The organism is Knoellia sp. Soil729 (assembly GCF_001427985.1).
Lineage (GTDB): Bacteria > Actinomycetota > Actinomycetes > Actinomycetales > Dermatophilaceae > Knoellia.
This window is the reverse complement of sequence record NZ_LMSA01000007.1, coordinates 1-57,671: the sequence shown is the minus strand read 5'-3', so window position 1 is coordinate 57,671 and position 57,671 is coordinate 1. Positions and strand designations below refer to the sequence as shown.

At 70.5% G+C, this 57,671-nt stretch carries 52 protein-coding genes and 1 pseudogene (1 of these 53 running past the window's edge); 26 read left to right on the top strand and 27 right to left on the bottom strand.

The features are described from left to right. The 5 genes from ASG74_RS16380 to ASG74_RS16360 all read left to right on the top strand — a co-directional run. Positions 1-1,705, top strand: the 3' portion of a protein-coding gene (locus ASG74_RS16380; protein WP_056146199.1) for a DNA gyrase/topoisomerase IV subunit A. 743 nt of this gene lie to the left of the window's left edge; 1,705 of the gene's 2,448 nt are visible here — the last part of the coding sequence; its start codon lies beyond the left edge, outside the window; it ends in the stop codon at positions 1,703-1,705. A 225-nt stretch (positions 1,706-1,930) separates the two neighbouring features. Beyond that, positions 1,931-3,307, top strand: a complete 1,377-nt coding sequence (locus ASG74_RS16375; RefSeq protein WP_056146196.1) for an ABC transporter substrate-binding protein — start codon at positions 1,931-1,933, stop codon at positions 3,305-3,307. A gap of 99 nt (positions 3,308-3,406) precedes the next feature. Then, the gene (locus ASG74_RS16370; protein ID WP_082569857.1) at positions 3,407-4,423 is read left to right on the top strand and encodes a carbohydrate ABC transporter permease; all 1,017 of its coding nucleotides are present in this window, start codon (positions 3,407-3,409) and stop codon (positions 4,421-4,423) included. Positions 4,424-4,426: 3 nt separating this feature from the next. Continuing rightward, positions 4,427-5,380, top strand: coding sequence for a carbohydrate ABC transporter permease (locus ASG74_RS16365; RefSeq protein ID WP_235499073.1), 954 nt, complete (start codon positions 4,427-4,429; stop codon positions 5,378-5,380). 28 nt (positions 5,381-5,408) lie between these two features. Next, positions 5,409-6,440, top strand: a complete 1,032-nt coding sequence (locus tag ASG74_RS16360) for a LacI family DNA-binding transcriptional regulator (protein WP_056146193.1) — start codon at positions 5,409-5,411, stop codon at positions 6,438-6,440. A 36-nt stretch (positions 6,441-6,476) separates the two neighbouring features. Here ASG74_RS16360 and ASG74_RS16355 read toward each other — a convergent pair whose 3' ends face one another. Together ASG74_RS16355 and ASG74_RS16350 are read right to left on the bottom strand one after the other, a co-directional pair. After that, complete coding sequence (locus ASG74_RS16355) at positions 6,477-7,949, bottom strand: APC family permease (RefSeq protein ID WP_056146189.1); 1,473 nt, start codon at positions 7,947-7,949, stop codon at positions 6,477-6,479. Between the two features lie 172 nt (positions 7,950-8,121). Then, positions 8,122-10,269, bottom strand: coding sequence for a DNA gyrase/topoisomerase IV subunit B (locus tag ASG74_RS16350; RefSeq protein ID WP_056146186.1), 2,148 nt, complete (start codon positions 10,267-10,269; stop codon positions 8,122-8,124). Positions 10,270-10,516: 247 nt separating this feature from the next. Between ASG74_RS16350 and ASG74_RS16345 the strand changes: the two genes are divergently transcribed. Together ASG74_RS16345 and ASG74_RS16340 are read left to right on the top strand one after the other, a co-directional pair. Continuing rightward, on the top strand, positions 10,517-10,735 hold the full coding sequence (locus tag ASG74_RS16345) for a DUF7455 domain-containing protein (RefSeq protein WP_056146184.1): 219 nt from the start codon (positions 10,517-10,519) through the stop codon (positions 10,733-10,735). A gap of 10 nt (positions 10,736-10,745) precedes the next feature. Next, positions 10,746-11,240 carry a DUF456 domain-containing protein gene (locus tag ASG74_RS16340; RefSeq protein ID WP_056146181.1) on the top strand — a complete coding sequence of 165 codons (495 nt, stop codon included), beginning with the start codon at positions 10,746-10,748 and terminating at the stop codon, positions 11,238-11,240. Between the two features lie 14 nt (positions 11,241-11,254). Here the strand turns inward: ASG74_RS16340 and ASG74_RS16335 are convergent, their stop codons facing one another. The 3 genes from ASG74_RS16335 to ASG74_RS16325 all read right to left on the bottom strand — a co-directional run bounded on the left by ASG74_RS16335 (position 11,255) and on the right by ASG74_RS16325 (position 13,800). Next, positions 11,255-11,650, bottom strand: coding sequence for a DUF3040 domain-containing protein (locus ASG74_RS16335; protein WP_082569855.1), 396 nt, complete (start codon positions 11,648-11,650; stop codon positions 11,255-11,257). 110 nt (positions 11,651-11,760) lie between these two features. Then, on the bottom strand, positions 11,761-13,014 hold the full coding sequence (gene dinB, locus ASG74_RS16330; protein WP_056146176.1) for a DNA polymerase IV: 1,254 nt from the start codon (positions 13,012-13,014) through the stop codon (positions 11,761-11,763). A gap of 9 nt (positions 13,015-13,023) precedes the next feature. Further along, positions 13,024-13,800 (bottom strand): methyltransferase domain-containing protein, encoded by a 777-nt coding sequence (locus ASG74_RS16325; RefSeq protein ID WP_056146173.1) that lies wholly within the window; start codon positions 13,798-13,800, stop codon positions 13,024-13,026. A gap of 220 nt (positions 13,801-14,020) precedes the next feature. Between ASG74_RS16325 and ASG74_RS16320 the strand changes: the two genes are divergently transcribed. Further along, positions 14,021-15,652, top strand: coding sequence for a serine/threonine-protein kinase (locus tag ASG74_RS16320; protein WP_056146170.1), 1,632 nt, complete (start codon positions 14,021-14,023; stop codon positions 15,650-15,652). A 35-nt stretch (positions 15,653-15,687) separates the two neighbouring features. Here the strand turns inward: ASG74_RS16320 and ASG74_RS16315 are convergent, their stop codons facing one another. From ASG74_RS16315 to ASG74_RS16300, 4 genes are all read right to left on the bottom strand, one after another. Further along, positions 15,688-16,869, bottom strand: coding sequence for a sialidase family protein (locus tag ASG74_RS16315; protein WP_056146167.1), 1,182 nt, complete (start codon positions 16,867-16,869; stop codon positions 15,688-15,690). Positions 16,870-17,014: 145 nt separating this feature from the next. Further along, positions 17,015-20,914 (bottom strand): DNA polymerase III subunit alpha, encoded by a 3,900-nt coding sequence (locus ASG74_RS16310; RefSeq protein WP_056146164.1) that lies wholly within the window; start codon positions 20,912-20,914, stop codon positions 17,015-17,017. Positions 20,915-21,022: 108 nt separating this feature from the next. Next, positions 21,023-21,442: an SAV_6107 family HEPN domain-containing protein gene (locus ASG74_RS16305; RefSeq protein WP_056146154.1), complete on the bottom strand. Its 420-nt coding sequence runs from the start codon at positions 21,440-21,442 to the stop codon at positions 21,023-21,025. Positions 21,443-21,448: 6 nt separating this feature from the next. Then, complete coding sequence (locus ASG74_RS16300) at positions 21,449-21,763, bottom strand: DUF6504 family protein (RefSeq protein WP_235499072.1); 315 nt, start codon at positions 21,761-21,763, stop codon at positions 21,449-21,451. Positions 21,764-21,901: 138 nt separating this feature from the next. Here ASG74_RS16300 and ASG74_RS16295 point away from each other — a divergent pair, with 138 nt between their 5' ends. Next, positions 21,902-22,423, top strand: coding sequence for a YbaK/EbsC family protein (locus ASG74_RS16295; RefSeq protein ID WP_056146151.1), 522 nt, complete (start codon positions 21,902-21,904; stop codon positions 22,421-22,423). Positions 22,424-22,682: 259 nt separating this feature from the next. On the opposite strand, the gene metF is transcribed toward ASG74_RS16295, so the two are convergent. Then, the gene (gene metF, locus ASG74_RS16290) at positions 22,683-23,570 is read right to left on the bottom strand and encodes a methylenetetrahydrofolate reductase [NAD(P)H] (protein ID WP_056146147.1); all 888 of its coding nucleotides are present in this window, start codon (positions 23,568-23,570) and stop codon (positions 22,683-22,685) included. 71 nt (positions 23,571-23,641) lie between these two features. Between metF and ASG74_RS16285 the strand changes: the two genes are divergently transcribed. Further along, entirely contained in the window at positions 23,642-24,727 is a 1,086-nt protein-coding gene (locus tag ASG74_RS16285) for a polyprenyl synthetase family protein (RefSeq protein ID WP_442910094.1), read from the top strand. 319 nt (positions 24,728-25,046) lie between these two features. On the opposite strand, the gene ASG74_RS16280 is transcribed toward ASG74_RS16285, so the two are convergent. Beyond that, positions 25,047-25,418, bottom strand: a complete 372-nt coding sequence (locus ASG74_RS16280) for an Rv2175c family DNA-binding protein (RefSeq protein WP_056146143.1) — start codon at positions 25,416-25,418, stop codon at positions 25,047-25,049. A 141-nt stretch (positions 25,419-25,559) separates the two neighbouring features. Here ASG74_RS16280 and ASG74_RS16275 point away from each other — a divergent pair, with 141 nt between their 5' ends. The 3 genes from ASG74_RS16275 (at position 25,560) to ASG74_RS16265 (ending at position 29,675) form a co-directional block, all read left to right on the top strand. Continuing rightward, positions 25,560-26,693: a LysM peptidoglycan-binding domain-containing protein gene (locus ASG74_RS16275; RefSeq protein ID WP_056146141.1), complete on the top strand. Its 1,134-nt coding sequence runs from the start codon at positions 25,560-25,562 to the stop codon at positions 26,691-26,693. 62 nt (positions 26,694-26,755) lie between these two features. Next, complete coding sequence (gene pknB, locus ASG74_RS16270; RefSeq protein WP_056146139.1) at positions 26,756-28,738, top strand: Stk1 family PASTA domain-containing Ser/Thr kinase; 1,983 nt, start codon at positions 26,756-26,758, stop codon at positions 28,736-28,738. A 1-nt stretch (position 28,739) separates the two neighbouring features. Beyond that, the gene (locus tag ASG74_RS16265; RefSeq protein ID WP_056146136.1) at positions 28,740-29,675 is read left to right on the top strand and encodes a DMT family transporter; all 936 of its coding nucleotides are present in this window, start codon (positions 28,740-28,742) and stop codon (positions 29,673-29,675) included. Positions 29,676-29,759: 84 nt separating this feature from the next. On the opposite strand, the gene ASG74_RS16260 is transcribed toward ASG74_RS16265, so the two are convergent. The 5 genes from ASG74_RS16260 to ASG74_RS16240 form a co-directional block, all read right to left on the bottom strand. Beyond that, positions 29,760-30,833, bottom strand: coding sequence for a threonine aldolase family protein (locus ASG74_RS16260; RefSeq protein ID WP_235499071.1), 1,074 nt, complete (start codon positions 30,831-30,833; stop codon positions 29,760-29,762). A 2-nt stretch (positions 30,834-30,835) separates the two neighbouring features. Continuing rightward, a complete protein-coding gene (locus tag ASG74_RS16255; RefSeq protein WP_056146133.1) occupies positions 30,836-32,188 on the bottom strand; it encodes a class II 3-deoxy-7-phosphoheptulonate synthase in 1,353 nt (450 codons plus the stop codon). A 164-nt stretch (positions 32,189-32,352) separates the two neighbouring features. Next, positions 32,353-33,057 carry a response regulator gene (locus ASG74_RS16250; protein ID WP_056146130.1) on the bottom strand — a complete coding sequence of 235 codons (705 nt, stop codon included), beginning with the start codon at positions 33,055-33,057 and terminating at the stop codon, positions 32,353-32,355. Further along, on the bottom strand, positions 33,054-34,247 hold the full coding sequence (gene macS, locus ASG74_RS16245) for a MacS family sensor histidine kinase (protein ID WP_235499070.1): 1,194 nt from the start codon (positions 34,245-34,247) through the stop codon (positions 33,054-33,056). The genes ASG74_RS16250 and macS overlap by 4 nt, the downstream gene beginning before the upstream one ends. After that, positions 34,237-35,055 (bottom strand): lysophospholipid acyltransferase family protein, encoded by an 819-nt coding sequence (locus ASG74_RS16240; RefSeq protein ID WP_056146125.1) that lies wholly within the window; start codon positions 35,053-35,055, stop codon positions 34,237-34,239. The genes macS and ASG74_RS16240 overlap by 11 nt, the downstream gene beginning before the upstream one ends. Positions 35,056-35,219: 164 nt before the next feature. On the opposite strand from ASG74_RS16240, the gene ASG74_RS16235 reads away from it, so the two are divergent. Next, entirely contained in the window at positions 35,220-35,795 is a 576-nt protein-coding gene (locus ASG74_RS16235) for a UbiA family prenyltransferase (protein ID WP_056146121.1), read from the top strand. Here ASG74_RS16235 and ASG74_RS16230 read toward each other — a convergent pair. The 5 genes from ASG74_RS16230 to ASG74_RS16210 are packed head-to-tail and all read right to left on the bottom strand — an operon-like array spanning position 35,768 to position 39,484. Continuing rightward, entirely contained in the window at positions 35,768-36,463 is a 696-nt protein-coding gene (locus ASG74_RS16230; RefSeq protein WP_056146119.1) for an endonuclease/exonuclease/phosphatase family protein, read from the bottom strand. The genes ASG74_RS16235 and ASG74_RS16230 overlap by 28 nt on opposite strands. A gap of 22 nt (positions 36,464-36,485) precedes the next feature. Beyond that, on the bottom strand, positions 36,486-37,448 hold the full coding sequence (locus tag ASG74_RS16225; protein WP_056146114.1) for an ROK family glucokinase: 963 nt from the start codon (positions 37,446-37,448) through the stop codon (positions 36,486-36,488). After that, on the bottom strand, positions 37,445-37,789 hold the full coding sequence (locus ASG74_RS16220) for a hypothetical protein (RefSeq protein WP_056146112.1): 345 nt from the start codon (positions 37,787-37,789) through the stop codon (positions 37,445-37,447). Before ASG74_RS16220 ends, ASG74_RS16225 begins: the two co-directional genes overlap by 4 nt. Beyond that, positions 37,779-38,996, bottom strand: coding sequence for an ArsA family ATPase (locus ASG74_RS16215; RefSeq protein WP_056146110.1), 1,218 nt, complete (start codon positions 38,994-38,996; stop codon positions 37,779-37,781). The genes ASG74_RS16220 and ASG74_RS16215 overlap by 11 nt, the downstream gene beginning before the upstream one ends. Before the next feature lie 35 nt (positions 38,997-39,031). Beyond that, on the bottom strand, positions 39,032-39,484 hold the full coding sequence (locus tag ASG74_RS16210; protein ID WP_056146105.1) for an SRPBCC family protein: 453 nt from the start codon (positions 39,482-39,484) through the stop codon (positions 39,032-39,034). A 120-nt stretch (positions 39,485-39,604) separates the two neighbouring features. Here ASG74_RS16210 and ASG74_RS16205 point away from each other — a divergent pair, with 120 nt between their 5' ends. The 3 genes from ASG74_RS16205 to ASG74_RS16195 all read left to right on the top strand — a co-directional run bounded on the left by ASG74_RS16205 (position 39,605) and on the right by ASG74_RS16195 (position 44,666). Continuing rightward, positions 39,605-41,395, top strand: coding sequence for an AMP-dependent synthetase/ligase (locus ASG74_RS16205; RefSeq protein WP_056146102.1), 1,791 nt, complete (start codon positions 39,605-39,607; stop codon positions 41,393-41,395). After that, entirely contained in the window at positions 41,376-42,731 is a 1,356-nt protein-coding gene (locus tag ASG74_RS16200; protein WP_200942650.1) for a hypothetical protein, read from the top strand. Before ASG74_RS16205 ends, ASG74_RS16200 begins: the two co-directional genes overlap by 20 nt. A 192-nt stretch (positions 42,732-42,923) precedes the next feature. Continuing rightward, positions 42,924-44,666 (top strand): immune inhibitor A domain-containing protein, encoded by a 1,743-nt coding sequence (locus ASG74_RS16195; protein WP_056146099.1) that lies wholly within the window; start codon positions 42,924-42,926, stop codon positions 44,664-44,666. 97 nt (positions 44,667-44,763) lie between these two features. Here the strand turns inward: ASG74_RS16195 and ASG74_RS16190 are convergent, their stop codons facing one another. Beyond that, complete coding sequence (locus ASG74_RS16190; RefSeq protein WP_156465450.1) at positions 44,764-45,804, bottom strand: hypothetical protein; 1,041 nt, start codon at positions 45,802-45,804, stop codon at positions 44,764-44,766. Positions 45,805-45,818: 14 nt separating this feature from the next. Further along, positions 45,819-46,076: a hypothetical protein gene (locus tag ASG74_RS16185; RefSeq protein ID WP_056146093.1), complete on the bottom strand. Its 258-nt coding sequence runs from the start codon at positions 46,074-46,076 to the stop codon at positions 45,819-45,821. Between the two features lie 145 nt (positions 46,077-46,221). Here ASG74_RS16185 and ASG74_RS16180 point away from each other — a divergent pair, with 145 nt between their 5' ends. Together ASG74_RS16180 and ASG74_RS16175 are read left to right on the top strand one after the other, a co-directional pair. Continuing rightward, positions 46,222-47,937, top strand: coding sequence for a DEDD exonuclease domain-containing protein (locus ASG74_RS16180; protein WP_056146090.1), 1,716 nt, complete (start codon positions 46,222-46,224; stop codon positions 47,935-47,937). A gap of 69 nt (positions 47,938-48,006) precedes the next feature. Further along, a complete protein-coding gene (locus ASG74_RS16175; RefSeq protein WP_056146087.1) occupies positions 48,007-48,285 on the top strand; it encodes an Lrp/AsnC family transcriptional regulator in 279 nt (92 codons plus the stop codon). 23 nt (positions 48,286-48,308) lie between these two features. Here ASG74_RS16175 and trpD read toward each other — a convergent pair whose 3' ends face one another. Continuing rightward, a complete protein-coding gene (gene trpD, locus ASG74_RS16170; RefSeq protein ID WP_056146085.1) occupies positions 48,309-49,382 on the bottom strand; it encodes an anthranilate phosphoribosyltransferase in 1,074 nt (357 codons plus the stop codon). Between the two features lies 1 nt (position 49,383). Beyond that, positions 49,384-49,842, bottom strand: a complete 459-nt coding sequence (locus tag ASG74_RS16165) for a response regulator transcription factor (RefSeq protein WP_056146082.1) — start codon at positions 49,840-49,842, stop codon at positions 49,384-49,386. Between the two features lie 86 nt (positions 49,843-49,928). On the opposite strand from ASG74_RS16165, the gene ctaE reads away from it, so the two are divergent. From ctaE to ASG74_RS16130, 7 genes are all read left to right on the top strand, one after another. Beyond that, a complete protein-coding gene (gene ctaE, locus ASG74_RS16160) occupies positions 49,929-50,597 on the top strand; it encodes an aa3-type cytochrome oxidase subunit III (protein ID WP_056146078.1) in 669 nt (222 codons plus the stop codon). A gap of 75 nt (positions 50,598-50,672) precedes the next feature. Further along, positions 50,673-51,476: a cytochrome bc1 complex diheme cytochrome c subunit gene (gene qcrC, locus ASG74_RS16155; RefSeq protein ID WP_056146076.1), complete on the top strand. Its 804-nt coding sequence runs from the start codon at positions 50,673-50,675 to the stop codon at positions 51,474-51,476. Positions 51,477-51,526: 50 nt separating this feature from the next. Continuing rightward, positions 51,527-52,660: a cytochrome bc1 complex Rieske iron-sulfur subunit gene (gene qcrA, locus ASG74_RS16150; RefSeq protein WP_056146073.1), complete on the top strand. Its 1,134-nt coding sequence runs from the start codon at positions 51,527-51,529 to the stop codon at positions 52,658-52,660. Continuing rightward, positions 52,657-54,495, top strand: coding sequence for a cytochrome bc1 complex cytochrome b subunit (qcrB, locus tag ASG74_RS16145; RefSeq protein ID WP_056146070.1), 1,839 nt, complete (start codon positions 52,657-52,659; stop codon positions 54,493-54,495). The genes qcrA and qcrB overlap by 4 nt, the downstream gene beginning before the upstream one ends. 255 nt (positions 54,496-54,750) lie before the next feature. Beyond that, positions 54,751-55,164, top strand: a complete 414-nt coding sequence (locus ASG74_RS16140) for a YciI family protein (protein WP_056146066.1) — start codon at positions 54,751-54,753, stop codon at positions 55,162-55,164. A 37-nt stretch (positions 55,165-55,201) separates the two neighbouring features. Next, positions 55,202-56,356 carry an RNA polymerase sigma factor gene (locus ASG74_RS16135; protein ID WP_082569852.1) on the top strand — a complete coding sequence of 385 codons (1,155 nt, stop codon included), beginning with the start codon at positions 55,202-55,204 and terminating at the stop codon, positions 56,354-56,356. 111 nt (positions 56,357-56,467) lie between these two features. Next, positions 56,468-56,821, top strand: a complete 354-nt coding sequence (locus ASG74_RS16130) for a metallopeptidase family protein (protein WP_056146064.1) — start codon at positions 56,468-56,470, stop codon at positions 56,819-56,821. A gap of 52 nt (positions 56,822-56,873) precedes the next feature. Here the strand turns inward: ASG74_RS16130 and ASG74_RS16125 are convergent, their stop codons facing one another. Both ASG74_RS16125 and ASG74_RS17350 read right to left on the bottom strand, forming a co-directional pair. Continuing rightward, entirely contained in the window at positions 56,874-57,278 is a 405-nt protein-coding gene (locus ASG74_RS16125) for a cytochrome c oxidase subunit 4 (protein ID WP_056146062.1), read from the bottom strand. A 3-nt stretch (positions 57,279-57,281) separates the two neighbouring features. Then, positions 57,282-57,671: pseudogene (locus ASG74_RS17350) on the bottom strand (cytochrome ubiquinol oxidase subunit I); the annotation flags it as partial.

The window sequence follows — 57,671 nt, the reverse complement described above, 5'->3', positions numbered from 1 at the left end:
CACCTTCCGCACCCGTGCCACCACCCGCATCGAGAAGCTCACCCCGCGCAAGTCCGGCATCGTCGTCACCGAGCTGCCCTACCTCGTGGGTCCCGAGAAGGTCATCGAGCGGATGAAGACGCTCGTGCAGGGCAAGAAGCTCCAGGGCATCAGCGACGTCAAGGACCTCACCGACCGCAAGCACGGGCTGCGCCTGGTCATCGAGGTCAAGAACGGCTTCAACCCCGAGGCCGTCCTCGAGCAGCTGTTCAAGCTCACGCCGATGGAGGACTCCTTCGGCATCAACAGCGTCGCACTGGTCGACGGGCAGCCGCAGACGCTCGGGCTCAAGGACCTGCTGCGCCACTACGTCGAGTTCCGCATCGACGTCGTGCGCCGTCGCACCGCCCACCGGCTGCGCAAGGCCCAGGACCAGCTGCACCTCGTCCTCGGCCTCCTCATCGCGATCCTCGACATCGACGAGGTCATCCAGCTCATCCGCACGAGCGACGACACGGCAACGGCGCGCACGCGCCTCATGAGCGTGTTCGACCTCAGCGAGCTGCAGGCCAACTACATCCTCGAGCTGCAGCTGCGACGCCTCACGAAGTTCTCCCGCCTCGATCTCGAGACCCAGCGCGACGACCTCCAGAAGGCCATCGAGGAGCTCGAGGCGATCCTCGGCGACGAGAAGCTGCTCCACCGCACCGTGTCCACCGAGCTCGGCGAGGTCGCCAAGAAGTTCGGCACCCCCCGCCGCACCGTCCTGCTCGAGTCGGCCGGCAACCCGGTCAGTGCTGCCGCGCCGCTCGAGGTGAGTGACGACCCGTGCTGGGTCCTGCTGTCCTCCACCGGGCTGCTCGCGCGCACCTCCACCGACGAGCCGATCCCCGCCGAGGGCGGCCGCGCCAAGCACGACGCCGTCATCGCTGCCGTGCGCACGACGGCTCGGGGCGAGGTCGGTCTCGTCACGAGCCTGGGCCGGATGATCCGGATCAGCGCCCTCGAGCTGCCGACCCTGCCTCCGCTGGGTGGCGCTCCGTCGCTGTCCGGCGGCGCACCCCTGGCCGCCTATGTCGACCTGCCGCGCGGCGAGGAACCGGTCTCGATCGCGTCGCTGGCCGCCGACGGCCCCGGTCTCGCGCTCGGCACCGCTTCGGGCATCGTCAAGCGGGTCACCGCCGACCAGCCGAAGTCGCACGACTGGGAGGTCATCTCGCTCAGGGACGGTGACCGTGTGGTCGGTGCGGGTCAGGTCGCGACCGGCGACGAGGACCTCGTGTTCGTCACCTCCGACGCCCAGCTGCTGCGCTTCCCGGCCAGTGGGGTGCGACCGCAGGGCCGCACCGGCGGTGGCATCGCGGGTGTGCGCGTCAGCGCCGGCGAGCAGGTCGTCTTCTTCGGTGTGGTCGACCCGGCACGTGAGGCCGTCGTCGTCACCGCGAGCGGGGCGGCCGACGCCCTGCCCGGCACCCAGCCCGGCGCTCTCAAGGTCACCCCCTTCTCCGAGTACCCCGCCAAGGGGCGCGGCACGGGCGGCGTCCGGGCCCACCGCTTCCTCAAGGGCGAGGACACCCTCGTGCTCGCCTGGGTCGGTGCCACACCGGCCCGAGCCAGCGGCGCCGGTGGCGTCGCGCTCGAGCTGCCCGAGGCCACCGGCCGGCGGGACGGCTCCGGAGTGCAGGGCTCCGCCGTCATCACCGGCATCGGCGCACCGCTGTCCTGACAGCGCATCCCCTCCGACTTATTGCCCGTTTGGCCAGTGGCTCGCTGCCCTCGCAACTGGCCAAACGGGCAATAAGTCGCCCTTGTCGCGTTACGTGATCGTGACTTCCCAAAGGAGCAGAATCCTTCCCCCGTGCGCGTAACCGCTTTTACACTGCCAAGTGGTTCCCTCAGCGCCGAGGTCAGGAATGGCCTTGGCGCGTCCCCTGAAGAGTTGGAGGCGGGCATGGCCCACACATCACATCGCCGCACGGCAATGGCGTTCGCCAGCATCGTCGCGGTTTCGCTGAGCGTCGCAGGTTGCGGCTCCTCGGACGACGGCGGCGACACCACGGCAGACGCGGGTGCCAAGAGCACCATCGACTGCGCGCCCTACAAGACCTTCGGTGAGCTCAAGGGCAAGGAGGTGTCGGTCTACACCTCGATCACGGCCCCTGAGGACGCACCGCACATCGCCTCGTACAAGCCCTTCGAGGACTGCACCGGCATCAAGATCAAGTACGAGGGCTCCAAGGAGTTCGAGGCACAGCTCCCCGTGCGCGTCAAGGGCGGCAACGCCCCGGACATCGCCTACCTGCCCCAGCCCGGTCTGCTCAAGACCATGGTCGAGACCGGCAAGGTCATCCCCGCTCCCCCGGAGACGGTGGCCAACGTCGACAAGAACATGCCCGACTGGAAGAACTACGGCACGGTCGACGGCAAGTTCTACGCCGCCGCCCTCGGCGCCAACGTCAAGTCGTTCGTCTGGTACTCCCCGTCCGCCTTCAAGGACAAGGGCTACGAGATCCCCAAGACCTGGGACGAGCTGATGACGCTCACCGAGAAGATCGCCACCGACAACCCCGATGCGAAGCCGTGGTGTGCAGGCATCGAGTCCGGTGACGCCACCGGCTGGCCGGCCACGGACTGGGTCGAGGACGTCATGCTCCGCACCGCCGGCGCCGACGTCTACGACAAGTGGACCAACCACGAGATCCCCTTCAACGACCCGCAGGTCGCCACGGCCCTGGCCGAGGTCGGCAAGATCCTCAAGAACCCGAAGTACGTCAACGGTGGCTTCGGCGACGTCAAGACGATCGCCTCCACGTCCTTCCAGGACGCCGGCCAGCCGATCCTCGACGATGGCGGCTGCTACATGCACCGCCAGGCGTCGTTCTACGCGGCCAACTGGCCCGAGGGCACCAAGGTCGCCGAGGACGGCGACGTCTGGGCCTTCTACCTGCCGGCCAAGGACGACTCCACCCACCCGGTCCTCGGTGGTGGTGAGTTCGTCGCCGCCTTCGCCGACCGTCCCGAGGTCAAGGCGTTCCAGACCTACCTCTCGTCGGTCGAGTGGGCCAACGAGCGCGCCAAGACCTGTGGCTCCGGTGGCTGTGTGACGGCCAACAAGAACGCGGACGCCTCCCTGCTCAAGAACCCCGTCGACAAGCTGTCGGCAGAGCAGCTCACCGACAAGTCCGCGACGTTCCGCTTCGACGCCTCCGACCTCATGCCGGGCGCCGTGGGATCGGGCACCTTCTGGAAGGGCATGACCAACTGGATCACCGGACAGGACGACAAGGCCACTCTCGACTACATCGAGAACTCCTGGCCCAAGTCCTGACCTGATCCGAGCTGATCGGTTCCTCGCCGGGGTGGGGTGGTTCGCCCGCCCCACCCCGGCTTCCGTCCTGATGCACCCCTCAACCCCGGAGGTGGAGTCATGGCTGCGAGCCTGTTGAGCATCGCGCCGTCCGGCATTCCCGAGCCGTTGCTTCGTGCGCAGAGCACGACTGGCAAGTTCCTGCTCATGTTCTTCGCGGTGGCCGTCTTCGCCATCGTCTTCGGCCTCGTCCTGCTGCTGGCCTCGCGCTTCAAGGGGCGCAACGGCGAGAAGGCCCAGGGTGCGCTCTTCGCCGCTCCGGCCGTCCTCCTGCTCGCGGTGGGCCTCATGTACCCCGCCATCCTCACGGTCATCCAGTCGCTGCGCGGCAAGAAGGGTGACGGGAGCTTCTCCCTCTCCAACTACGCCGCCATGTTCACCCAGCCCGAGCTGCTCATCGTGCTGCGCAACACCGCCCTGTGGGTCATCCTCGTCCCGTTCCTGGCGACGGGCATCGGTCTGCTCTACGCGATCCTCATCGACCGGGCGCGCGGCGAGGCGTTCGCCAAGGCGCTGATCTTCCTGCCGATGGCGATCTCCATGGTGGGCGCGAGCATCATCTGGAAGTTCGTCTACCAGTACAAACAGACCGAGCGCCCCCAGATCGGCCTGCTCAACCAGATCCTCAAGTGGTTCGGTCTCGAGACCCAGAACTTCCTGCTCGACGCTCCCCTCAACACGCTCATGCTCATCGTCGTCATGGTCTGGATCCAGGCCGGCTTCGCGATGACCATCCTGTCCGCGGCGATCAAGGCGATCCCCGACGACATCATCGAGGCAGCACACCTCGACGGGGTCTACGGCGTCAAGATGTTCCGCTTCATCACCCTGCCGAGCATCCGGGCCGCCCTCGTGGTCGTCCTCACGACCATCGGCATCGGCACGCTCAAGGTCTTCGACATCGTGCGCACCATGACCGCGGGTCAGTTCAAGACCTCGGTCGTCGCCAACGAGTTCTACAACCAGAGCTTCCGCTACGACGCCGCCGGCCTCGGGGCCGCGCTCGCCGTGCTGCTCTTCGTCCTGGTCATCCCGATCGTGGCCTACAACATCGTCCAGATGCGCAAGGAGGCCTGAGCCGTGAGTACCGTCCAAACGGGCGCCCTGCCCGAGTCGTTCGACCCCACGGACCTCGAGCCGCCGAGCAAGCCCCGCAAGGCCAAGAAGTCCGCCAGCGGGGACGCAGCGAGCGCCCTGAACTCCCGGTGGGCCTCCTTCGTCGCGGTGCTCATCGCCGTCCTGTGGACCACGCCCACCCTCGGCCTGCTCGTGACGTCGTTCCGCAGCCAGCGCGACATCAACAAGAGCGGGTGGTGGACGGCCTTCAGCGACCCCGGCGGCTTCACCCTCGAGAACTACCGGCAGGCCCTGGCGCCTGGCAGCTCCGCCAGCCTGAGCCAGTACTTCGTCAACACGATCGTCATCACCGTGCCCGCGGTGATGCTGCCGCTCTTCCTGGCATCGCTCGCGGCCTACGCCTTCGCATGGATGCCGTTCCCGGGACGCAACGCCCTGTTCGTGGCCGTGTTCGCTCTCCAGATCGTGCCGCTGCAGATCGCCCTCATCCCCCTGCTCGACATCTACTCCAACAAGCTCGGGTTCGGGGCGTCCTACTGGAGCGTGTGGCTCTCGCACACGATCTTCGCGCTACCGCTGGCGACGTTCCTGATCCACAACTTCATGAGAGAGCTCCCAGCCGAGCTCATGGAGGCCGCACGCGTCGACGGGGCCGGGCACGTCACGATCTTCTTCAAGATCCTGCTGCCGCTGCTCACCCCGGCCCTGGCCGCGTTCGGCATCTTCCAGTTCCTCTGGGTCTGGAACGACCTGCTCGTCTCGCTCGTCTTCCTCGGCGGGTCGCCCGACGTCGCGCCGATCACGGTGCGCGTCGCCGAGCTCTCCGGATCACGAGGCAGTGCCTGGTACCTCCTGTCGGCAGGGGCGTTCATCTCGATGATCGTGCCGGTCGCGGTGTTCCTCGCCCTGCAGCGGTTCTTCGTCCGCGGTCTGCTCGCGGGTGGCCTGAAGGGCTGAGATGACTGCTCGGGACCGCCACCGGCGGATGAGCACGATCACGGATGTCGCGCGGGAGGCCGGGGTCTCCGTGGCCACGGTCTCCCGCGCGCTCCGGGGCCTGGACCGGGTCAGCCCGACCACCCGGGAGCGGGTGCTCAAGGTCGCCACCGAGCTCGACTACGTCGCGAGCCCCACCGCGACCTCGCTGGCCTCCGGTCGCAACCAGGTGGTCGGCGTCGTGGCGCCCTTCCTCACCCGGTGGTTCTTCGCCACGCTCGTCAGCGCCATCGAGAAGACGCTGCGCCAGCACGGCCACCACGTCCTCCTCTTCGACCTCGAGGACGACAGCTTCGACCGCCGGCTCCCGCTGTCGCAGAACATGCTGTGGAAGAGGGTCGACGGCGTCATCACGCTCAACCTGCCGATGACCGAGGACGAGCTGACCCTCATCGACCGGCTCGGACTTCCGCTCGTGGCCATCGGCACCCCGGTGCCCGACCGGCCCAACGTGCGCATCGACGATGCCCTCGCGATGCGCGTGGCCACCGAGCACCTCGTGTCGCTGGGCCACGAACGCATCGCCTATGTCGGGGCGGTCCCCTCCAACGTCGCGCACATCCAGACGCCGCAGGCGCGTCTCGACGCCTTCCACGACGTCATGCGCGAGCACGGTCTGGCTGAGCACGACCAGTGGATCCTGGGCTCGGACTGGACCGCCGACAGCGCGGCGGCCGACACCCACACGCTGCTCGCATCAGCGGACCGGCCCACCGCCATCGCCGCCGCCTCGGACGAGATGGCCATCGGTGCGATGGCAGCGGCGCGCGCACAGGGCCTGCGCATCCCGCAGGACCTCTCGGTCGTGGGGATCGACGACCACGCCCTGAGCAACGTCCTGGGTCTCACCACGGTGCGCCAGGATGTCGCCGCGCAGGGTCGCGAGGCCGCCGAGATCCTGCTGAGGTCCCTGGGGGTCGACGACGTCGCCGACGGCACCGCCACCGAGGTGGTGGTGCCGACCGAGCTCGTCGTCCGCCGCAGCACCGCAGCACCGCACCGCCCGCTGCCCGCTGACTGACCGCTGCGCTGCTCACCCCTGGAGGGGCCAGCAGGCTCAGTGGTGCGCGTGGTCCGGGTCGCCGAGCTCCTCGGGGTCACGCATGTAGGTCTTCTTGGCGAACAGGAACCGGTTCGCCAGCCAGGTGAGCGCCCACAGGACGACCCCGATCCCCAGCAGCCAGCCGGCGATCGTGTACTGGATCGTGTCGCGCCCGGTCCACGGACCGACGAAGAAGGCGCAGGCGATGGCTCCGAGGATCGGGAGGACCGTGGGCGCGACGAAGTGCTTGGTGTCCATGGTGTCCTTGCGCAGCACCAGCACGCTGATGTTGACGATGGTGAACACTCCGAGCAGGAGCAGCGCCGTAGTCCCGCCGAGGGCCGCGATGATGTTGGAGTCCGACTGGGTGGCCACGAAGTAGATGAGCCCGAAGGAGATCGCGGTCGTGAACAGGATCGACGCCCACGGCGTGCGACGTGAGGAGTGCACCTTGCCGAGGAAGGGTGGGAGCACCTCCTGCTTCGACATGCCGTAGAGCAGCCGGCTCGCCATGAGCATGTTGATCAGCGCCGAGTTGGCCACCGCGAACATGCCGATGAAGGGGAAGACCTTGTCGAACGGGAAGTTGGGCGCACCGGCCTTGACCACCTGGGTCAGCGCTGCCTCGGCCTCCGGGTCGGACAGCTGACCCACCGGCACCAGCGCGACCGCCGTGATCGCGACGAGGACGTAGATGAGGCCGGTGATCCCGAGACCCGTGAGCATCACCCGGGGGAAGTCGCGAACGGGGTCCTTGGTCTCCTCGGCCATGTTGACCGAGTCCTCGAAGCCGACCATGGCGAAGAAGGCGAGCGACGTGGCGGCGGTGATGGCAAAGAACGTGCTCTTGTCGCTCGGACTGTCGAACACGACGACCCGGGAGAAGTCCGCGCGACCCTGCGTCACGGCATACAGGCCGATGAAGATGATCATGAGCAGACCGGACAGCTCCACCAGGGTGAGCACGACGTTGGCCTTGACGCTCTCTCCCACGCCGCGGAAGTTCACCGCGGCGACCAGTGCCATGAAGCACAGGGCGACGATGAGGAGCGCTGCACTCCCGCCGCCCCAGTCCATCTGGAGCCCGTCACTGAGGAAGCTGGCGAACGCCACCGAGGCCGTGGACGCGGAGGTGATGCCCGAGCACATCACGGCGAACGCCACGAGGAAGGTCACGAAGTGCAGCCCGAACGCCTTGTGCGTGTAGAGCGCCGCACCGGCCGCCTGCGGGTACTTCGTCACGAGCTCAAGGTAGGAGAACGCCGTGATGGTCGCGATGACGAACGCCACGAGGAACGGTGCCCACGCGGCACCGCCGACCTCACCGGCGACGGCTCCGGTCAGGGCGTAGACCCCCGTGCCGAGGATGTCGCCCACGATGAAGAGCAGCAGCAGCTTGGGACCCATGACCCGGTTGAGCTCCGGCTGCCCGCCTGCCGGTGGGTCGATGACGTCGGTGCCGCCCCGGCTGTCGATGTGTCCACTCATCCGAACCCCTCCTGGTCGGTCACCGGAGGTCCGGCGCCTGTTACCGGCTTACTGTGGCGCAGATCACCTTCGAGGGCAACGCGAACGCGCCGGTATGCCGGTTGCCCACCGAAGGTGCCGGCGCGCCTTCGGAGGTGCGCAGCGTGAGGAGTGGCCCGGCATCGGCGCCGGCTCAGGCGTCGATGCGCTCGCGGTCCAAACGGGCGGAGCCGCGCACGATGAAGTCGCGCCGGGGCGCAACCTCGTTGCCCATGAGGAGCTCGAAGATGCGCTCGGACTCCTCGGCATCCGCCATGGTGACCTTGCGCAGGGTGCGGTGCTGGGGGTCCATGGTCGTCTCGGCGAGCTGGTCGGCGTCCATCTCACCCAGTCCCTTGTAGCGCTGCATGGGCTGCTTGACGTTGCGGCCGCGCTTGGTGAGGGAGGCGACCGTCTTGCGCATCTCGCCCTCGGAGTAGGTGTAGATGAGCTCGCCCTTGCGGGCACCCGCGGCGGCCACCTCGATGCGGTGCAGGGGCGGCACCGCGGCATAGACGCGACCGGCCTCGACGAGCGGGCGCATGTAACGGAAGAAGAGCGTGAGCAGCAGGGTGCGGATGTGGGCGCCGTCGACATCGGCGTCGGTCATGATGATGACCTTGCCGTAGCGGGCGGACTCCACGTCGAAGGAGCGGCCCGACCCGGCCCCGAGGACCTGGATGATCGCGGCGCACTCGGCGTTGCCGAGCATGTCGGTGAGCGAGGCCTTCTGGACGTTGAGGATCTTGCCGCGGATCGGCAGCAGGGCCTGGACGTCGGAGTTGCGCGCGAGCTTGGCGGTGCCCAGCGCGCTGTCACCCTCGACGATGAACAGCTCGGTGGCCTCGACGTCGTTGCTGCGGCAGTCGGCGAGCTTGGCCGGCAGCGAGGAGGTCTCGAGCGCGTTCTTCTTGCGCTGGGTCTCCTTGTGCAGCCGGGCACTGATGCGCGACTTCATCTCGGCGGTGACCTTCTCGAGCAGCAGTGCGGCCTGCTGCTTCTCGCCGCGCTTGGTCGACGTGAGGTTGGCGGTCAGCTCCTTCTCGACCACGCGACCGACGATGGCGCGCACGGCGTTGGTGCCCAGGACCTCCTTGGTCTGGCCCTCGAACTGCGGCTCGGCCAGGCGCACGGTCACGACCGCGGTGAGCCCCGCGAGGATGTCGTCCTTGTCGACCTTGTCGCTGCCGACCTTGAGACGTCGCGCGTTGACCTCGAGCTGCTTGCGGAAGACCTTGAGCAGGGCCTGCTCGAAGCCGGCGAGGTGGGTGCCGCCCTTGGGCGTGGCGATGATGTTGACGAACGAGCTGATCCTGGCGTCGTAGCCGGTGCCCCAGCGCACGGCGACGTCGACCTCGCACTCGCGCTCGACCTCCTGGGGGCTCATGTGGCCCTTGGCGTCGAGCACGGGCACCGTCTCGGTGAAGCTGCCGGAGCCCTGCAGGCGCCAGACGTCGGTCACCGCCGGGTCCGGGGCCAGGAACTCGGCGAACTCGCTGATGCCGCCGTCGTGGAAGAAGACCTCCTCGTGGGGCCCGGCCTCCCCCGGCGTGCCCGGAATGCCGCGTTCGTCGCGCACGACGAGCGTCAGGCCCGGCACGAGGAAGGAGGTCTGCCGCGCGCGGGCGACGAGGCCCTGGTAGTCGAACTCCGCGTCCTTGATGAAGATCTGCGGGTCGGCCCAGTAGCGGATGCGCGTGCCGGTGACACCGCGCTTGGCCTTGCCGATGACGGCCAGCTCACTCGTGCGCTCGTAGGGCGTGAACTCGTGCTCGGGGCTCTTGTCGGCGCTCGCCACGTCGGGGAAGTAGCCGGGCTCACCTCGCCGGAAGCTCATGGCATAGGTCTTGCCACCGCGGTCGACCTCGACATCGAGCCGGGCCGACAGTGCGTTGACCACCGAGGCGCCCACGCCGTGGAGGCCACCGGACGCGGTGTAGGAGCCGCCACCGAACTTGCCGCCGGCGTGCAGCTTGGTGAAGACGACCTCGACACCGGTGAGGCCGGTGCGGGGCTCGATGTCGACGGGGATCCCTCGAGCGGTGTCCCGGACCTCCACGGACCCGTCGCGGTGCAGGACCACCTCGATGCGGTCGCCATGACCGCCCAGGGCCTCGTCGACCGAGTTGTCGATGATCTCCCAGAGGCAGTGCATGAGGCCACGGCTGTCGGTGGACCCGATGTACATGCCCGGGCGCTTGCGCACGGCCTCGAGGCCCTCGAGCACCTGCAGGTGGTGCGCGCTGTAGTCGGACCCGGACTTGGTCGTCGCGGCCTTCTTCGCCGTGGACGTGGGGCTCATGCGTTCCTATCGAAGTGTCGTGCGGTGAGGCTCTCGTGCGATGGACCCTCAGGCTAGCTCCGCCCTCCGACGGCCCCGGCGAGGCGCGCTGTCACACCCGTGGGAGAGAATCGACCGGTCGGCATCGGAACGGTCACAACACGAGCACCTCCCCCTCGGGAAGACCCCGGCGTGTTTGACTGTTACAACGCTTGACGCCCACGCATCCGCCGTGGGCTTAATGACGAGATCAGCCGAGGAGGCCGATGTGACCACCGCACTGGCACCCACCCTGACCGCTGCGGACCGCTGTGACCGCTGCGGTGCCCAGGCCTACATCCGAGCGACGCTCCACGTCGGGGGGGAGCTGCTCTTCTGCGCCCACCACGGACGCGAGCACCTGCCGAAGCTCCGCGACCACGCGGACATCATCGACGAGAGCGACCGTCTCACCGAGCCACCGGCAGTCGCAGACATCGACGTGTGACGCTTCCCGAGTGAACCTCCTGACGGAGGGCACCAGCGTCTGGGTGCCGGCGATCCTCATTCTCGTGGGGATCGTCGGCATTGTCGTCCCTGTCGTCCCCGGCCTGCTCCTCGCCGTGCTCGGCGTGCTGCTGTGGGCCTTCGAGACCGGCGGCGCCACCGCCTGGACGTTCTTCGGGGTCTGCCTCGCAATCTACCTCGCGGGCGTGGCCATCCAGTTCCTCGTCCCCGGCAAACGGCTGCGCCAGCAGGGGGTCAAGACCTCCACGCTGCTGCTCGCTGCCGCGCTCGGGGTCATCGGGATGTTCGTCATCCCGGTCGTGGGGTTCGTTCTCGGCTTCGTGCTCGGGATCTTCCTCGTCGAGCAGGGTCGCAGCCGGGACCGGACCCAGGCATGGGCCCGCACCAAGCACGCCGTGCGCGCCGTGCTCACGAGCATGGGCATCGAGCTCTGCGCGGGCCTGCTCATCGCCGTCACCTGGGTGGTCGGCGTCCTCGCCACCTGACGCCCGCTGACTGGTCAGTGCATGCCGTCGTGGCCGCGGCGGTCCCAGCGGTTGTCCAGCTTGTCCATGAACCCCGAGCCGCTCTTCTGGCGGTGACCGGAGCCGGCCGGACCGGTGGTGCCGTCCGGCCGCACTACGGCGAGCTTGCTGCGCCGGGGTGGGGTGAGGGCGTAGGCCACGGCCGCGACCATGACCGCAAAGCCGGCCGCACCGACCCACATCGTGGTGTTGATGCCCACGAGCACCAGGGCCAGTCCGACGACCACCCCGACGACACCGATGATCCAGCGCATCCGCGTCGGCCCACCCCGTCGGGTCCCCTCCATGCTCGAAGCGAACTTCGGGTCATCGGCGACCAGGGCCTGCTCCAACTGTTCGAGCATTCGCTGCTCGTGCTCTGACAGCGGCACGGCGTCCTCCTGGTGTGCGGCGCGTGATTCGACGTGTGTTGTCGATCCTCTACCAATACAACGTCTGGCGCTGCGAATTCGTTGCTTCGCCAGCTGAGTTGCTGGTCTCTTCAGGATAGGTCCCCATCGCCGCTGGCGGAAGGTTGGCCCCGGGCTATCAGGCTCGCCGGTCGCACGGACCCCGCACCGAAGCGTGCGCTGGCCCGGTCCACGGCCCGGTCGGCCTCGCGCCAACCGTGCTCCGCCTCCCCGAGGACTCCCTGGATCGGAGCCTCCTCGACCGCCACGAGCTTCTCGAGGCGGACACCGACGAGGCGAATCCGGGCCCGCTGCAGTCCCAAGGCGTCGAACAGCGAGGTCGCGGTCTCATAGATCTCGCGGCTGCCGTCGGTGGGCTCTCGCAGGGTGCGCGCACGGGTGATTGTCGTGAAGTCCGAGAAGCGCACCTTGATCGAGACGGTGCGACCCGTGAGGCGGGCCGAGCGGAGCCGTGCGGCCGTGCGGTCGCTGAGCTTGAGCAGGTGCCGGTGGATCTCGTGGGGGTCGTCGATGTCGTACTCGAACGTCTCGTCGGCGCCGATGCTCTTCTCGCGGTGCTCACGCTGCACCGGCCGGGGGTCACGCCCCCAGGCGAGCTCGTGGAGGTGGTGACCGGTCGCCTCACCGAGGCCACGCACCAGTGTCGGCAGCGGCGTGTGCGCGATGTCGGCGACGGTGCGCAGCCCGAGCCGGGTCAGCTGCTCCTCGGTCTTGTCCCCCACGCCCCACAGGGCACCCACGGGCAGCTGCTGCACGAAGGGGATCACCTCGTCACGCGGCACCACCACCATCCCGTCCGGCTTGGCCAGACCGGAGGCAATCTTGGCCACGAACTTCGTCGAGGAGACCCCTACCGAGCAGGTGATGCCCTGCTGGTCGTGGATCGTGTCGCGGATCTGCGCACCGATCGTCGCGGGTGAGCCGAGCCGCCGGATTGCGCCCGAGACGTCGAGGAAGGCCTCGTCGAGCGAGAGCGGCTCGATGTCGGGGGTGACCGACCGGAAGGTCTCCATGACCGCAGACGAGATCGCGGCATACAGACGATGGTCGGGAGGAAGCACCGTCGCCTGCGGGCACAGCCTGCGGGCACGGGTCATGGGCATCGCCGACGCCACACCGAAGCGACGTGCCTCGTAGGTCGCCGAGAGCACGACACCACGGTTGCCGCCGCCGATGATCACGGGCGTGCCGACGAGCTCTGGGTGCGAGAGCAACGTGGCCATGGCATAGAACGCGTCCATGTCGACGTGCAGGATCGTGCACCCGGTGTCGTCGGGTGGTGCGCTCGACGAGCGTGCGGGGAGGCTGAACTGGCGGCGGCTCACGACCGGTCCTCAGGTCTGGGTCGCAATGACGTGCAGGGACGTGCCGAGGTCCATGAGGAGGGCGAACTCGGGGTGGGCCGCCACGGCCCGCTCGAGCTCCAGGAGCGCCGCACGGTCGGCGTCGGAGTCGACGAGGGCTGACGGCACGAGGTCGCTGAACAGGCGTATGCCGTGTGCTCGCGTGACCGTCAGGCCGGCAGCCTCGACGAGGGCGACGACACCGGCCCGGTCGAACCGGCGGGGCACGGGGTCGCCGTCACCCCACCGTCCGTCGGGACGGTCGAGCGCGGCCCGGGCCTGGGCGAACCGGCCCGCCAGGGCGCGCGCCAGGATGGCCGCCGAGCGCTGGGGGACGACGATGCTGAGGATGCCGCCGGGCGCGAGGACACCCGCGACCAGGGAGAGGGTGGCCTCCGGGTCGTCGACGTACTCGAGCGTGCCGTGGCACAGCACGAGGTCTGGCCGGTCGCGACCGACGAGGGACGACAGGGTCTCGGCGTCACCCTGCACGGCACTGATCCGCGACGAGGCCTGTGCCTCGGCAGCCCGGCGACGCAGCGACGCCAGGGCGTCAGGGCTCGGGTCGACGACCGTGACGTCGTGGCCGTCGAGGGCGAGGGGGACGGCGAGGCCACCGGTGCCACCCCCGAGGTCGATGACACGCAGCGGCCGCTGGAGCTCCTGTGCGCGGGCTCGGACGACCTCGTCCACGGCCGCCCACATGGCAGCAGTGCGGGGCGAGGTCGAGACCCCCGTGCGTCGGGTGCTCGACAGGTCGTCGCTCACGGTGTCACCTCTCCTGGGGGGCGGACTGCTCGGCGCACCGGCGGGTCGTGGCAGGTGCGCCACGAGCCTAGTTGCCCGCGGGGACACGTGCCCCGCACCCGGACCTCCGGCACCGAGCCACCTGCGGTGGACGACCGGATGAGGGAGCGGCTGCGGGGCTGCGCCACCGATCCCGCCCGTAGGCTCATGAGGTCAGGTCAGGTCGACAGGAAGGTTGTTCGTGAGCGCCCCGGGAACGCGTGTCGCCGGTCGGTACCGTCTGGAGTCCATCATCGCCACCGGTGGCATGGGGGTCGTCTGGCAGGCGTGGGACGAACGCCTCGACCGGGCGGTGGCCCTCAAGCAGCTGCGCACGCTGCCCGGCGTCCCGGAGGTCGAGGCCGAGGAGGCCAAGGAGCGCGCCATGCGCGAAGCCCGGATCACCGCCCGCTTGCACCACGCCCACGCGGTGCCGGTGTTCGACGCGGTCGAGCACGACGGCCAGCCGTGCCTGGTCATGCAGCTCGTGCCCTCGACCCCGCTGTCCACGGTGCTTCGCGACGGTGGGCCCCTGCCCGTGGAGCGGGCGGCGCGTATGGGGAGCGAGGTCGCCTCGGCGCTGGCCGCGGCCCACAGGCTGGGCATCGTCCACCGTGACGTGAAGCCGGGCAACATCCTCATCACGGCCGACGGCGCCGCCCACATCAGCGACTTCGGCATCTCCCACGCGATGGGCGACGCCACCCTCACCCGCACCGGGATGATCCACGGCACTCCGGCATACCTGGCACCGGAGGTGGCCCGAGGGGAGGACGCGTCCTTCCCCGCCGACGTCTTCTCGCTGGGCTCGACGCTGTTCGCGGCCCTGGAGGGGTCGCCGCCCTTCGGGGCCGAGGCGAACTCCCTGGCCCTGCTCCACAAGGTGGCGGCCGCCCACGTGCCGGAACCGACTCGCGCCGGCACCCTCACTCCGCTCCTGCGGGACATGCTCTCTCCCGATCCTGAGGCGCGTCCGACCATGGAGGCTGTCTCCCTCGCACTGTCCCGGGCCATGACCGACGACCAGCCCGCGGCTCAGGAGAGCCTGCCGCCCACTGCAGTGCTCGGGGAGCCGGAAGCCGTCGGGCTGGGCGCCCTGCTGGGCATGGAGGATGACCCGGCTCCCGAGCCACGCTCGGACGCACCGGCGGTCGGCGACCCAGGTGCGCAGGACGCAGACCCTGATGCGCCGGGAACCGACCCCGGGCGCAAGCGACGCCCGCCGGTTGCGCTGGTGGTGGGTCTCGCCCTCGTGGCTGTGTGCCTGGTGCTGGCGGCGGTGCTGTCCGCCACCTTCTTCGGCGACGACGAGGAGGGCACAACGGCCTCGACGTCCACCTCTGCGCCGACATCACCATCGACTGCGCCGTCGACCTCCGAGCCGGCCGCGCCGAGCGCCACGCCCTCGACGACGAAACCATCACCGACACCGACACCGACACGGGCGGCGACCACGAAGCCCTCCCCGACGTCCTCGCCCACCACCTCGTCCGCAGCCGCATCGCCCAGCCGGGCGGCGCTCCTCTCGTCGGCGATCACCGACTACTACTCCCTCCTGCCCGGCGACACCGACCGGGCCTGGTCCGGGATGACCGCCGACTACCAGAGCAACCACGCCGGCGGCCGTGCGTCGTACGACAGCTTCTGGAGCAAGATCGAGGGCGTGAAGGTGAGCGACGTCGAAGCCACGCCGCCGAACCGGGTCGTGGCCACCCTGACCTACTCCCGCAGCAACGGCCGGGTGGACATCGAGCGGACGAGCTACCGACTCGTCGACGAGGGTGGGCGCCTGAAGATCGCCGACTCGGAGGTCCTCAGCAGTCGACGCGGGTGACGTGGCGCGGCCCGGACCCGCACCTGCGCGACGGATCAGGCGGGGGTGTCGTGAGCCGGACCGGCCTCGAAGGCCTCGACGGACAGGACCGTCGGCAGGTGGCGGGCGACCTCGCTCCACGAGTCGCCCTCGTCGCGGCTGGCGAAGACCGAGCCCGTGTTGGTCCCGAAGTACACCCCCGCGGGTTCGCGCCGATCGCCGCTCATCGCCTGGCGGAGCACGGTGAAGAAGCAGGACTCCTGCGGCAGCCCCGAGCGCAGCGCCGCCCAGGACGCCCCGGCGTCCCGGGAGCGCCAGACCGCGGCGGCCGCATCGGGCGGATACCGACCCTGCGTGTCTCCGTTGAGGGGCAGCGTCCAGATCGTCCTCGGGTCCCGCGGGTGCACCCACAGGGGGAAGCCGAAGGTCGAGGGCAGGCCGGCGGTGATGTCGGCCCAGCCGCGGCCACCGTCCTCGGAGCGCCAGACGCCGTGGTGGTTCTGCTGGTACATGAGGTCGCCCCCGGCCAGGGCACGCTCCACGTGGTGGACACAGAACCCGACGTGCCCGTCCGATGCCGCAGCGGGGTGTGACTGCCCCTCACCGTCCGTGGGGCCCGCGAGGTCGTTGCGGCGCTCCCACGTCTCGCCGCCGTCCTCCGTGGCGAAGACGCCGGCGGCCGAGATGCCGATCCACATCCGTTCGGGGCTCTCGGGGTCGACAAGGATCGTGTGGAGGACGAGTCCCGCGGCCCCCGGTCCCCACTCCGGGGAGGAGGGATGGTCGGTGAGGCCCTTGACCGCCTCCCACGTCGCACCGTCGTCGTCGCTGACGAGCAGGGTCGCCGGTTTGGTGCCCGCATAGAGCCTCGAGCCAGCCCGCCCCAGCGACCACACCTGCGAGAACGTGTCGCCGAACGGGACGTGCCCCTCCGTCCAGCCGATCGACGCGGCGAAGTCGGGGTCGTTCGCCGCCCACGCGTCCATCTCGCCGGTGGTCAGCTTGGTGAGGTCCCACGTGTGACCGTCGTCGGTCGAGCGCCAGATCCCGGCGCCGGACCAGTTCCCGCCGCCGGCGGCCCACATGGTGCCGGTCGCGGGGTCCCCGATGACGTGGTTGACCGGCCAGCCGTCGCAGTAGGGCCCGCGCACTGCCCAGCCCGTGCGGTCGGCGTCCCCGTCGAGGACGAAGGCTCCCTTGGTCGTCCCCACCAGCAGTCGTATCGCGGAAGCAGGCATGGGTTTCCCTCCGTGCAGGTGCAGGTCCGTCGTCGGCGACGGGCGGCTGCTCCCAGTGTCGAGGCAGCCGGACACGGCGGCAAGACACACGGCCGCCCCGAATGCTTGGCAGGCTCCGTCGTGGTCGGGCTCGACGCCTGATCGGTCAGTGGCCGGAGCTGCCGGGGCTCGAGTGCCAGAGCTTGCGCGACGGTGTCCCATGCTCGGGGACGGCCAGCGGTGCCACGGAATGACCGTTGCGGGTCGAGCCTCCGGCCGGCTTGATGTCGGCGTAGGGCGACTGCCTGAAGCCCGACGCGTGCACGAGCACCCTTCGCTTCCCACCGGTGTCGGCCTCCCGCTCCCCCGCCGCGGCCCGGGCGGTCGCCTCGGCGTCGGCGTCCTCGAGGGCCCGCACCACCGCGGCATGACCACCGTCGCGCCATGCCTCCCACAGGCCGGCGAGCTCCCAGGCACCGGTCGCCCGGATCGAGATCCCGCGAGGACCGGTACGACGAACGACACCACGCACCAGCAGCAGCCAGGAATGGAAGATCGTTGCGGCATACGGGCCCTGGACGTCCTCGAAGAAGGTGGCGTCGACGGGACCGGTCGCGTCGTCGAGGGTGAGGAAGACGACGCGGCGACCCGAACGGATGGGCGGAGTCTGCGTCGCGACCTTGACCCCAGCGATCCAGACCTCGCTGTTGCTGCGCGAGCGGAGCAGGTCCCGGCTGCGGACCACACCCAGGGCGTCGAGCATCGGACCGTAGAACTCGACGACGTGCGCTGACGCGTCGAGCCCGAGGACGTCGAGCTCGGCACGCACCCGCTCGGTGCCGGTCATCTCGGGCAGCCCGGCGCCGGGGGTGAGCTCGGGCCGGTCACCGAGGTCGAGGGTGAGCTGGACCGGCTGGTCCTCGGCGGCGACGACAGGGCGCGCACCCTGCGACTGGGCTGCGGCCCGTTCGCGCACCTCGCTCCCCCGGATCGACGGCGGTGGCGTATGCCGTCCGCCCCCGAGGCTTCGCCCGGCCCGACCGCCCCGGGTCGCCTTCTCCCACCGGTCGAGCTCACTGACGTGGAGGAGCAGGTCGCGGCGGGTGATGCGGCCGCGCCGACCCAGCCCCGAACCCGAGACCCCGATGCCGTGCATGGAGTCGAACGCCCCGGCGAGGACGAGCCGCTCGACGACTGGCCGGCTCACGGTGGCCCGGGACCAGAAATCAGCGAGGTTCGAGAACGGCTGTCCTGCAACGATACTCGCGACTTCGGCGTCGCTGATCCCCTTGACGTCGGTGAGTGAGAGCCGGATGCCGTAGTCGCTGGCGTCGGGCAGGTCAGGGTGCACTGGAGTGAAGGCCGGCTCCCTCCCGTCGGCACGACCCTCGAGCCGCTCGATGCGGTAGGTGTCACCCGAGGCGTTGACGTCGAGCCCGAGGACGGCGATGCCCAGGGACCGGGCGTCGTCGAGGATGAGCCGTTTGGGATACATGCCCGGGTCGTGGGTGAGGACACCCGCGAGGAAGGCCGCGGGGTGGTGGGTCTTGAGCCAGGCGGAGTGGTAGGTCGGCAGCGCGAACGCCGCCGCATGCGCCTTGCAGAAACCGAAGGACGCGAAGGACTTGAGCACGGCCCAGATCTGGTCCACGTCGTCGGGTGAGTACCCTCGCGCCCGGGCCGCGGGACGCCACCACTGCTCGATCTCCTCCTGCCCCTGGGGTGAACCCATCGTGCGCCGCACCTCGTCCGCCTGGGCGAGGGTGACCCCCGTGGTCTCGGCGACGATCCGCAGGACCTGCTCGTGGAAGACGACGACGCCCTCGGTCTCGGCGAGGGCCGGCACGAGCGTCGGGTGGAGCAGCTGCGGCTTGGACCAGCCGTGCCGGCTCTCGAGGAAGGGCCGGATCATGTCGGACTTCACCGGTCCGGGCCGGAAGAGCGAGATGTCGATGATGAGGTCGCCGAACCGTTCGGGTCCGAACTTGCCGATGAGCTCGCGCTGCCCCGGGCTCTCGATCTGGAAGCACCCCAGGGTGTGGGTCGAGCGGATGAGCCGGAAGGTCGCCTCGTCGTCGAGCGGCACCTGCGCCTCGTCGTCCAGGTCGACGTCGACCCCATCGACCCGGCGCACCTCGGTGACGGCGTGCGCCATCGCCGACTGCATGCGGATGCCGAGGACGTCGAGCTTGAGCAGCCCGAGCGTCTCGACGTCGTCCTTGTCGAAGTGGCTCATGGGGAAGCCGAGCCAGCTCGCCTCGACCGGGGTGCGGTCGAGCAGGCCGGCGTTGGACAGCACGACTCCGCACGGGTGCAGCGCGATGTGCCGGGGCAGCCCGTCGAGCCGCTCGACCAGGTCGAAGAAGGTGTCCAGACGCGGTGCATCCAGTCCGCGAGAACGCAGCTCGGGCAGGTCGGCGATCGCACTGCGGGCATCCTTGGCCCGGATGTGCGGGAACGCCTTGGCGATCTCGTCGACCTCGACGGGCGGCATCCCGAGCGCGGCACCGACGTCACGGATGGCGTGCCGCACCTTGTAGGTGTCCATCATCGACACGCACGTCACCCGGTCTCCCCCGAAGCGGTCGAGGATCGCCTCGTAGATCTCGGTCCGCCGCGCCGACTCCACGTCGATGTCGATGTCGGGCAGCTCGGCACGCAGCGGCGAGCAGAACCGCTCCATGAGCAGGTCGTGGCGGATCGGGTCGACGCCACTGATGCCGAGCAGGTAGTTGACGAGCGACCCGGCCCCCGAGCCGCGAGCCGCGACCCGCACTCCCCTGTCCTTGATGAGGTCGGTCACCTCCGCGACGGTGAGGAAGTACGTCGGGTACCCCAGGTCCGCGATGACGCGCAGCTCGTCGTCCAGGCGCGACAGCACCGTATGCCGTGCCGCGTCTCCCAGCACCGGGAACCTCGTGTGGACCCCGGCTCGACACCGCTCGGTGAGGACCTGCTGCGGGTCCACCCCGGCCTCGATGCCCAGGATGCTCGGTTCGGGCAGGTGCACGGCGCCGATGCCGAGGTCCGCCCGGGCATCCTGGACGCACTCGTCGGCCAGGGCGAGGGTGGTACCGAGAAGCCGGGCGGCGCGTGCGTTGTCCCCGGTGATCTCGAGGGCCCGCAGCCACATCTCCTCACTGCTCGCGAGGTGGCCGGCGTCGGTGACCCGGTCGAGGTGGCGGGAGTCGAGGACCACGAGACGGCGAGCGGCGTCGAGGACGTCAACGGTGCGCACCCCGTCACGGTCGGCGTGGCGCACCGCCGCGGTGAGGACGGCCGGCACCCGGACCTCGTCGGCGAGGCCGAGCAGGTGACGGGCATGGACCCGGGAGCCCGCAGTGCCCTCGGGACCACCGTTGCCCACGACCTCGATGGCGAGGGCGTCCGGCGGCAGGAGCGCCCGCCACCTCTCGAGCCGGGCCCGGGCCTCGGTGGGGCGACGAGCGAGCAGCGCCCGTCCCACGTCGGAGTCGGGTCCGAGCAGCACCCGCAACCGGCTCGGCCCTCCCCCTGCGTGCATTTCTCGCCCAATTCCCCCCAAATGCACACGCGGTGTCTGTTCATTTGGGGGGAATTGGGCGAGAAATGCACGGTCTGCGGGGTCAGAGTCGCCGCCGCGACACCAGCGGGCGATGAGGTCGGGCAGGGTGACCGGGGTGCCGCGCTCGCCGCGCAGGTGGGTGTCGGTGACGAGCCGGCACAGGGCCGCCCAGCCGAGCGCCCGGTCGACACCGGCCGCGCGACCGCGCGCCAGGACGGTGACCCGCGGGAGCCGGGGGTCGACGACCGCGCCACCGCGCACCGGGGTGCGGACCCTGGGTGGGCGGCGTCCGGGCACCGGCTCCTCACCGACGGCGAGGTCGACACCGAGGATCGGGTTCAGGCCCGCCCGGCCGCAGGCCATCGCGAACCGCACCGCGCCATAGAGGCCGTCGCGGTCGGTGAGGGCAAGGGCGGGCTGCCCATCGGCGGCGGCGCGCTCGACGAGGTCCTGCGGGGTCGACGCCCCGAACCGCATCGAGTAGCCCGAGGCCACGTGCAGGTGCACGAAGTCACCGGTCATACCCACCACGACCCAACCTCGACTGATTGCCCGTTCGGACAGTGAGGAGCGCAGCGATGAACTGCCCGAACGGGCAATCAGTCGGTTCTGGACGTCTTCCGGCGCCACTCATGCCGTCCCCCGGGTGGCGGCGAGGCGGCGTGCCGCTCGCTCGGCCCGCGGCACACCCAGGGCGACGGTGACCGCTTCGACGAAGGTCTCGGCGGCACGCAGCAGGTCGTCGGCCTCGCGCACCGACACCCGGACCGTGTGCGACTCGACCTCGTGCCGGCGCACTGCCGCGAGCGCGAAGAAGTCGGCCCACTCACCGAGCTCGGGAGCATGGGCGGCAAGGAGCGGCCAGAGGTCCTGGTACGAACCGCGACCGCGCCTGCCGGGTCCTCGCTGACCGGCGACGAGGGCCGCGGCGGCCCGCATCGCGGCGTCCTGGGAGGCGACGAAACGAGCGGCAGCCAGCTCCGCGGCATACGCGTCGGCAAGGCACTGGCGGGACTGCTCGAGGAGGGCGAGAGCGGGAGCGGCACCCATGGCGCGTCAGTCCTGTGCCCGGAGCAGGACCCAGGGGGCGCTGCACCCGTCGGCGGCGTCGGAGGCGAGGTCGTAGACGCCGGTGCCCGCGGCGCTCCCGGCTTCGACCCGCCAGACGTGCCGTTCGGGTCGCTCACCCAGGTCCTCGAGGTCGCGCCACCAGGCCCGGCGCTCGCTCCAGTCGTCGAGGACCTCGCGGACGACGAGGATGCGGCCGCGCCACATGAAGGCACGTGGGCGGGACCGGACGGCGAGCGAGCAGTCCCCGGCAGGCACCACAGCCTCGACCCGGACCTCGACAGGTTCTTCGTACCGGCGCACCACGACATGGCCTCCTCAGGCAGGATGGGATGAGGGCGAGAAAGAGCTTCTCCAGCCCGGACGTTGTTCGAACACTTGTTCTACTACGACACTGTACAACTACGCGACACCACGTCGTCAAGCCCCTACGCTGACAGCATGAGCCAGCCGGGAGACGCCGTCTCCGCAGACGACCTGAGTGAGCACCCCTCGGTCGCCGTCGTGCTGAGAACCCTTGCGGCACACCATGTCCAGCCCGTCGTGCGCTTCCTGCCCGATGCCGTCCGGACCGCCCGCGCCGCCGCCGACGCGCTTGGGATCACCCCCTCCGAGATCGCCAACTCCCTCGTCTTCGCCGGCCACCGCCATGACGGCTCCATCGAGCCGCTGCTCGTCCTCGCCTCCGGCGGGCACCGGGTCGACCAGAACCGCATCGCCGGCCTGCTGGACCTCGCGAGCCTCGAGAAGGCGACCCCCGAGCAGGTGCGCACCTGGACGGGCTTCGCCATCGGCGGCGTCGCCCCGGTCGGGCACCCCACCCCCCTGCGCACCGTCGTCGACGTGACGCTCAGCAGCGTCGACGAGGTGTGGGCCGCGGCAGGGCACAGCCACTCGGTCTTCCGGACGACCTACGACGAGCTCCTGCGGATCACCAGCGGCAAGGCGATCCAGGTCGACTGACTCGCGTCACCGCGGCACTGGGACACCGGGACACCGGGACACCCGGGGCACTGGGACACCGGACCCGGACCCGGACCCGGACAACGGAACGGCCGCGTCGCCGGGATGACGAGCGCCCCTCCACGCTCACCGACCTGGCAACGCGGCCGTGCCCTCACTCTGGTGCCATCCGGGCCACCGCGGATCAGTACAGGTACTCAGGTTCGACATGCCCGAGGTACTCAGACGCCAAACCTCACGTTGCGGGCCGCCCAGCCGGTCAGCGGGCGGTGGCCGAGAGTCCGAGGTTGTCGTAGACCTCGAGCGTCGCGGTGGAGCGGTTCATGGTGATGAAGTGCAGCCCCGGCGCGCCCTCGGCGAGCATCCGCTGCGCGAGCTCGGTCGCGATCTGGACGCCGACAGCACGCACGGCGGCCGGGTCATCGCTCACGGCCTCGAGGCGGCCGACCACGGCCGGCGGCAGTGGCGTGCCCATGAGCTGGGTCATCCGGGTGATCTGCCGCAGATTGGTCACCGGCATGAGCCCCGGGGTGATCGGCAGGTCGCGGTGCTGCGCGACGCGGTCACGCAGCCGCAGGTAGCTGTCGGCGTCGAAGACCATCTGGGTCACCGCGAAGCTGGCGCCCGCGTCGGCCTTCTTGAGCATGACCTCGACGTCCTGGTCGAGGTCGGCCGACGAGGGATGGACGTCGGGGAACGCCGCCACCCCGATCGTGAAGTCGCCCAGGGTGCGGATGAGCGCGACGAGGTCGGTGGCGTGGTCGAGGCCCTCGGGGTGCGCGACCCAGGCTCCTCCGGGGTCGCCCGGCGGGTCGCCGCGCAGCGCGAGGATGTTGCGCACGCCGGCCGCCGCGTACTGCCCCACGACTCGACGGATGTCCTCGACGGAGGCGCCGACGCAGGTGAGGTGGGCCAGCGGGGTGAGGGTCGTCTCGCGCGCGATGCGCTCGGTGACCCGGACGGTGCGGTCCTGGGTACTCCCACCCGCCCCATAGGTCACGGAGACGAAGTCCGGCCGCACCCGCTCGAGCCGGCGGATGGCATCCCAGAGCACCGCCTCGGACGCGTCATCCTTGGGCGGGAAGAACTCGAAGCTCACCGAGGGTCGCTTCCCAGCGAGGAGTGCGGGGATCGAGCGGGGCGCCATGCGGGTGAGATTAGTACGGCGTGCAGGCCGTAGGCTCGGGTCCGACACACCGTGAGATGCGAGGAGCGTTCGTGACCAGCCCGTTGGACGAGGCCGATCTCCGCACCCGCGTGCAGACCTGTATCGACGAGGAGCTCCAGCACCAGACCGTCGTCCTCGACGAGCTCGGACCGGACGTCGCCGACCTCCTGGACCGGGTCCGCGCCCTCCTCGCCGGTGGCAAGCGCTTGCGCGCCGCGTTCCTCTACTGGGGCCACCGCGCTGCCGGGCGCCCCGACTCGCAGGCCCTCGTGCGGCTGGCGAGCGCCATGGAGTTCTTCCAGGCCGCCGCCCTCATCCATGACGACGTCATGGATGACTCGGACACACGACGCGGTATGCCGGCCGCCCACCGCGCGCTCGCGGCCGTCCACACCGAGCGTGGCTGGGATGGCGACGACGAGCGGTTCGGCGTCGCGGGTGCCATCCTCGCCGGCAACCTCTGTCTCACCTGGACCGACGAGCTCATGGCCACCAGCGGGCTCGACGTGGACGATCTCGCCCGTGGTCGGGTGGTCTTCGACCGGATGCGCACCCAGCTCATGGCCGGGCAGTACCTCGACGTCGTCGACTCCGTCCGCCCGTGGGACGACCTCCCCGCGGCGGAGCGCCTCGAGCGCGCAGAGCGGGTCATCCGCTACAAGAGTGCCAAGTACACCGTCGAGCACCCTCTGCTCATCGGGGCCACCGCGGGTGGCCTCGGCGAATCCGATCTCGCGCACCTCTCCTCCTACGGCTTGGCCCTCGGTCACGCCTTCCAGCTGCGCGACGACCTCCTCGGCGTCTTCGGTGACCCCGGGGCCACGGGCAAGCCGGCTGGCGATGACCTGCGTGAGGGCAAGCGCACCGTCCTCATCGCCCACGCCCTCAGCGGCACCGACCATGCCGGCGGCGAGGCCCTTCGCACCCACCTCGGCGCCCCCGACCTCGACGCCTCCACCATCAACGAGCTGCGCGACATCATCACCGCCTCGGGAGCAGTCGACGCCGTCGAGGCCGACATCACCACCTTGGCCACCACGGCCCGCGCCTCCTTGGCCGCCGCCACCGGTGTGGCACCCGACGCGGCAGCGGTCCTCAACGACCTGGTGGAGATCAGCACGGCCCGCACCGCCTGACCGCCGCCTCATTTCTGCGGCGGTCGCGCGACCGCCGCAGAGCGTGGTGACCGGCGTCCACATGGGGACGGCGGTCACCAACATGGGCGCCGGTCGCGCCGCCCCTTGCCTCTGCGCATCTGGTTGCTCTGACCACCACCTCCGCAGACGTTGCGAGAGTGGCGAGCCGCGTGAAGGTGACGCAGCAGGAGGAGCAGGAACATGCTGGTTCGCCGCCGGCTGGGCCTGGCGGGAGACCGGAGCGCGCTCAGCGCGCGAGGGTCGGATGGGACAGCGGCGAACCAGCACGTTCCCCTGCGACGTCAGTCGCGCAGGACCCTCAGAAGGCGAGCTCCATGGCCCGTCGTCGCACCTCGGTCTTGAACCCTCCACGCAGCGAGTCGATCGGTGCTCCCTCGACGGGCAGCGACGCGTCGGGGGTGAAGAGCCACGTGAGGATCTCGGTGTCGTTCATCCCGCCGTCAGCGAGGACGGTGAACGTGCCCTTGAGCGCGGGCAGGACGCCCTCGTTGTCGAGGAACTTCTCGGGGACCGCGACGACCTTGCGCTCGCCGATGCGGGCGGCCAGCACCTCGCGGTCGTCGATGAGGCGGCGGACCGTCGACATCGGGAGCTCGAGCCGCTCAGCGAGGTCGGGGACGGTCAGCCACTGGCCGACGAGGGTTTCGAGGTCAGGCAGCGCATCGGTCACGTGGTCAAGCGTGCCACACCGGCTCCTTCCCACGAACTAGTCACAACCGCTACTCTGTTCACGCTTACCACAGGAGACACACAGACAACACGACCAACACGACGGCCCGACGCGGGTTGTCGTCTCGGAAAGGACGGCCTCATGGTCATCGCCCTCCCCCCTGCGACGGTTGCTCCCATGGGCGTCGTCCCCGCCGCCGCGTTCGCCCACGCGAGCCCGGCGCCCCACGGCTGGACGAGCTACACGGTCAAGCGCGGAGACACCCTCATCGGGCTCGCCGCGACCTTCCGGACGACGCCGCACGCGCTTGCTGCCAAGAACCAGATCACCGAGGCCCGGCGCCTGTGGGCCGGCGCGACGATCCAGGTCCCCGGCAGGGCCGGTTCCGGGCCGAAGGCGGCCCCACGCGCCGCCCGGGCCACGGCGACGCACACGGTGAGGGCCGGCGAGACGCTGTACGACCTCGCCGCCCGCTACGGCACCACGGTCCCCGCCCTCGCCAAGGCCAACGGCATCTCCAGCGGGTCGTTCATCTTCCCGGGGCAGCACCTCCGACTGCACGGTGCGGCGGCAACCAAGGCGTCCCAGGCGAAGGCCACGTCGAGGGCCAGGGCGGCCAGCACGGCATACACGGTCAGGAACGGCGACACGCTGCTGGGAGTCGCGGCCAGGCACAGCACCACCGTCGCCGCGATCGTCAAGGCCAACGGGCTGCGCGGCACCGTGATCTACTCCGGCCAGCGCCTGGCCATCCCCAGCCCGGCACAGCGCAGGACCGCGCCCAAGGCCACGAAGCTGGCGAACACGTTCGCCGGACGCACCTACCCGGACAGGGTCGTCTCCAACGCGGCCCGCAACCGCGAGATCCTCGCCGCGCGCACCGTGCCGACCCGCACCCAGACCAAGTCCCTGATCGCGGCGACCGCCCGCCGCCATGGCGTCGACCCGCGACTGGCGCTCGCGGTGTCCATGCAGGAGTCCGGTTGGAACCAGCGCCAGGTCTCCGTGGCCAACGCCGTGGGGATCATGCAGGTCATCCCCTCCGGAGGTGAGTGGGCCTCCTCGCTCGTCGGCCGCGACCTCGACCTCCTCAAGCCCCAGGACAACGTCACGGCGGGCGTGGTCATGCTGCGTGCCCTCACCCGTGCGGCGGACTCCGAGGACGAGGCCATCGCGGGCTACTACCAAGGCCTGTCCAGCGTGAACCAGCGCGGGATGTTCACCGACACCAAGCAGTACGTCGCCAACATCAAGGCGCTCAAGGGCCGTATGTGACACCGGTGGGGCGGCGCACCGGGGTCCACGAAGTGCGGTCACCCAGTCCGTACACTCAACTGGTGCCCACCGCCTCCACCGACGACCTCGTCGGCGAGCTCCTCGACGGTCGCTATCGCGTCATCGAGCGGTTGGCCGACGGTGGGATGGCGACGGTCTACCTGGCCGTCGACACGCGCCTCGACCGCGAGGTCGCCCTCAAGGTCATGCGGTCGCACCTGGCCCAGGACGCAACGTTCCGCTCCCGCTTCCACCGCGAGGCCCGCTCCGCCGCCCGGCTGTCGCACCCCGGTGTCGTCGCGGTCTTCGACCAGGGCGAGGACGAGGGACGCATGTTCCTTGCGATGGAGTACGTCCCCGGCCAGACGCTGCGCGAGGTCATCGACACCGAGGGTGCCCTCACGCCAAGGGCAGCGATCGACATCATGGTCCCGGTGCTCGACGCCCTGGCTGCCGCTCACCGCGCCGGCATCATCCACCGGGACGTCAAGCCCGAGAACGTCATCCTGCGCGAGGACGGCGCGGTCAAGGTCGCCGACTTCGGGCTGGCGCGGGCGGTCACGTCGCAGACGGTGACGTCGTCCTCGGGGCTCCTGCTCGGGACGGTGGCCTACCTCTCCCCCGAACAGGTCGAACGCGGCATCGCCGACGCCCGCAGCGACGTGTATGCCGCCGGCCTGGTCTTCTTCGAGATGCTCACCGGCTCCAAGGCGTTCGACGGCGACACCGCCATCAACGTCGCCTACCAGCACGTGCACGCAGGCGCTCCTCGGCTGCGCAGCCGCGCCCCCGACGCCCCCGAGATCCTCGACGAGGTCGTGGCCGCGGCCACCTCGCTCGACCCCGACGGTCGTCCGGCCGATGCCGCCGCGTTCGCAGCCATGCTGCGCACCGCACGGCGTGAGCTCACCCCCGAGGAGCTCGACGACCGGCCGGTCGACGTCGCAGCCGTCGCGTCGACCCTCACCCGCACGACGGCCCTGCCCGTGGAGCGGCACCGCACCGGCGCGACAGCCGCCTCGGCGCCCGCCCGGGGCGCACCGACCCGCGTCGGGCCCTCCCTGCGCGACCAGGTGCGTGGAGCTCCACCAGCGACTCCCGGGGTGCCTGTGAACAGCGGCAGGACCCGCACCGCCGCACCCCGCCCTCCACGCCGCGCCGTGTGGCCGTGGATCCTCGTGGTCGTCTCCGCCGCCATCGCCTCAGCCACGGCGTGGTTCTTCATCGCCGGCCCCGGTGCCCCGACCATCGTCCCCACCGTCGTGGGCAAGCCCGTGGTGGCTGCCGAGAGCACGCTGCGTGCCCAGCACCTCGACCCCAACCGGCAGGACGAGTTCAGCGAGACCGTGGCCAAGGGCCTGGTCATCGCGACCGACCCCCAGGCCAACGCAGAGGTGCGTCGTGGCACCACCGTGACGTTGCTGGTCTCGCAGGGACCCGAACGCTACGTCGTGCCGACCCTGGGCGGGGTCGGCCTCGAGGACGCCAAGGCCCAGCTCGCCGACGTCAACCTCGTGGTCGGCAAGGTCACCGAGACCTTCAGCGAGGACGTCGAGAAGGGGCAGGTCATGGCGACCGACCCCAAGGCCGGCACCCAGCTCAAGAAGGGCACCCCGGTCGCCCTCACCGTGAGCAAGGGCCGCGAGCCCATCACGGTCGAGAACTTCACCGGCAAACCGCTCGCCGACGCCAAGGCGGCCCTGGGCAAGGCCGGTCTCGTCGTCGAGGAGGCCGGGCCCCAGGAGAACAACGACACCATCCCGGAGGGGTCGATCATCCGTCAGGACCCGGCGGGTGGCACGCTCTTCAGGGGTGACAAGGTGTCGGTGGTCGTCTCCAAGGGACCCGTCAAGGTCGCCGTGCCGAGCGGGCTCGTCGGCAAGCAGGCCAGTGAGGTCGAGGGAATCCTCAAGGCCGCCGGCTTCACCGTGAAGATCGTCGAGGGCGGCATCCCGGGCATCAACTTCGGCACCGTCGGCCGGGTCACCCCCGGCGAGGGGACCATGGTCGACAAGGGGTCTCTGGTCACCCTCACGACGGTGTGACGTGACGCTTCCCGCCCCGCCCGCCCATAGTGGTCGGGCCCGCCTCGCCGTCCTCCTGCTGCTGGCCGTCACCGCCGTCTGGGGGTCGACGTTCTTCCTCATCCGCGACCTCGTCGAGCATGTCCCGTCGGCCGACTTCCTCGCGGTGCGCTTCGGCATCGCCGCCGTGCTCATGTTTGCGCTCTTCCACCGGCAGACCTTGGCGTTGTCCCGTCGCGAGCTCACCCTCGGAGCCGGGCTCGGTGTCCTGTATGCCGTGGCGCAGCTCCTGCAGACCGTCGGGCTCGAGACCACCGCCGCGTCGGTCTCGGGGTTCCTCACGGGGACCTACATCGTCCTCACCCCGGTCCTCGGCGCCCTGCTCCTGCGTGACCACATCCCCCGGGCCGCGTGGCTGGCTGCCTCCATCGCCACCGTCGGCATCGCGGTGCTGTCGCTGCAGGGCCTGGCCATAGGGTTCGGCGCGGCGCTGACGCTGGGCTCGGCCGTGATCTATGCCCTGCACATCCTCGCGCTCGGCCGCTGGTCCACCGGCTCGACGGCGCTGGGGCTGTCGACGGTCCAAGCAGCCGTGATCGCGCTCATCTGCCTCATCGCCGCCGTCCCCGACGGCGTCGCCCTCCCCTCGACCGGGGGCCAGTGGGCCTCCCTGCTCTACATGGCCGTCGTCGCGGGTGCCGGTGCACTTGTCGCGCAGACCTGGGCCCAGGCGCACCTCACGGCCACCCGGGCCGCGATCGTCATGGCGATGGAGCCGGTCTTCGCGGCACTGTTCGCCGTCCTCTTCGGCAACGAGGGCGTCACGGTGCGGCTGCTCCTGGGCGGCGGGCTCGTCCTGGCTGCCATGTATCTCGTCGAGCTGCGCGGCAGCGAGCACCCGGAGGATGCCTCAGCCCTTGAGGACCCGCCGGCGGAGATCCTCCACCACGACGTCTGACCACCGCGACTGATTGCCCGTTCGGCCAGTCGCGAGCGCAGCGAGCCACTGGCCGAACGGGCAATCAGTGGGGAAAAGTGGCTGTCAGGCCCGGGACAGGAGGTCGACGAGGACCTCGGTCGCGGCGTCGGTGGCCGCGTCGTCGACGTCGAGGTGCCAGACGAGGCGCACCGCACGCGGGCCGGCGGCATAGGTTCGTATGCCGCGTGCCCCCGTCGCCTCGACGAGCTCGGCAGGCGTCCAGGAGGTCCGGGAGAGATCTAGCATCACGATGTTGGTCTCGACGAGCTCCGGGCTCACGACGCTCGGGGCGACGGCGCCGACCGCCGCAGCGAAACGGGACGCCCGGGCGTGGTCATCTGCCAGTCGCTCGATGTGGTGGTCGAGGGCGTGAAGGCCCGCGGCCGCGAGGATGCCGACCTGGCGCATGCCGCCCCCGAAGCGCTTGCGCCAGATGCGGGCTCGCTCCATGAGATCCGTCGAGCCCACGAGCACCGAACCGACCGGGGCGCCCAGGCCCTTGGACAGGCAGACGCTCACCGTGTCGAACTCGCGGCCATAGTCCGCCAGCGGGATGCCCGTGGCGACATGGGCGTTCCAGAGCCGCGCCCCGTCGAGGTGCATCGCGACGCCAGCCTTCTGGCTCACCGCCCGCACCTCACGGATCGCCTCGAGCGACTGGATCGTGCCGCCGCCGAAGTTGTGGGTGTTCTCGACCACGATGAGGGCAGTCCCCACCTGGTAGGGGCCGGCACCGACGCTCATGAGGTCGAGCGGCCCAGACGGCACGAGGCGGCCGTGCTCGCTCGCCCAGCTCCGTGACGAGATGCCCGAGAGCACGGCGGCAGCGCCGAGCTCGGCGCGCAGCACGTGGGCGAGGGTGTCGGCGATGACCTCCTGGCCGGGCTCCACGTGCAGCCGCATGCCGAGCTGGTTGGCCATGGAACCCGTGGGCGTGAAGAGGGCGGCCTCGTGCCCCAACAGCGAGGCAACGCGCGACTCCAGCGCGGCGACGGTCGGGTCCTCACCGAAGACGTCGTCACCCACGGGCGCCTGCGCCATCGCGTCGCGCATGGCCTGCGTCGGTTGGGTCAGCGTGTCGGACAGGAGGTCCGCGATCCAGCGACGCGGCATACGCGCGTCCGTCGGGTCGGCCACGGTCAGTCCCGGCTGAGCATCTCGGCGACGAGGAACGCCAGCTCGAGACTCTGCTGGTGGTTGAGCCGCGGGTCGCAGAGCGACTCGTAGCGCTTGTTGAGGTCGGCGTCCAGGATCTTCTCGGAGCCGCCGATGCACTCGGTGACGTCGTTGCCGGTCAGCTCGACGTGGATGCCGCCGGGCACCGTGCCCAGGCCTTGGTGGACCTCGAAGAAGCCGCGCACCTCGTCGACCACGTCCTCGAAGTCGCGGGTCTTGTAGCCGGACGCCGACTCGAACGTGTTGCCGTGCATCGGGTCGCAGATCCACGTGACCGCCGCCCCACTCGCGGTGACCTTCTCGACGATCGCCGGCAGGGACTCGCGGACCTGGCCGGCGCCCATGCGGGTGATGAAGGTGAGGCGACCCGGCGTGCGGTCGGGGTCGACGAGATCGATCATCCTCAGCAGGTCGTCAACCTGGGCCTTGGCCGAGACCTTGACACCGATCGGGTTGTGGATCCGGCTGACGAAGTCGAGGTGCGCCCCACCGAGGTCGCGGGTGCGCTCCCCGATCCAGATGAAGTGGCCGGAGGTGTCGTAGAGGTCGCCGGTGCGTGAGTCGACGCGCGTGAGCGGCCGCTCGTAGTCGAGGAGCAGCGCCTCGTGCGCCGCGAAGAACTCGGTCGTGCGCATCGCCTCGAAGTCGGCACCACAGGCGGCCATGAACTTCATCGCCTTGTCGATGTCACGGGCGATCTTCTCGTAGCGCTGGTTGGCCGAGTTCGCGACGAAGCCGCGGTTCCAGTCGTGGACGTGGCGCAGGTCGGCGAAACCACCGGTCGTGAACGCCCGCACGAGGTTGAGCGTGGCGCTGCTCGCGTGGTAGGCGCGCACGAGCCGCTGCGGGTCGGGGTTGCGCGCCGCCTCGGTGAACTCGAAGTCGTTGACCATGTCACCGCGGTAGGCCGGCAGGGTCACGTCCTCGCGCGTCTCGGTGTTGCTGCTGCGCGGCTTGGCGAACTGCCCGGCCATGCGCCCCACCTTGACCACCGGCACGGAGGCGCCGTAGGTGAGGACCGCCGCCATCTGCAGGATCGTCTTGATGCGGTTCTTGATGTTGTCGGCCGTCGCCCCGGCGAAGGTCTCGGCGCAGTCGCCGCCCTGGAGCACGAACGCCTCGCCACGACCCGCGGCGGCCATGCGGTCACGCAGGACGTCGCACTCGCCGGCAAAGACCAGTGGCGGATAGGTCGCGAGCTCGGTCACGGCTGCGTCGAGGGCGCCGGCATCCGGCCAGAGCGGCTGCTGGGCCGCGGGCAGGTGCGGGGTCGCCTCGAGGTGGGTGCGCAGGGTGGGATCGGTGGTCAGGCTCACCCGGCAAGGATAGGCCGGTCGTCGACACGTGCCTGCGGCGCCCGTATGCCGGTCAGTCCCCCGCCGCTGCCGGTGCGCTGCCTCGAGATGACCACTTCTCGGTGAGGCGACCAGCTCGGCATGGTCGCGTGGGCGAGAACTGGTCACCTCGCGTCACGAGAGGCTCAGGCGTCCTGGCCGGCCGGCGCGTCCTCCAGGCCCCGGGCCAGGGCGAACCGGACGAGCTCGACGCGGTTGTGCAGGTGCAGCTTGCCCAGCGTGTTCTGGACGTGGTTCTGGACCGTGCGGTGCGACAGGACGAGCTCGGCGGCGATCTCCTTGTAGGACATGCCTGTCGCCACGAGCCGCAGCACCTCGGTCTCGCGCTCGGTCAGCTCGGGGATGGGCCGGTCGGCCGGCCGGGCCGCGGTCGCTCCCTCGTCACCGGCGGCCATCCGCCGGAACTCGCCGAGCACCAGCCCGGCCAGGCCGGAGGTGAACACCGCCTCACCGCGCGCGGTGGCCGCCACCGCCTCGACGATCTCCTGACTCGAGGCGGACTTCACGAGGTAGCCGGTCGCGCCCGCCTTGATGGCGGCGAGCACGTCGAGCTGCTCGCCGCTGGCGGACAGGATGAGGACCCGGGTCTCGAGGTCGCCCAGGGCACGGCACACCTCGTCGCCGCGCATCCCGGGCAGGTTGAGGTCGAGGACCAGCACGTCCGGCCGGGTGGCGCGGGCGCGGCTCACGGTCGAGGGTCCGTCCGCTGCGGTGGCGACGACGTCGAGACCGGCCTCGACGAGGTCGCGCTCGAGGGCACGCAGCCACAACGGGTGGTCGTCGGCCACGAGCACCGTGGTGCGTGCCGGGGTGGGGGCTTCCTGGGTCATGCGGGCTCCTCGCGCGGGACGGTGATGACGACGCGGCAGCCTCCGCCGGGTCGGGTGCTGATGTCGGCGCTTCCGCCGAGGGCGCGGGCTCGCCCGAGGATCGACTGGCTCACGCCGAGCCGTCCCCGGCTCGCGGCCGTGAGCAGGTGGTCGGGCTCGTCGCCGACACCGTTGTCGCGCACGGTGATCGTGATGCTCTCGGCATCGTCCTCGAGCAGCACCCAGGCCCGGGCGTCGTCGCCGGCGTGGCGCGCCACGTTGTCCAGAGCAGCGACCACTGCTGCGTCGAGCTCCTCGGCACGCGTCGCCTCGACCGGCACGGGCCCTCCGGGGAGCGCCAGGCTGACACGGTCGTCCTCGTGGGCACCGAGAACCAGTCGGAGGTCACGGCGTGAGTCCACGCCCTCCACCGCGCGCGGCAGGAACCCGTCCTGGGACACGAGCCGCCGCAGGGTGCGTTCCTGCTCGGCCGCCAGGCCGCCGAGCTCCGCGGCTTCACCACCGATCTCCTCACCCCGCCGGTGGACGAAGGCAAGGGTCTGCAGCACGCCGTCGTGGACCACCCGGGCCAGCCGGTCGCGCTCGCGCAGCCGCTCGCGTTCGGCCACGACCTGCTCGTAGCGGCTCATGCCCTCACGCGCGAGGTCGACCGCGAGGCCGATGAGCCCCCCGAGCATGAACAGCAGCAGGATGTTGTGCCACGTCGTCTGGGTCGGCGTGCCGACCTCGAGCAGGTCGGCCCCGGAGACGACAGCGGCCACGACGAGCCCCCCGATGCGCCCGTGGAGCACCGCGGCCCCCGCCACGCAGCCCGCCGCCCAGATGGTCGGCAGGGTGAACTGGCCGGCAGCCACGTCCTCGGCCCGGTCGGCCAGGAGGGTGGCGAAGATGCCGGCGACCGCAAGGAGGACCTCGACGCCCAGCAGCCAGGTGGTGCGTCGCCGGAAGGCGAGCAGCGCCAGGCTGAAGGCCATGAGGACCGCGATGGTCGTGAACGCGACCCACGGGTGCGTCATCGAGTCGTGCCGGCGCACGACGAGCAGACCGGCATACAGGGCCGCGACGGGACGGAACCAGTCGAGCCCACGCGAGAAGGCCTCGACGATGACCGGCTCGGAGCGAAGGGTGCGCGGAGAGCGCGAGGTCACCCCGAACAGGCGCCCGCGCCCGGTCCTGTGCTCAGCCGGCACGTTGTTCGTCGGCACCGTCGGCCCGATCGGCGTCGGCCACGCTGCCACCCTCGAGCTCACGCTCCAGCTCGTCGACGGCCCGTCCCGGCTTGGCGGCCTCGGCCTGCTCCCGCTGGAGTCCACGCTTGGCCCGGGTCAGCCGGTCCTTCATCGAGCCGGCATACATGTCGACGTACTCCTGACCGGAGAGCTCCATGAGCGCATACATCACCTCGTCGGTGATCGACCGCAGGACGAAGCGGTCGTCCTCCATGCCCTGGTAGCGCGAGAAGTCCAGCGGCTCGCCGACGCGCACGCCGACCCGCATGACCTTGGGGATGACCTTGCCCGTGGGCTGCGCCTTGTCGGTGTCGATCATGGCGACGGGGATGACCGGCACGCCGGCCTCGAGGGCCATGCGGGCGACACCGGTCTTGCCCTTGTAGAGGCGGCCATCGGGTGAGCGCGTCCCCTCGGGGTAGAGCGCCAGCAGCTCGCCCTTGCGCAGGATCCTCAGCCCTGTGGCGAGGGCGGCCTCGCTGGCTGCGCCGCCGGCACGGTCGACGGGCACCTGCCCCGCGCCGCGGAAGAACGCCGCCGTGAGCCGCCCCTTGAGGCCCACCCCCGTGAAGTAGTCGGCCTTGGCGAGGAAGGTGATGCGGCGAGGCACGACGAGCGGCAGGAAGATGGAGTCCGAGAACGACAGGTGGTTGCTCGCGAAGATCGCTCCACCGGACTCCGGGATGTGCTTCTCACCCTCGACCCAGGGCCGGAACAGCATCTTGAGCAACGGCCCCAGGATCACCGTTTTGAGCACCCAGTAGAACACCGGCTTCCTTCCGTCGAGGTCTGCGCCGACTCTAGTGCACCGTGTCGGCGCCCCAAGGGGACTCAACGGATGCCGAAGAGCGTTGTCCTCCAAGGCTGCGGCGCGTCGAGGGCGCGCGACGTGGCACCATTTCTCCTGTCAGTTCCCATCCGCGTGAGGCAGCCATGAGCGATCGTGACATCGACGCCGAGTTCGACGCGATCATCGCCCACTGGGATGACGACGCCCCCGCACCTCCCAGGCCGCGCACGGTCCAGGACATCACCGCGGCGTATGCCGCACTCTCGCCTCCCGGGACCGACTCGCCCGAGCCGGTCGTCGAGGACCATCCGGCCGAGCCGGAGCCGGGGACACCCGCGTCCGAGGCCCCTGTGCCCGAGGCCCCTGTGCCCGAGGCCGCTGCGCCGGAAGCCACACCGCAGCGCGAGGCGAGCGAGCCGGTGTCCGCGGCGGAGCCCGAGGTCTGGCGCGAGGGCCCGAGCATCGACGCGGAGGACGAGGAGCACTTCGAGCCCGGCCCGGTGCAGCTGCCGCCGGGCGAGGACCTCGGCTACTGGGGCGCCATCCTCGGACTCGTCGGGGGTCCCCTGCTCATGGTGTGGGTCGCACTGACGGGGCCGTTCTACCGCGGCTGGTGGATCCTGGGTTCGATCGTGCTGTTCCTCGGCGGCTTCGCGTTGCTGGTCATGCGCCAGCCGCACGACCGTGACCCCTACGACGACGACGGCGCCCGGGTCTGACCCAGCGTGAGGTCGACCCAGGTCGGCCGGTGGTCGCTGCCGCCGACGAGGTCCTCCTCCGGGATCGGCACGTCGGCGTGGGGCGCGGCCGTGAGGCCCGGCGACGCGAAGATCACGTCCAGAACCCTGCGCGGGCGGTGCGCCGGGAAGGTCGGGGTCATCGGCGACACGAGGCGCATCGCCCCGGCGAAGGCCTTCCACGCCTCCCCCGACTCCCCCTCGTTGAGGTCACCCGCGAGGACCACCTCGCCACCGACGTCGACGGTGTCGAGGATGACCCGCGCGTGGGCGGCGCGCTCGCGGGCGTCGAGGCTGAGGTGGACGCTGGCCACGGCGATCGGCTCGTGGCCCGGCGCTGCGACCCGGGCCAGCGCGAAGCCACGCGTGCGTTGCAGCCGTGCCACCCGCAGCCGGAGGTGGCGGGACTCGACGACATCGACCCGTCGCGACGTGAAGATCGTCGTGCCACCGCTGCCCCGGTGGTGGCCCGACCACGACATGTCACACAGCCGCGCGAAGTTCGCGACGCGCCGGGTGGAGAACAGTCGACGCGGCACCTCCTGCAGGCACAGCACGTCCGGGTCGATCGCGCGCACCACCCTCGCCGCGGCAAAGGGATCCTCGAGGAAGTCGCGGGTGTTGTAGCTCGCGACCCGGATCGTCGTCACGCCGTGCCCGTCCCGACGACGCTCAGGCGCACACGTCGTTGCGGGCCAGGTCGGCGGCACCGATGAGCCCCGCCTCGTTGCCCAGACGGGCCGCGACGATCCGGGCCTCGGGGCGGTAGCCGCGGCCGGTGAGCCGTCTGCGGAAGGTGTCGCGCGCTGGACCGAGCAGCAGCTCCCCGGCCGCTGAGACACCTCCACCGATGACGAACGTGCCCGGGTCGAAGGCCGCGGCCAGGTTGGCGATGCCGATGCCGAGCCAGTGACCGATCTCGGCGAGCAGCTCGATCGAGGTGGCATCGCCGTCGCGAGCGGCCTCGGTGACGATGGGGCCGGTGAGGTCCTCGGCCCGCCCCTCGACGCGGGCGGCGAGGTCGGTGGCCACCGGTGAGTTCGCGAGGATCATCGCGCGGGCCTCGCGCACGAGGGCGTTGCCCGAGGCGTACTGCTCCCAGCAGCCCCGGTTGCCGCACTCGCACCGCTGGCCCTCGGGTACGACCTGCATGTGCCCGAACTCCCCCGCGATGCCGTAGCGGCCCCGGAAGATCTCGCCGTGCACGAGGATGGCGCCGCCGATGCCGGTGCCGAGGTTCACCATGACGACGTCCACGTCACCCTGTGCCGCACCGAACCGCCACTCGGCCCAGCACGCGGCGTTGGCATCGTTGTCGACCATGATCGGCGCGTCGATGCGCCTGCTCAGGGCGTCGCGCAGCGGCTCGTCCCGCCACGACAGGTGGGGCGCGAAGACGACCGTCGCCCGGTCGGCCGCGACGAAGCCCGCCGCACCGATGCCCACCGCCGCGACGTCGGCGTGCTGGGCCCGCAGCTCCTCCACGACGTCGACGATCGTGTCCTCGACGACCCGGGGCCGTTTGGAGCGGTGAGGGGTGTCACGGCGCGCCCGCGCGAGGATCTCGCCGTTCTCGTCGACGACGCCGCCGGCGACCTTGGTCCCGCCGATGTCGATACCGATGGCCAGGCTCACGGGTTCTCCTCCTCGTCGACGACGGTGATGGGCTCGGTGCGTGGACCGCGGTCCGGAGCCGGACCCGTTGCCCCGGACGACTCCGTATGCCGGCTGGCCAGGTCGGCGAGCACCGTCGCCGCCGTCGTGGCCAGGTCCGCGAGCCGGCCGAGCGTCTCGGGGCTGACTCCCCGCAGCAGGGTCACGCCACGGCAGACCGGGCACCACGTGCAGGTCTCGGCCTCCCCCATGGCCACGTGGACGTGCTCCTCCTGCTCGGAGCGTCCCAGCGCCTCGAGCAGCTTGGTGGCCTCCTCGGCCACCGACCCCACGGCGGCGTCGAGTCGTGCATCAGCGTCCACGTGGCCACACCTCCTCGTCCCGAACGAACCGCACCCGGAGCTCTCCGGCGCGCACCCCAGCATTCTTGACGATGCAGCGCCTCAGCACCGACGGCAGGGCGAGAACCCTGCGCACACCACCGACATCCACCACGAGGTCGTCCGCACGCCGGGCGAGGTCCACGTCACCGGACCGAGCCAGCGGCAGCGGCAGCACCAGGACGAACTCGACCCCGTCCGGCTCGACCCGCAGGCCCTGCGAGCGTACCGGCGCCTCCAGCGGGGCAAGCACCCCGTGCAGGCACGTCGTCTGCCCCGCGAGGTCCGCCAGGGCGTCGGGACCGGTGGGCTCGCCCGCCAGGTAGGGCGCGGTGAGGACGGGCGTGCCGTGGAAGGACTCCGTGATGGTCTCGAGGCCCGAGGCCTGGGCGGCGTTCCATGCCGCCCGCCACGGGTCGTCGTCGACGGGGATGACCCGGTTCACGACGACCGCGTCCACGGCATACCCGTGCAGTGACAGGGAGGTGAGGATGCGACGGGCCTCGGCGATGACGACGTTCTCGGGAGTGAGGACGATCCGCACGCTGGCTCGCTCGGACGTGAGCATGGCGCGGACCTGCGCCATGTGCGCGCGCCAGGTCGCGATGACGTCGATGACGGCACTGCCCGGCATCGGGAGCCCCGCAGCGGCGGCGGCTGCCGGGCGCATGACGGTGAGCAGCCGGCGCTGGGCGGGCATGAGCCGGTCGAGGTGCCACCCGAGCACCTCGGGCAGCGCGAGCAGGCGCAGGGTCTCGGCGGTCGGCGCGCAGTCGACGATGATGACGTCCCACGCGCCGCTCGTGGCGTGGTGGCCCAGCGTGAGGAGCGCACTGACCTCGTCGGCTCCGGGCAGGGCGGTGAGCTCCTCGGCCACGACCGGGTCGACGCCCACGGAGTCCAGCACCGTGAGCAGGTAGTCGCGCAGCGTGCCCCAGTCGGCCGCCACGCTCGTGCGCGCACCCACGGCCTGGGCGTGGAGGTGGTCCTCGACCGGCAGCGTGTGCTCCCAGGTGGACGAGGTGCGCAGGTCGATGCCGAGGGCGTCGCCGAGGCTGTGGGCCACGTCGGTCGACATGACGAGGGTCCGGCGGCCGGCGCGGGCCGACTCGACGGCCATCGCGGCGGCCGTCGTGGTCTTGCCGACGCCCCCCTTGCCGGTCACGAGGACGACACGTGGCGGCGCCACGGCCGTCACGTGCGGGGTCGACAGGTCGTCGTCGCTCAGGGAAGGGACTCGACGCGCTTCTTGAGCTCCTTGAGCGCCGTGTCGATGATGACCTTCTCGGCCTTGCGCTTGAGCATGCCGATCATCGGGATCTTCACGTCCACGGCCAGGGAGTAGTCGACCTGGGTGCCGCCGTCCTTGCCGCTGAGGGTGTAGCTGCCGTCGAGCGCCTTGAGCACCCCGGCCCGCACGAGGTGCCACGAGACCACGCCGGAGCCGTCCTCGGCGATGCCGTCCCAGTCGTACTCCAGGACGTAGGTGTCCTTGACGGCGCCGGCGTCGAGGACGTACTCGACCTGGTCGGCCCACCCGTCGCCGTCCTCGCTGAGGACCTTCACGGTCTTCACCTGGTCCGCCCAGTCGGGGTAGGACTCGAAGTCGGCAATGACGTCGAGCACGGCGCCCGGCTCGGCGGTGATGCGGACGCTGGAGGACGTGCTGTCTGTCATGGGTGCAGGCTACCCAACCGGCCAGTACCTCTAGGATCGCAGCACGGATGGCACGTCCGCCGTCCAGCCGCCGGTGACCTGGCCCGACGATGACGTCAGGACCAGTCGAAGGAGAGCACGTTGCACGAGAAGTCCACTCCAGCCCTCACCCCCGCGACCACCGAGGGCAGTCTCGCCGACGTCCCTTCCCGCCACCGGCGGGACACCCCGGGACGCGTGCTGTTCGGCGTGCGCGACGGCGACGGCTGGCGCGACGTCTCCGCCACGGACTTCGCCGACCAGGTCGACGCCCTGGCCAAGGGCTTCGTCACCGCCGGCGTCACCCCCGGCAGCGCGGTCGGCATCATGAGCCGCACGCGCTACGAGTGGACCCTCACCGACTTCGCCCTGTGGACCGCCGGCGCCATCCCGGTCCCGATCTATGAGACCTCCTCCCCGGACCAGGTGGAGTGGATCCTCAAGGACTCCGGTGCGGTGGGCGTCGTGCTCGAGACCGAGAAGCACGCGAGCGCGCTCGCGGGTGTGTCGGCCGGCCTCCCCTCCCTCGCGCACACGTGGGTCATCGACGGCGGTGACCTCGACGCCCTCGCCCAGTCCGGCTCCGGCTGCGACGACGCGACCCTCGCAGCCGCTCGTGCGGACATCGACCGTCAGTCGGTCGCGACGATCATCTACACCTCTGGCACGACCGGACGCCCCAAGGGCGTCGAGCTGACCCACGGCAACTTCCTCGACCTCGCCGAGAACACCGTCGAGAAGCTGCGCGAGGTCGTCGGCACCACCGAGGCCTCGACCCTGCTCTTCCTGCCCCTCGCCCACGTCTTCGCGCGCTTCATCGAGGTCCTCTGCGTGCAGGCCGGCGCCAAGATGGCGCACTCGGCCGACATCAAGACCCTCCTCGACGACTTCGCGACCTACCAGCCGACGTTCATCCTCGCGGTGCCGCGGGTCTTCGAGAAGATCTACAACTCGGCCGAGGCCAAGGCCGTCGCCGGCGGCAAGGGCAGCATCTTCGCCAAGGCCGCCGACACCGCCATCGCCTGGTCCGAGGCCAACGAGGCCGGCTCGGTCGGTCTCGGCCTGCGCGTGAAGCACGCCGTGTTCGACAAGCTCGTCTACGGCAAGCTGCGCGATGCCATGGGTGGCAAGGTCCAGTACGCCGTCTCCGGCGGTGCACCGCTCGGCACGCGCCTCGGCCACTTCTTCCGCGGGATCGGCGTGACGATCCTCGAGGGCTACGGCCTCACCGAGACGACGGCGCCGATCACGGTCAACCTTCCCCAGCGACTCAAGGTCGGCACCGTCGGCCCCCCGCTGCCCGGCTCCACGGTGCGCATCGCCGACGACGGCGAGATCCTCGTCAAGGGCGTCCAGGTCTTCGGCACCTACCGCAACAACCCTGAGGCCACGTCCGAGTCCATCCGCGACGGCTGGTTCCACACCGGCGACATCGGTGAGCTCGACGACGACGGCTACCTCAGGATCACCGGGCGCAAGAAGGAGATCCTCGTGACGGCCGGCGGCAAGAACGTCGCCCCCGCTGTCCTCGAGGACCGCTTGCGCGCCCACCCACTCGTCTCCCAGTGCATCGTCGTCGGTGACCAGAAGCCGTTCATCGCGGCGCTCCTCACGCTCGACGAGGAGATGCTCCCGATGTGGGCTGCCAACAACGGGCTCGAGGGCCTCACGCCGGCGAAGGCACGCACCGACAAGACCGTGCTCGCCGCCCTCCAGAGCGCCGTTGACGACGCCAACAGCGCCGTGTCCAAGGCCGAGTCGATCCGCAAGTTCGCCGTCCTCGAGACCGACTTCACCGAGGAGTCGGGTCACCTCACGCCCTCGCTCAAGCTCAAGCGCAACATCGTCATGCGCGACTACGCGGACGAGGTCGATGCGCTCTACGGCGGGTGACCCCACCTCTTCCTCACCCCACACCCTTGGCCTGACCCGGCCACACCGGTATGCCGGCCTCCTGCTGGCCGTGGGCTGGCTCGCCTTCCTGGGCGTGCTCCAGTGGAGCGTCGTGCGGTTCCGTGTCCCGATCGTGCTCACCCTCACGGTGTGCGCGATCGGCCTCGGGGTGTGGTTGTGGCGCCGTACCGAGGTCCGTCATGTCCCACCGCTCCTCGTGCCGCTGGTGCTGCTCGGTTCCGTGGCGATCACGTGGGCCGTCCCCCTCTTCAGCTATCTGCGCGATGGTGCGCTGACCTCGGCGCTGGTCGCGCTCACGATCGTCGGCGTCGGTGCCGCGGCCCTGCTGGCGCAGCCGACAGCGGCACGGGCGCACGCGGCATACCTGCTGGCGGTCGTCGGTCACGTCGTCACCTCCGCGATCGCGACCCTCGGCGACCCCGCACCCAGGATCGACGTGTGGGTCACGCTCCAGCAGGCGAGCGACGCGCTCGCTCGTGGCGAGAACTTCTACGACATGAGCTGGACCGACTCCCCGGGCGTCCAGGACGCGTTCACCTACCTTCCGTGGACGGCGGTCCTGCTCGCACCCGGTCGCTGGTTCGGTGGCGACGTCCGGTGGGCCATCGCCTTCTGGTCCGTCGTGCTGTTCGCCGGCATCTGGGCGCTGGCTCGCCCCGGGAACGGCGACGAGCCGGGCAGCGGGCGTGCGACGGCGCTGCGGGCCGCGGTCCCCGTGGCGGTCCTCGTCGTCGCACCCGGCACGCTGACCCAGGTCGACCAGGCCTGGACCGAGCCGCTTCTCGCAGCCGGCATCGTGTGGTGGGCGGTCCTCGTACGGCGTGGGCACGCCTGGTGGGCCGTCCTGCCGCTCGCCCTGGCCTGCGCGAGCAAGCAGCACCTCGCCCTGCTCCTCCCCCTGCTGCTGCTCTGGCGGCCGTTCGGCGCACCACGCGCCGTGGCGACCGGTGCCCTCACCGGTGTGCTCATCGCACCCTGGTTCCTCGCCTCCCCCTCGGACTTCGTCCACGACACCATCACCCTTCTCGTCGGCTTCCACCCGATCCGGTTCGCGAACACGTGGTACCTCTACTTCCTCAACGAGCACGGCGTCACCCTGCCGTTCTGGCTCACGGGCCTCGTGGTGCTCGCCGCCCTCGCCACTGCGGCGTGGCTCATCCACCGCCGTCAGCCGCCGGTCGACGAGCTGTTGCGGTGGTTCGCGTTCGTGCTGCTCGCCGCCAACCTCGTCAACAAGCAGGCCTTCTACAACCAGTTCTGGCTCAGCGCCGCCCTCGTCGCCATCTCCCTCGCCGTTCCGCCGCGCAGGACCTGAGCACCGTTGCGCTGGACCGTTGCTCGCACCGGCTGCGCTCGACGAGCGGAACTGGCCGACCTCACCTAGGCTCGCGTCATCCGCCAGTCGGCGGTAGCCCCGGACCCCCTGTCCGGGGCAGACCAGTGACAGTCCTGCAACGGAGCAGGACGGAGGAGCTTTCAGATGCGGCATTTCCGATCACGGATCTTGGTGGGCGCAGCAGTTGCTGCGGCCACGTCTCTTGCGCCGGGGCTGAGCGCCCAGGCGTCCCCCGACGTCAACGACAGCACCACCCAGCGGTCGGACGACCGCCAGGACGACCAGAGCGACGCCCGGCGAGCACTGGTCGAGCAAGGGGTGGCGGCCGTCGTCAACGGTGAGGCGACTCCCGTGACCAAGGGCAAGGGGAAGTCCGTCGAGGTCTCCCCCGGCCAGTGGGCGCAGTACGGCCTGCAGTCCACCGACAGCATCCTCACGTTCCTCCTCGAGTTCGGGGACCAGGTCGACCCCCGCTTCCCGAGCGAACCGGCGGGACCGGTGCACAACCAGATCCCGAAGCCGGACCGCTCCAAGGACAACACGACCTACTGGGTCGACAACTTCGACCGTGCGCACTACCAGGACATGTTCTTCGGCGACGGTGAGTCGATGTCCGGCGTCTACCGCGAGATGTCGAGCGGTCGCTACACCGTCAAGGGAGACACCTCCGACTGGGTCACGGTGCCCTACAGCTCGGCGAGCTACGGCCAGACCGAGAGCCAGGCCGACATGACCCGGTTCATCCGCGACGGTGCCACCGCGTGGTACGAGCACCAGAAGGCCGGCGGCAAGACCGACGCGCAGATCAGCGAGTACCTGCGTGGGTTCGACCAGTGGGACCGCTACGACTACGACAGGGACGGCGTCTTCACCGAGCCGGACGGCTACATCGACCACTTCCAGGCGGTGCACGCCGGTGAGGGTGAAGAGGCCGGCGCGCCGTCATCCACCATCTGGTCGCACCGCTGGTCCGTGGGGCAGCGTTTGCCCGTCGGACCGGAGGGCAACAAGAGCGGCGGCGTGCAGATCGGGAACACGGGCCTGTGGATCCGCGACTACACCACCGAGCCGGAGAACGGCGGTCTCGGGGTCTTCGCCCACGAGTTCGGCCACGACCTCGGACTGCCCGACCTCTACGACACCAGCGGCGGTGAGAACGGCACCGGCTTCTGGACGCTGATGAGCTCGGGTTCCTGGCTGGGTCACGGCCAGGACTCCATCGGCACCACGCCGAACCACATGGGTGCGTGGGAGAAGCTGCAGCTCGGCTGGCTCGACTACGCCACGGTCGCGCACGACGCGGTCGACGCCACCGTGGTGCTCGGCCCGTCGATGCACGCCACCAAGAAGCAGCAGGCCCTGATCGTCACCCTGCCCAAGGACGCCAACGGCAAGGACCGCTTCTACATCGCCGAGAACCGGCAGTACGCCGGCTACGACGCCACGCTCGAGGTGGGTCCGTACAACTTCGGTTGGTCCACGACGAAGCCTGACTGGGTGGAGCACTTCCCCTACCAGGACGGCCTCCTCGTCAGCTACTGGAACACCGCCGTGTCCAACAACAACACGCGCACGCACTCGGGCACCGGTCGGGTCCTTCCCGTCGACGCACGGCCCTCCGCGCTGCGCTGGAGCGACGACGTGGTGGCGAGGAACCGGATCCAGTCCTTCGACTCGACGTTCGGCGTCGAGGCGACCGACCCGATCTCGCTGCACCGTGAGACCGCGGACGGGATGACGACCCTCGAGGTGCCGGCCCAGGCCCCGGTCCGCGTCTTCGACGACAGCGACCCCAACCGCTACTACGACGCCGCCAACCCGATGGGCAGCGTCAAGGTCGCTGGTGTGGGTGTGAGCATCAAGGTCGTCCAGAGCAACAAGACGGGCAAGATGACCGTCAAGGTCAACGGCTGACCGACCCACCAGCCAGTGCTGCACAGCGGCCCGGACCCCCACGTGGGGTGTCCGGGCCGTTGCGCGTCGAGGAGACCGGCACCCGGCTGCCAGCCGGTCACGGTGAGGTGGTGGCGAGCCGGTCCAGCTCGGCCAGCCACTGCTTCGTGAACGCCTCGCGGGTCGTACCGAGCACGTCGATGAACGCCCGGTCCGTGGCCGCATCTGCCTGGGCCGCCGACGCGCGGACGGTCGAGGCTTCGTAGAACCGCTGCAGGGTGCTCTCGCCGTGGCGCCGGGCGATGAGGTCGACGGCGAGCCACGCGGCCAGGTAGGCCGGCCCGATCTCGCCCTGGCTGGGGTCGAAGTCCCCCGGAGTCGGCAGGCGCGCCGGGCCCTTGCCCACCCGGACCCGGTCGAGCAACGCCGCCGCGAGCTCGCGCGTGCTCCGGCCCGACCCGGAGTAGCCGACGTGGTCGGCGAACCCCTCGACGAGCCACAGCGGCGCGGCACCGGCGAGGGAGGCCCGCACCGCGACGTGGGTGCTCTCGTGCGTGAGGACGAACTGGCGTCCGGTGGGTGTCAGTCGCGCGAAGGCGTCGGGGTTGAGGATGACCCGGTCACCCGTGGCCAGCCCCGACGTCCCGACGGGTCCGTCGGTGACGGCGGCCACCTGGCTCAGGTCGTCGGCGCGGCCCACTTGCTCCCGGAAGGCGGTGGCGTCCCGGGGCGCGATGATGCTCACCCTGCGCGGCCACGACCGGGACCAGTGGCTGCTCACCTCGACGACGGCCCTGTCGGCCATCCGCGCGTATGCCGTGAGCGTGGTCCTGTCGACCGTGCCCGTCACCGTGCTCGAGCGGCCACGCACGGTCGTGGCTCCCGGCAGCGCCACCGGGCTCTCGTCACCCGCGGCCGGCGAGGCCGCCTCCGTCCGGGGCGGGTGGGGCGCCGGTGGCGGCGTCTGTGGTTGGGAGGACGGCCGCCCGGGCGGCACCTGGGTCACGGACGCCGAGGCGGTGGGAGCCGGGGCATCGCGGTCGCACGCCCCGACGGACGGCAGGAGCAGGAAGCCGGCCACGGCGACGGTGGCACGGCGGGCACGCACCGTGGCGCGCGGCATACGCGCTCGTCGCTCGGTCAGGGGCACACGCCCCATGGTGTCAGTGGAGCTCAGCCGACGGCACGTCCGATGCTGAACGGCACCCGCTGGGAGCTCACCGTCGCGGCCGCGTCGGCCGTGAGAAGACCGGCGCGCACGCACGCCGTCACGGCAGCGCGCTCGTCGGAGTCCAGCGGCAGCTCGTCGTGCAGCCCCATGGAGTCGGGATCGAGCAGGGCAGTGACCATGCAGTCACCGCAGTGGAGGTCACGCACCGGGCAGCGCGCGCAGAGGATCGTCAGGTGGTCGGAGGTCAGGTCGTGGGTCATGTCGTCACCCCTTTCGTCTGGGCACCACCCACGCTAGGAGCCGGCACTGACAACGCCCCCAGAGCCACCCGGCAACGCTCTCGCGGCACCGCCGCGCCGGGTCGCCTCCCGCCCCCTGTCGGACCCCACACCTAGCCTCGCTGGCATGCAGATGGTCCAGGGCACCCTCGACGACCTGGGCACCCCCTTGTCGGACGTGACCTTCGTCGTCGTCGACCTCGAGACGACCGGTGGCAGTCCCGGCGAGTGCGGCATCACCGAGATCGGTGCGGTCAAGGTGCGCGGCGGCGAGGTGCTCGGCGAGTTCCAGACCTTCGTCAACCCGGGCCAGCCGATCCCGGCCTTCATCTCCGCGCTCACCGGCATCACCGACGCGATGGTGCGACACGCACCCCAGGTCGAGCCGGCACTGGTGTCGTTCCTCGAGTTCGCGGCCGGCTCGGTCCTCGTCGCGCACAACGCCGGCTTCGACATCTCCTTCCTCAAGGCGGCCTGCGCCCGCGCCGAGAGGGACTGGCCCCGCTTCCCCGTCGTCGACACCGTCCACCTCGCTCGTCAGCTGGTGACGCGCGACGAGGCGCCCAACCACCGGCTGGGTTCCCTCGCGGTGCTCTTCGGTGCGACGACCACGCCCGACCACCGGGCGCTGCACGACGCCCGCGCCACCGTCGACGTGCTGCACGGCCTCATCGCGCGCGTCGGCTCGCTCGGGGTGCACTCGCTCGAGGAGCTCAAGGGCTACTCCTCCAGGGTGCCGACCGCCACGAGGCGCAAGCGTCACCTCGCCGACGGGTTGCCCGAGGCTCCCGGCGTCTACCTGTTCAAGGACGGCCAGGGCCGCGTCCTCTACGTCGGCACGTCGGTGTCGATCCGGACCCGCGTGCGCAGCTACTTCACGGCGTCCGAGCAGCGCCGGCGCATGGCCGAGATGGTGCGCATCGCCGAGTCCGTCACGCCGATCGTCTGCGCGACCCCGCTCGAGGCCGAGGTGCGCGAGCTGCGGCTCATCAAGGAGCACAAGCCCCGCTACAACCGCAGGTCGCGCAACCCCGAGCGCGCGTGGTGGGTCAAGCTCACCGTCGAGCCCTTCCCGCGCCTGTCGATCGTGCGCACGGTCGCCGACGACGGCACCCGCTACATCGGTCCGTTCGCCTCCCGCGGCTCCGCCGACGACGCGGTCGCCGCCGTGCACGAGATCCTGCCGCTGCGGCAGTGCCTCGAGCGACTCTCCGTCTCGAGGCCCCGCTCCGCCTGCGCCCTGGCCGACATGGGACGGTGCGGTGCGCCGTGCACCGGCGCCCAGAGCGTCGAGGACTACGCCGCGGTCGTCGCCGAAACGGTGGCCCTGCTCGCCGGCGACGCCAGGTCGGCCCTGTCCACCTGGCGTGAGCGCATGGACCACCTCGCGCAGCAGGAGCGGTTCGAGGACGCGGGCATGGTCCGCGACCGCATGATCAGCCTGGTGCGCGGCGCCTCCCGGGCGCAACGGCTCGACCCCCTGTCCCGGACAGCAGAGCTGATCGCGGCCCGGCGCAGCGAGAGTGGCGGCTGGGAGGTCATGTGCATCCGCTACGGCCGCCTCGCAGGGAGCACCCTCTCTCCTCGGGGAGCGGACCCGATGCCCTATGTCGAGGCACTGCGGGCCAGCGCCGAGGTCGTGCCCACTCCCCTTCCCCCGGCCACCTCGGCCACCCCGGAGGAGAGCGAGCGCATCCTGCGATGGCTCGACGCTCCCGGTGTGCGGGTCGTGGACATCGACGGGGTGTGGACCTGTCCCGTGGGCGGGGCGACCGGTGTGCGGCACGTCCTCGAGCCGCTCGAGGCGAGCAGGCGCTCCACTCCCGGCTTCCGCTCGGCCTAGTCGCGCCCACCTCCCGCGTCCCCGGCGACACCTCCTGGGGCAGGGCGTGACCCGACTACGCTGCCTACTGTGATCACCGCCATCGTCCTCATCACTGCCGACGTCAACCGCATCCCCGAGGTGGCCCAGGCGGTCGCCGAGCTCGACGGGGTGAGCGAGGTCTACTCGGTCGCCGGCGACGCCGACCTCATCGCCATGGTCCGCGTCCGTCACCACGACGAGCTCGCCAAGGTCATCGCCGACAACCTCAACAAGGTCGAGGGCGTCACGGGCACGGCGACGCACATCGCCTTCCAGACGTACTCCAAGCACGACCTCGAGGCAGCCTTCAGCCTCGGTCTCGAGTAGCCACCCCAGCCGGCGGCGGCGGTTCAGCCCCCGGCGACGTCGCGGCTCGCCGCGACCCACCGGTCGAGCAGGCCTGCCGCGTCGCCGGAGTCGATGGCCGCGGCGGCCCGCTCCATGCCGCGACGGATGGCGTCGATGATCGCCTCTGCCGAGGTGTCGAGCGCCCCGGAGCCGACGGCCAGCGCCGTCCCGGCGTTGAGCAGGACGGCGTCACGCGCCGGCCCGAGGTCACCGGCGAACACGCGTCGGGCCACCTCCGCGTTCTCGTCGGCGAGGCCGCCCTTGATGCTGTCGATCGCCGAGACGTCCAGTCCGACGTCCGAGGGACTCACCGAGACCTCGGTGATCGCGCCGTCACGCACCCACAGGAGCGTCGTGGGGCCGGCAATCGACATCTCGTCCAGGCCCTCGTCCCCACGGAAGACCGCAGCCGACTGGCCCCGGTCGGCGAACACACCGGCGAGAATCGGGAGGAAACGGACGTCCGCGACACCGACCGCGGCATACGTGGGCTGTGCCGGGTTGGTGAGCGGTCCGAGAAGGTTGAAGGCCGTCCCCACACCCAACTCGGCGCGCGCCGGCCCCGCGTGACGCATCGAGGGGTGGAAGGTCTGGGCGAAGCAGAAGGTGATGCCCGCGTCGAGAGCCACCTGGCGCACCTGTGCAGGGGTGAGGGTGAGGTTGACCCCGAGGGACTCGAGGACGTCGGCGGAGCCCGACTTCGACGACGCGGCCCGGTTGCCGTGCTTCACGACGCGCAACCCCGTCGAGGCGATGACGACCGACGACATCGTCGAGATGTTCACGGTCCCGAAGCGGTCACCACCGGTGCCCACGATGTCGATGCTCTCGCCCGGCACCTCGATGCGGTGGGCGTGTTCGAGCATGACGTCGGCAAGGCCACGCACCTCGGCGACGGACTCGACCTTGGAGCGCAGCGCCACGAGGAAGCCGGCCACCTGGGCAGGAGTCGCCTCGCCGCCCATGATGCGGGTCATGGCCCAGCGGGACTGCTCGAGCGAGAGGTCCTCGTGGGCGAGGAGGAGGGTCAGGAGGTCGGGCCACGTCGGGAGACCCGACGGTGCCGTGGCCGCCACGTCAGATCGCCGAGGCGCGCGACCGCGCGAGTCCCGCAATGGCCTCGGCGACCTTGATGGGGTCGAGGGGGTGCGGCACGGCGTCGTCGGCCAGCGACCACGCCGCCAGCCAGCCGTCCTGCGGGCGGCCCGTGAGGACGAGGATCGGCGGGCACTGGTAGATCTCGTTCTTGAGCTCGCGGCACAGACCCAGACCGCCGTTCTTGGCGGCCTCGCCGTCGAGGACCACGACGTCCCAGCCACCGGCGTCGAGCGCCTCGGTCACGGCGAACGCGGTCGCGCACTCGAGCCACCGGGTCACCTCCACGTCGCGGGCCGGGCGACGTCCTGCTGCCGCGCGCACGGCGTCACGGGTCGTGATGTCGTCGCTGTAGAGGAGAACCGACACCTGGTGGACTGCGTCCCTCCGAGGGGTCTCCGAAGCCGTGGCGGCATGGTCAACCGGGTGCGCTGAGGTCATGGCGTCATCCTAGCCACGCGCGCTTGCGGGACCCGACACCACCAAGCAGGGGGTGGGTGCAGCATTCGGAGGCGAATGAGGCAATAATGACGCTCGTGGCGACAGCAGAAGCAACGACTCGAGTGTCCGGTCCGGTTCCCAGCATCCCGGACTACGGTCCGGCGACCCGACCCAACATGGTCGCGGTCGGGACGATGGTGTGGCTCGCCAGTGAGCTCATGTTCTTTGCCGCCCTGTTCGCGTTCTACTTCTCCCTGCGCGGCAACCTCCCGACGCTGTGGGACGAGCGCGCGGCCGACCTCAACGTCCCCTTCGCCTTCGGCAACACCGTGGTCCTCGTGATCTCCTCCGTGTGGTGCCAGCTCGGCGTCCTGCGGGCGGAGCGCGGCCAGGTCGCACGCACCGGCACGCTCCTGAACGTCAAGGAGTGGGGCATGCGCGAGTGGTACGTCCTCACCTACGTCTTCGGCTCGATCTTCATCGCCGGACAGGTCTTCGAGTACGCCCACCTCGTCCACGACGGCGTCACGCTGAGCAGCGACTCCTACGCCTCGATCTTCTACCTCGCCACCGGCTTCCACGGCATGCACGTCACCGGTGGTCTCATCGCGTTCCTCCTCATCATCGGGCGCACCTTCACCACGCGCCGCTACACGCACCTCCAGGAGACGGGCGCCGTCGTCACCTCCTACTACTGGCACTTCGTCGACGTGGTGTGGATCGCGCTCTTCGCGATGATCTACCTGCTGCAGTGACGTGGTCGCCCTGAGCACCTGCCCGACCACCTCCCCCGGACCCCACATCCCCGAGACCCCGACAGGACGTACGCCGTGAACGCACTGGCCGCCCGCCGCCGCCACCCGGCAGCGATCGCCATCCTGCTCATGCTGGGCCTCCTCGTGACCGGCTTCGCCTACGCAGCGGTCGCCCCGCAGCCCGCACAGGCAGAGTCGAGCACCGCGCAGGACGTCACCGCAGGCAAGCAGCTCTTCCTCGCCAACTGCGCCTCGTGCCACGGTGTCAACGCCGAGGGGCGCGTCACGGGCAACGGCGACAAGATCGCCGGACCCGCCCTCGCGGGTGTGGGCGCAGCAGCCGTCGACTTCCAGATGGGCACCGGACGCATGCCCCTGCGCGAACCGGGCATCCAGGCCGAGCGCGGTGACGTGCAGTTCAGCCAGAAGGAGATCGACCAGGTCGCCGCCTACATCGCGTCGCTGGCTCCCGGGCCGGCCGTGCCCTCCGAAGAGGACGTGGACCCCACCAAGGGTGACCCGGGCGCGGGTGGCGAGCTCTTCCGCGTCAACTGCGCCATGTGCCACAACGCCGCGGGCGCTGGTGGCGCCCTGACCCGCGGCAAGTACGCGCCCTCCCTCATGGGGGTCGAGCCCAAGCACATCTTCGAGGCCATGGACACCGGGCCGCAGTCGATGCCGGTGTTCAACGACAACAACATCGAGCCCAAGGACAAGCGCGACATCATCGCGTTCCTCACGGCCATCGACGAGGCTCCGCAGCAGGGTGGGCACGCCCTGGGCTCCCTCGGCCCGGTCACCGAAGGCTGGTTCGCCTGGTTCTTCGGACTCGGTCTCCTCGTCGCCGCTGCCGTGTGGCTCGGCCAGAAGTCGGCCTGACCCATGCGTGCCACCGCTTCCCACTCACCGTCGACAGGATCGAACGACCGATGAACGAGCAGGACAGCCACCCCACCGGCAGTAGCGAGGTCACCCCCACGGGTGAGTTCGGTTCGGGTGCCGTACGCCTCGACCAGGGCCACGTCGTCGGTGACGGCGGCATCCCCGAGCGCTTCCAGAACCCTGGTTTCGCGCCGCACATCCACCGCGGTGCCGACATCGACCATGCCGCGGCCAAGCGCGCCGAGCGCACCGTCGGCGGCCTCTTCCTCCTGTCGATCCTGGGCACCCTGGGCTTCATCGTCGCCTACTTCGCGATCGACCCGGAGGCGACGATCTTCGTCCCCGGCATCGGCCAGAACAAGGCGCTGCACATCGCCCTCGGCGTGACGATGGCGCTCTCCCTGCTCGGCATCGGCTTCGGGGCGGTGCAGTGGGCCAAGACCCTCATGCCCGACGAGGAGGAGGTCGAGATGCGTCACACGATGCGTTCGGGCCCCGAGGCCCGCGCGGACTTCGTCTCCATCCTCGACGACGGCGCCGAGAGCTCGCACCTCAAGCGCCGCCCGCTCCTCAAGTACACCCTCGGCGGGGCCCTGGGCCTCTTCGCGGTCCCGGTCGTGCTCCCCGTCCTCGGTGGTCTGGGCCCGATGCCGGGCGACGACCTGTCGGTGAGCTACTGGAACGGCCCCAAGGAGGAGGACGGCACCTACGCCAACACGCCGCTCCGCCTCATGCGCGACCCCCAGAACACGCCGATCAAGGCGAGTGACGTGACGATCGGCTCCGTCTTCCACGTCATGCCCGACGGCCTGCTCGACCTCGAGGAGCACCTCCTCGAGGCGAAGGCCAAGGCGGCCGTGCTGCTCATGCGCCTCGACCCCGACATCATCACCTCGCAGAAGGAGAAGGACTGGGGCTACGAGGGCATCGTCGCCTACTCCAAGATCTGCACGCACGTGGGTTGCCCCGTGGGGCTCTACGAGCAGCAGACACACCACCTGCTCTGCCCGTGTCACCAGTCGACCTTCGACGTGACCCAGGACTGCAAGGTGATCTTCGGACCGGCCAAGCGACCGTTGCCGCAGCTGCCGATCACCGTCGACGACGAGGGCTACCTCATCTCCAAGGGCCCCTTCAAGGAAGCCGTTGGACCGAGCTTCTGGGAGCGTGGATCAGTATGAGCACCGAGATCTTCCCCGCCGGTCGACCGGCCGACCGCCTCCGCGACGGTGACCGACCCGAGCCGCAGCAGCCGAGCAACGCCGCCCGCAAGGTCGGCGGGGTCGCCGGCTGGATCGACGACCGCACGGGTGCAGCCAAGGGCGTGAACTACCTGCTGCGCAAGGTCTTCCCGGACCACTGGTCGTTCATGCTCGGCGAGATCGCGATGTACTCGCTGATCATCTGCCTGCTCTCCGGCGCACTGCTGACCCTGTGGTTCGTCCCCAGCGCTGGTCACATCGTCTACGACGGCTCCTACGTGCCACTGCGCGGCCAGGGCATGTCCGAGGCCTACGCCTCGACACTCGACATCTCCTTCGATATCCGCGGTGGTCTGCTCGTGCGGCAGATCCACCACTGGGCCGCCCTGATGTTCATCGTCGGGCTGACCGTGCACATGTTCCGCGTGTTCTTCACCGGTGCGTTCCGCAAGCCGCGTGAGATCAACTGGGTCATCGGCACCGTGCTCGCCCTCCTCGCCATCATCGAGGGCTTCGCCGGCTACTCCCTTCCGGACGACCTCCTCTCCGGGACCGGGCTGCGTGCCATGGAGGGCTTCGTCCAGACGGCCCCGGTGATCGGTTCCTACCTCGCCTACGGCATTTTCGGCGGACCCTTCCCGGGAGAGGCGATCATCCCGCGGCTCTTCTCCGCTCACGTCCTGCTCATCCCCGCCCTGCTCGTCGGTCTGTTCACGGCGCACATCGTCCTGGTCGCGGTGCAGAAGCACACCCAGTTCCCCGGCCCGGGCCGGACGAACGACAACGTCGTCGGGTACCGCGTCATGCCGGTGTATGCCGCCAAGGCCGGTGGGTTCTTCTTCATCGTCTTCGGGATCATCGCGGCCATCTCGGCCCTCGTGACGATCAACCCGATCTGGGCCTACGGACCCTACGACCCCTCCCCCGTGACGGCCGGCTCGCAGCCTGACTGGTATATGGGCTTCGCCGACGGAGCACTCCGTCTGCTGCCGGGCTGGCTGGAGTTCCACATCCTCGGGTTCACCCTGTCGCTCAACATCGCGCTGGGTGCCCTCGTGCTGCTGCCGCTGGTCTACACGGTTCTCGGTGTCTACCCGTTCGTGGAGAAGTGGGTGACCGGTGACACCCGTGAGCACCACCTCCTCGACCGGCCGCGCAACAACCCGACCCGCACCGGCATCGGCATGGCCGGCATCGTCGCGTACTCGGTCTTCATGTTCGCCGCGGGCAACGACATCATGGCGATCAAGCTCGGGCTGTCGATCAACGACATCACCTGGTTCCTGCGCATCGGCCTGTTCGTCCTGCCGCCGCTGGCGTTCTGGGTGACCAAGCGCATCTGCCTCAGCCTCCAGCGTCGTGACCGCGACCTCGCCCTGCACGCACGTGAGTCGGGCCGCATCATCCGCGGTGCGGACGGGTCCTTCCACGAGCGCCACGACGCCCTCACCGAGCGTGAGCGCTGGATCCTGGTGCAGCATGAGCCCGTGGCTCCCCTCGAGCTCATGCCCAGCGTCGACGAGAACGGCGTGGCCCGTCCGGCAACCCGCAAGGAGCGCCTGCGCGCCAAGCTGTCGCACTTCTACTTCAAGGACGCCGTCAACCCGGTCACGCCGGCCGAGCTTGCAGCGGCCCACCACGACGGCCACCGGGCGGAGGCCATCGAGGCCGCCCAGACGCCCTTCGACTACGAGGGCGTCGAGGGCAGCCACGAGGGCCATCGTGGCGACGGACATGGTGCCGACACCGACGCCGGTCTGGAATCCGACGTCGACGCCCGCGGCGTCGGCAGCTCGAGCCCGATCAGGGAGTGAGCACCGCGCGGTGGGCTGCAGCCGGCCGACCGCGCGTGAGCAACGACAGCGACCTCGAGGACCTTCGTCCTTGAGGTCGCTGTCGTCCAAGCGCCTGTCGGCGGGCTCACTGACGTCACGTGCGGGGCTCGCCTCCCTGACGGCCCCATGGGCCGAGCTTTCGGGACATGATGGCTGGCGGAGGTCGAGAACCGGAGCTCGGCTGCGTCCTTGAGATGTCGGCGGCCACCGGGTCACCGAGACAAGGAGTGGATCATGACGAAGTACCTGCTGCTCAAGCACTACCGGGGCGGCCCACAGCCCGCGACGGGCGAGGACATCCCCATGGACCAGTGGGACCCACAGGAGGTCACCGACCACATCGGCTTCATGGGCCACTTGGCCGCGTCGCTGCGCGAGCAGGGCGAGTTCGTGAGCGCCCAGGCGCTCTCCCCCGACGGCACCTTTGTCCGCTTCGGTGGCGAGGGCAAGGCGCCCGTCACGGATGGACCCTTCGCGGAGACCAAGGACCTCGTCGCGGGGTGGATGTGCATCGATGTCGAGTCCCGGGAGCGGGCGCACGAGGTCGCTGCTGTCCTCTCGTCGGCCCCCGGCGCGGGCAGTCGGCCCCTGTACGAATGGATCGAGGTTCGCGCGTTCCTCGACAACCCTCCCGAGATCGACGGCTGAGCTGGTCACGGGTGAACCGGCCACACGTGGGGCGGTCGTGAGCGCGCTGGACGGCGCCGTCAAGGAGCTCGGCCCGCGGGTGCTGGGGGTCCTCGTGCGTCGGGGCGTGGACTTCGCCTCCGCCGAGGACGCCGTCCAGGAGGCGCTGGTCGCAGCCCACCAGCACTGGCAGGAGCAGCTGCCCGACGATCCCTTCGCCTGGCTCGTGACGGCGGCCTGGCGCAGGCATCTCGATGCCGTCCGGTCCGGCACGGCCCGACGACGACGTGAGATCGCCGACTCCGTCGATCCCGGCCCCGGCCCGGTGACCGGCACCGACGAGACCCTCCTGCTCCTCTTCCTCGCCTGCCACCCGACCCTCTCCGGACCCTCGGCCGTGGCGTTGACCCTGCGTGCCGTGGGCGGCCTCACGACGCGCCAGATCGCCAGTGCCTACCTCGTCCCGGAGGCCACCATGGCCCAACGCATCACCCGGGCCAAGCGCACCCTGTCGCGGGAGCGCCTCACCGTGCCCGGGGAGCTCGGTGACGTCCTGCGGGTGCTCTACCTCATGTACAACGAGGGGCACACCGGCGAGGTCGACCTCGCCCACGAGGCCATCCGGCTGACCCGCCAGCTCGCCGCCGCCACGAGCGAGCCGGAGGTCGCCGGCCTTCTCGCGCTCATGCTCCTGCACCACGCCCGTCGCCCGGCGCGCTGGACGGCCGAGGGGGCGCTGGTGGGGCTCGCCGAGCAGGACCGCAGCCGCTGGGACACCACCCTCGTCGCCGAGGGCATCGAGATCCTGCAGGCCGCCCTGAGCCGGGACCGGCTCGGGGAGTTCCAGGCCCAGGCGGCGATCGCCGCGCTGCACGCCGACGCGCCGGGCGCGCGGGAGACGGACTGGCCACAGATCCTCGAGTGGTACGACGAGCTCCTGCGTCTGGCGCCCACGCCCGTCGTCGAGCTCAACCGTGCGGTGGCCGTCGGTGAGGTCGACGGGCCCATGGCCGGGCTCGCGGCGGTGGCCGCGGTCCCCGAGACCGTGCCCAGGCACACCGCGGTGCGCGCCTACCTGCACGAGCGGGCCGGCGACCACGTGCTCGCCCAGCATCTCTATGCCGCGGCCGCACGAGCCGCGGCCAGCGAGGCTGAGCGCGACCACCTCACCCGGCAGGCGGCGCGACTGCACACGCTGACCGCAAGCCCCTGAGAGGGGCTCACCTCGTCAAGGAGCGGGCGGTCACCGCGCCAAGGCTCAAGGGACCGCGCGTATGGTGCGCCACCCCACTGCGCAGGCGTGGGTACGTGGCAGGCTGGCGCCATGGAGAACGTCGACCGGGAGACCTTCGAGCGGCTCGTCGGGGATGCCCTCGACGACGTTCCTGAGGAGCTCATGACGATGCTGGACAACGTCGTCTTCCTCGTCGAGGACGAACCTCCCTCCGAGGACCCCGACCTGCTGGGGGTCTACGACGGTGTGGCACTCACCGAACGGGACTCAGGCTGGGGCCTGGGCAACCTCCCCGACCGCATCACGCTGTTCCGCGGGCCGTTGACACGCATGTGCCAGGACCTCGACGACCTCCGCGAGGAGATTGCCGTCACCGTCGTGCACGAGATCGCGCACCACTTCGGCATCGATGAGGCGGCACTGCACAGCCTGGGCTGGGGCTGACCCGACCCCCGTCAGGGGCGAGCAGCTCAGCGCAAGGGCTCACGGCACCGGCTCAGAGCGCGTGCGGGCCGCGCCAGTACTCGAAGACCCAGCCGATGAGCGCGGGGACCACGAAGAACGCACCCAGGGCGACGAGCCACCAGCCGATGGCGAGGCCGAGGAAGATCACGGCTGCTGCGCCGGCGAGGAACAGTGGCCACCAGCTGTGCGGGCTGAAGAACCCGTAGTCGCCCGCGATGTCGCTGATCTCACCCAGTGGGTCATCCTCCGGCGGGACGGCCTCGAGCTTGCGCATCGTGATGTTGAGGTAGCCACCGATCATGAACCCGAACAGCCCGACGACCGCCAGGGCGGCGGTGCCGATCGGCTCGCTCCAGTCGTTCCAGGCGCCGTAGATGATCGCCAGTCCCCCGGCGAAGACGCCGAGGAGGTAGCCGATCCGTTCCATTGCCAGCATGCGTCAGTTCTCCTTGTTCGGCGCCGGCGCCGACATCGCGTCGTCACCCAGGTCGGCCGGGCCCATGGCCTTGACGAGCCCACTGCGCTCGTAGCCGGCGGGGGCCGCCTCGGGGTGGTGCAGGTCGAAGGCGGGGCGCTCGGAGCGGATCCGCGGGATCGAGTCGAAGTTGTGGCGGGGCGGCGGGCAGGACGTCGCCCACTCGAGCGAGGCGCCGTAGCCCCAGGGGTCGTTGCTCTCGACGAGCGGCGCGTAGCGCCAGGTCTTCCAGACGTTGTAGAAGAACGGGAGCATCGAGGCGCCCAGGAGGAAGGCACCCATCGAGGAGACCTGGTTGGCGAACGTGAAGCCGTCCTCGGGCAGGTAGTCGGCGTAGCGCCGCGGCATGCCCCA

Excerpts from the sequence above, each read along its gene's own strand:
- ASG74_RS16370 (WP_082569857.1), top strand. The coding sequence starts at position 3,407 with ATGGCTGCGAGCCTGTTGAGCATCGCGCCGTCCGGCATTCCCGAGCCG.
- ASG74_RS16165 (WP_056146082.1), bottom strand. The coding sequence starts at position 49,842 with ATGACCTCAGCGCACCCGGTTGACCATGCCGCCACGGCTTCGGAGACC.
- metF (WP_056146147.1), bottom strand. The coding sequence starts at position 23,570 with ATGGCGCCCCGCTCGATCCCCGCACTCCTCGCTGGGAAGCGACCCTCG.
- ASG74_RS16360 (WP_056146193.1), top strand. The coding sequence starts at position 5,409 with ATGAGCACGATCACGGATGTCGCGCGGGAGGCCGGGGTCTCCGTGGCC.
- ASG74_RS16235 (WP_056146121.1), top strand. The coding sequence starts at position 35,220 with ATGAGCGATCGTGACATCGACGCCGAGTTCGACGCGATCATCGCCCAC.
- qcrA (WP_056146073.1), top strand. The coding sequence starts at position 51,527 with ATGAACGAGCAGGACAGCCACCCCACCGGCAGTAGCGAGGTCACCCCC.
- ASG74_RS16355 (WP_056146189.1), bottom strand. The coding sequence starts at position 7,949 with ATGAGTGGACACATCGACAGCCGGGGCGGCACCGACGTCATCGACCCA.
- ASG74_RS16250 (WP_056146130.1), bottom strand. The coding sequence starts at position 33,057 with ATGACCCAGGAAGCCCCCACCCCGGCACGCACCACGGTGCTCGTGGCC.
- ASG74_RS16200 (WP_200942650.1), top strand. The coding sequence starts at position 41,376 with ATGCGCTCTACGGCGGGTGACCCCACCTCTTCCTCACCCCACACCCTT.
- ASG74_RS16275 (WP_056146141.1), top strand. The coding sequence starts at position 25,560 with ATGGTCATCGCCCTCCCCCCTGCGACGGTTGCTCCCATGGGCGTCGTC.
- ASG74_RS16295 (WP_056146151.1), top strand. The coding sequence starts at position 21,902 with ATGAGCCAGCCGGGAGACGCCGTCTCCGCAGACGACCTGAGTGAGCAC.
- ASG74_RS16310 (WP_056146164.1), bottom strand. The coding sequence starts at position 20,914 with ATGACCGGTGACTTCGTGCACCTGCACGTGGCCTCGGGCTACTCGATG.
- ASG74_RS16315 (WP_056146167.1), bottom strand. The coding sequence starts at position 16,869 with ATGCCTGCTTCCGCGATACGACTGCTGGTGGGGACGACCAAGGGAGCC.
- ASG74_RS16210 (WP_056146105.1), bottom strand. The coding sequence starts at position 39,484 with ATGACAGACAGCACGTCCTCCAGCGTCCGCATCACCGCCGAGCCGGGC.
- ASG74_RS16130 (WP_056146064.1), top strand. The coding sequence starts at position 56,468 with ATGGAGAACGTCGACCGGGAGACCTTCGAGCGGCTCGTCGGGGATGCC.
- ASG74_RS16305 (WP_056146154.1), bottom strand. The coding sequence starts at position 21,442 with ATGGGTGCCGCTCCCGCTCTCGCCCTCCTCGAGCAGTCCCGCCAGTGC.
- ASG74_RS16140 (WP_056146066.1), top strand. The coding sequence starts at position 54,751 with ATGACGAAGTACCTGCTGCTCAAGCACTACCGGGGCGGCCCACAGCCC.
- ASG74_RS16190 (WP_156465450.1), bottom strand. The coding sequence starts at position 45,804 with ATGGGGCGTGTGCCCCTGACCGAGCGACGAGCGCGTATGCCGCGCGCC.
- ASG74_RS16180 (WP_056146090.1), top strand. The coding sequence starts at position 46,222 with ATGCAGATGGTCCAGGGCACCCTCGACGACCTGGGCACCCCCTTGTCG.
- ASG74_RS16185 (WP_056146093.1), bottom strand. The coding sequence starts at position 46,076 with ATGACCCACGACCTGACCTCCGACCACCTGACGATCCTCTGCGCGCGC.
- ASG74_RS16125 (WP_056146062.1), bottom strand. The coding sequence starts at position 57,278 with ATGCTGGCAATGGAACGGATCGGCTACCTCCTCGGCGTCTTCGCCGGG.
- qcrB (WP_056146070.1), top strand. The coding sequence starts at position 52,657 with ATGAGCACCGAGATCTTCCCCGCCGGTCGACCGGCCGACCGCCTCCGC.
- ASG74_RS16350 (WP_056146186.1), bottom strand. The coding sequence starts at position 10,269 with ATGAGCCCCACGTCCACGGCGAAGAAGGCCGCGACGACCAAGTCCGGG.
- ctaE (WP_056146078.1), top strand. The coding sequence starts at position 49,929 with ATGACGCTCGTGGCGACAGCAGAAGCAACGACTCGAGTGTCCGGTCCG.
- ASG74_RS16375 (WP_056146196.1), top strand. The coding sequence starts at position 1,931 with ATGGCCCACACATCACATCGCCGCACGGCAATGGCGTTCGCCAGCATC.